Source organism: Klebsiella sp. SYXHC3 (genome assembly GCF_057196925.1).
On record NZ_JBXUNG010000016.1, the window covers coordinates 1 to 57,671 of the forward strand.

At 57.2% G+C, this 57,671-nt stretch carries 52 protein-coding genes and 2 pseudogenes (1 of these 54 running past the window's edge); 39 read left to right on the forward strand and 15 right to left on the reverse strand.

All coding sequences use genetic code 11. The features are described 5' to 3' along the window. Positions 1-6,803 (reverse strand): two-partner secretion domain-containing protein (locus tag AC2CGP_RS23365; RefSeq protein ID WP_484502459.1); only part of this gene is annotated, 6,803 nt, incomplete at its 3' end. An 87-nt stretch (positions 6,804-6,890) separates the two neighbouring features. Further along, complete coding sequence (locus AC2CGP_RS23370) at positions 6,891-8,573, reverse strand: ShlB/FhaC/HecB family hemolysin secretion/activation protein (RefSeq protein WP_048230067.1); 1,683 nt, start codon at positions 8,571-8,573, stop codon at positions 6,891-6,893. A 501-nt stretch (positions 8,574-9,074) separates the two neighbouring features. On the opposite strand from AC2CGP_RS23370, the gene AC2CGP_RS23375 reads away from it, so the two are divergent. The 3 genes from AC2CGP_RS23375 to yjiA all read left to right on the forward strand — a co-directional run bounded on the left by AC2CGP_RS23375 (position 9,075) and on the right by yjiA (position 12,506). After that, entirely contained in the window at positions 9,075-11,225 is a 2,151-nt protein-coding gene (locus tag AC2CGP_RS23375; protein ID WP_015368441.1) for a carbon starvation CstA family protein, read from the forward strand. A 109-nt stretch (positions 11,226-11,334) separates the two neighbouring features. Further along, positions 11,335-11,538 (forward strand): YbdD/YjiX family protein, encoded by a 204-nt coding sequence (locus AC2CGP_RS23380; RefSeq protein WP_002887451.1) that lies wholly within the window; start codon positions 11,335-11,337, stop codon positions 11,536-11,538. Between the two features lie 11 nt (positions 11,539-11,549). Next, positions 11,550-12,506 carry a GTPase gene (gene yjiA, locus AC2CGP_RS23385; RefSeq protein WP_047063736.1) on the forward strand — a complete coding sequence of 319 codons (957 nt, stop codon included), beginning with the start codon at positions 11,550-11,552 and terminating at the stop codon, positions 12,504-12,506. Between the two features lie 57 nt (positions 12,507-12,563). Here yjiA and AC2CGP_RS23390 read toward each other — a convergent pair whose 3' ends face one another. Together AC2CGP_RS23390 and AC2CGP_RS23395 are read right to left on the reverse strand one after the other, a co-directional pair. After that, positions 12,564-13,934, reverse strand: a complete 1,371-nt coding sequence (locus AC2CGP_RS23390; protein ID WP_484502460.1) for an NAD-dependent succinate-semialdehyde dehydrogenase — start codon at positions 13,932-13,934, stop codon at positions 12,564-12,566. Between the two features lie 166 nt (positions 13,935-14,100). Next, positions 14,101-14,439 (reverse strand): annotated as a pseudogene (locus tag AC2CGP_RS23395) (Rpn family recombination-promoting nuclease/putative transposase); the annotation flags it as partial. A gap of 54 nt (positions 14,440-14,493) precedes the next feature. On the opposite strand from AC2CGP_RS23395, the gene AC2CGP_RS23400 reads away from it, so the two are divergent. From AC2CGP_RS23400 to AC2CGP_RS23425, 6 genes and pseudogenes are all read left to right on the forward strand, one after another. Further along, on the forward strand, positions 14,494-15,786 hold the full coding sequence (locus AC2CGP_RS23400; RefSeq protein WP_205460347.1) for a DUF445 domain-containing protein: 1,293 nt from the start codon (positions 14,494-14,496) through the stop codon (positions 15,784-15,786). Positions 15,787-15,842: 56 nt separating this feature from the next. Next, positions 15,843-17,087 (forward strand): multidrug efflux MFS transporter MdtM, encoded by a 1,245-nt coding sequence (gene mdtM / locus AC2CGP_RS23405; protein WP_213760111.1) that lies wholly within the window; start codon positions 15,843-15,845, stop codon positions 17,085-17,087. 24 nt (positions 17,088-17,111) lie between these two features. Further along, a complete protein-coding gene (locus tag AC2CGP_RS23410) occupies positions 17,112-17,351 on the forward strand; it encodes a DUF2164 domain-containing protein (protein ID WP_015704280.1) in 240 nt (79 codons plus the stop codon). A gap of 97 nt (positions 17,352-17,448) precedes the next feature. Further along, entirely contained in the window at positions 17,449-18,600 is a 1,152-nt protein-coding gene (locus AC2CGP_RS23415) for a double-cubane-cluster-containing anaerobic reductase (RefSeq protein WP_213760109.1), read from the forward strand. 9 nt (positions 18,601-18,609) lie between these two features. After that, a complete protein-coding gene (gene yjiL / locus AC2CGP_RS23420; protein ID WP_063443723.1) occupies positions 18,610-19,377 on the forward strand; it encodes a putative 2-hydroxyacyl-CoA dehydratase activator YjiL in 768 nt (255 codons plus the stop codon). Further along, a pseudogene (locus AC2CGP_RS23425) lies at positions 19,374-19,613 on the forward strand (putative Se/S carrier protein); the annotation flags it as partial. The gene yjiL and the pseudogene AC2CGP_RS23425, both read left to right, overlap by 4 nt. A gap of 146 nt (positions 19,614-19,759) precedes the next feature. Here the strand turns inward: AC2CGP_RS23425 and AC2CGP_RS23430 are convergent. From AC2CGP_RS23430 to AC2CGP_RS23460, 7 genes are all read right to left on the reverse strand, one after another. Next, positions 19,760-20,863 carry a M20 peptidase aminoacylase family protein gene (locus tag AC2CGP_RS23430; protein WP_213760106.1) on the reverse strand — a complete coding sequence of 368 codons (1,104 nt, stop codon included), beginning with the start codon at positions 20,861-20,863 and terminating at the stop codon, positions 19,760-19,762. A gap of 20 nt (positions 20,864-20,883) precedes the next feature. Continuing rightward, complete coding sequence (locus AC2CGP_RS23435; protein WP_015704275.1) at positions 20,884-21,351, reverse strand: YjiG family protein; 468 nt, start codon at positions 21,349-21,351, stop codon at positions 20,884-20,886. After that, the gene (locus AC2CGP_RS23440; protein WP_020079714.1) at positions 21,344-22,027 is read right to left on the reverse strand and encodes a nucleoside recognition domain-containing protein; all 684 of its coding nucleotides are present in this window, start codon (positions 22,025-22,027) and stop codon (positions 21,344-21,346) included. Before AC2CGP_RS23440 ends, AC2CGP_RS23435 begins: the two co-directional genes overlap by 8 nt. 420 nt (positions 22,028-22,447) lie before the next feature. After that, positions 22,448-23,512, reverse strand: a complete 1,065-nt coding sequence (locus AC2CGP_RS23445) for a DUF2955 domain-containing protein (RefSeq protein WP_015368452.1) — start codon at positions 23,510-23,512, stop codon at positions 22,448-22,450. Continuing rightward, entirely contained in the window at positions 23,502-24,569 is a 1,068-nt protein-coding gene (locus AC2CGP_RS23450; RefSeq protein WP_015368453.1) for an HlyD family secretion protein, read from the reverse strand. Before AC2CGP_RS23450 ends, AC2CGP_RS23445 begins: the two co-directional genes overlap by 11 nt. A 6-nt stretch (positions 24,570-24,575) precedes the next feature. Then, positions 24,576-25,040: a MarR family winged helix-turn-helix transcriptional regulator gene (locus tag AC2CGP_RS23455; protein WP_015368454.1), complete on the reverse strand. Its 465-nt coding sequence runs from the start codon at positions 25,038-25,040 to the stop codon at positions 24,576-24,578. A gap of 147 nt (positions 25,041-25,187) precedes the next feature. Next, positions 25,188-25,352, reverse strand: coding sequence for a DUF1127 domain-containing protein (locus tag AC2CGP_RS23460; RefSeq protein ID WP_021468364.1), 165 nt, complete (start codon positions 25,350-25,352; stop codon positions 25,188-25,190). A gap of 177 nt (positions 25,353-25,529) precedes the next feature. On the opposite strand from AC2CGP_RS23460, the gene AC2CGP_RS23465 reads away from it, so the two are divergent. Beyond that, positions 25,530-26,942 carry an aminotransferase-like domain-containing protein gene (locus AC2CGP_RS23465; protein ID WP_213760105.1) on the forward strand — a complete coding sequence of 471 codons (1,413 nt, stop codon included), beginning with the start codon at positions 25,530-25,532 and terminating at the stop codon, positions 26,940-26,942. A 36-nt stretch (positions 26,943-26,978) separates the two neighbouring features. On the opposite strand, the gene AC2CGP_RS23470 is transcribed toward AC2CGP_RS23465, so the two are convergent. Together AC2CGP_RS23470 and AC2CGP_RS23475 are read right to left on the reverse strand one after the other, a co-directional pair. Then, the gene (locus tag AC2CGP_RS23470; RefSeq protein ID WP_213760104.1) at positions 26,979-27,563 is read right to left on the reverse strand and encodes an OmpA family protein; all 585 of its coding nucleotides are present in this window, start codon (positions 27,561-27,563) and stop codon (positions 26,979-26,981) included. A gap of 3 nt (positions 27,564-27,566) precedes the next feature. Further along, the gene (locus AC2CGP_RS23475; protein WP_049058330.1) at positions 27,567-28,043 is read right to left on the reverse strand and encodes a hypothetical protein; all 477 of its coding nucleotides are present in this window, start codon (positions 28,041-28,043) and stop codon (positions 27,567-27,569) included. Positions 28,044-28,518: 475 nt separating this feature from the next. Between AC2CGP_RS23475 and AC2CGP_RS23480 the strand changes: the two genes are divergently transcribed. Then, a complete protein-coding gene (locus tag AC2CGP_RS23480) occupies positions 28,519-29,436 on the forward strand; it encodes an acetamidase/formamidase family protein (RefSeq protein ID WP_213760102.1) in 918 nt (305 codons plus the stop codon). Next, the gene (locus tag AC2CGP_RS23485; RefSeq protein WP_015368458.1) at positions 29,426-30,769 is read left to right on the forward strand and encodes an APC family permease; all 1,344 of its coding nucleotides are present in this window, start codon (positions 29,426-29,428) and stop codon (positions 30,767-30,769) included. Before AC2CGP_RS23480 ends, AC2CGP_RS23485 begins: the two co-directional genes overlap by 11 nt. A gap of 157 nt (positions 30,770-30,926) precedes the next feature. Here the strand turns inward: AC2CGP_RS23485 and fosA are convergent, their stop codons facing one another. After that, positions 30,927-31,346 (reverse strand): FosA5 family fosfomycin resistance glutathione transferase, encoded by a 420-nt coding sequence (fosA, locus tag AC2CGP_RS23490; protein ID WP_020079719.1) that lies wholly within the window; start codon positions 31,344-31,346, stop codon positions 30,927-30,929. Positions 31,347-31,523: 177 nt separating this feature from the next. On the opposite strand from fosA, the gene dagR reads away from it, so the two are divergent. The 26 genes from dagR to trpS all read left to right on the forward strand — a co-directional run bounded on the left by dagR (position 31,524) and on the right by trpS (position 55,429). Next, the gene (gene dagR / locus AC2CGP_RS23495; protein ID WP_020079720.1) at positions 31,524-34,325 is read left to right on the forward strand and encodes a transcriptional regulator DagR; all 2,802 of its coding nucleotides are present in this window, start codon (positions 31,524-31,526) and stop codon (positions 34,323-34,325) included. Positions 34,326-34,444: 119 nt separating this feature from the next. After that, a complete protein-coding gene (locus AC2CGP_RS23500; protein WP_020079721.1) occupies positions 34,445-34,873 on the forward strand; it encodes a PTS sugar transporter subunit IIA in 429 nt (142 codons plus the stop codon). Positions 34,874-34,883: 10 nt separating this feature from the next. Then, positions 34,884-35,369, forward strand: a complete 486-nt coding sequence (locus AC2CGP_RS23505; RefSeq protein ID WP_015368462.1) for a PTS sugar transporter subunit IIB — start codon at positions 34,884-34,886, stop codon at positions 35,367-35,369. Positions 35,370-35,393: 24 nt separating this feature from the next. After that, positions 35,394-36,143: a PTS mannose/fructose/sorbose/N-acetylgalactosamine transporter subunit IIC gene (locus AC2CGP_RS23510; protein ID WP_015368463.1), complete on the forward strand. Its 750-nt coding sequence runs from the start codon at positions 35,394-35,396 to the stop codon at positions 36,141-36,143. Next, a complete protein-coding gene (locus AC2CGP_RS23515) occupies positions 36,140-37,000 on the forward strand; it encodes a PTS system mannose/fructose/sorbose family transporter subunit IID (RefSeq protein WP_162182316.1) in 861 nt (286 codons plus the stop codon). Before AC2CGP_RS23510 ends, AC2CGP_RS23515 begins: the two co-directional genes overlap by 4 nt. Positions 37,001-37,003: 3 nt before the next feature. Next, a complete protein-coding gene (gene dgaE, locus AC2CGP_RS23520) occupies positions 37,004-38,113 on the forward strand; it encodes a D-glucosaminate-6-phosphate ammonia lyase (protein WP_020079724.1) in 1,110 nt (369 codons plus the stop codon). Further along, positions 38,100-38,846 carry a 2-dehydro-3-deoxy-phosphogluconate aldolase gene (gene dagF / locus AC2CGP_RS23525; RefSeq protein ID WP_020079725.1) on the forward strand — a complete coding sequence of 249 codons (747 nt, stop codon included), beginning with the start codon at positions 38,100-38,102 and terminating at the stop codon, positions 38,844-38,846. The genes dgaE and dagF overlap by 14 nt, the downstream gene beginning before the upstream one ends. A gap of 166 nt (positions 38,847-39,012) precedes the next feature. Further along, the gene (locus AC2CGP_RS23530) at positions 39,013-39,597 is read left to right on the forward strand and encodes a TetR/AcrR family transcriptional regulator (protein WP_015704263.1); all 585 of its coding nucleotides are present in this window, start codon (positions 39,013-39,015) and stop codon (positions 39,595-39,597) included. Between the two features lie 21 nt (positions 39,598-39,618). Next, entirely contained in the window at positions 39,619-40,422 is an 804-nt protein-coding gene (locus tag AC2CGP_RS23535) for a winged helix-turn-helix domain-containing protein (protein WP_213760100.1), read from the forward strand. Then, a complete protein-coding gene (locus AC2CGP_RS23540; RefSeq protein ID WP_213760098.1) occupies positions 40,419-40,937 on the forward strand; it encodes a FidL-like protein in 519 nt (172 codons plus the stop codon). Before AC2CGP_RS23535 ends, AC2CGP_RS23540 begins: the two co-directional genes overlap by 4 nt. A 448-nt stretch (positions 40,938-41,385) precedes the next feature. After that, complete coding sequence (locus AC2CGP_RS23545) at positions 41,386-41,664, forward strand: BMC domain-containing protein (RefSeq protein ID WP_012542984.1); 279 nt, start codon at positions 41,386-41,388, stop codon at positions 41,662-41,664. A 17-nt stretch (positions 41,665-41,681) separates the two neighbouring features. Beyond that, on the forward strand, positions 41,682-41,966 hold the full coding sequence (locus tag AC2CGP_RS23550) for a BMC domain-containing protein (RefSeq protein WP_002442227.1): 285 nt from the start codon (positions 41,682-41,684) through the stop codon (positions 41,964-41,966). Between the two features lie 12 nt (positions 41,967-41,978). Beyond that, complete coding sequence (locus AC2CGP_RS23555; RefSeq protein ID WP_004146125.1) at positions 41,979-42,257, forward strand: BMC domain-containing protein; 279 nt, start codon at positions 41,979-41,981, stop codon at positions 42,255-42,257. Between the two features lie 53 nt (positions 42,258-42,310). Next, positions 42,311-43,912, forward strand: coding sequence for an acetaldehyde dehydrogenase (acetylating) (locus AC2CGP_RS23560; protein WP_484502461.1), 1,602 nt, complete (start codon positions 42,311-42,313; stop codon positions 43,910-43,912). Positions 43,913-43,936: 24 nt separating this feature from the next. Next, positions 43,937-44,194: a EutN/CcmL family microcompartment protein gene (locus AC2CGP_RS23565; protein ID WP_213760097.1), complete on the forward strand. Its 258-nt coding sequence runs from the start codon at positions 43,937-43,939 to the stop codon at positions 44,192-44,194. A gap of 17 nt (positions 44,195-44,211) precedes the next feature. Then, on the forward strand, positions 44,212-45,366 hold the full coding sequence (locus AC2CGP_RS23570) for a 1-propanol dehydrogenase PduQ (RefSeq protein ID WP_015704260.1): 1,155 nt from the start codon (positions 44,212-44,214) through the stop codon (positions 45,364-45,366). A gap of 25 nt (positions 45,367-45,391) precedes the next feature. Further along, complete coding sequence (gene cutC / locus AC2CGP_RS23575) at positions 45,392-48,778, forward strand: choline trimethylamine-lyase (protein WP_475702399.1); 3,387 nt, start codon at positions 45,392-45,394, stop codon at positions 48,776-48,778. 85 nt (positions 48,779-48,863) lie between these two features. After that, on the forward strand, positions 48,864-49,811 hold the full coding sequence (gene cutD, locus AC2CGP_RS23580) for a choline TMA-lyase-activating enzyme (RefSeq protein WP_086630712.1): 948 nt from the start codon (positions 48,864-48,866) through the stop codon (positions 49,809-49,811). Positions 49,812-49,823: 12 nt separating this feature from the next. Then, positions 49,824-50,222, forward strand: a complete 399-nt coding sequence (locus AC2CGP_RS23585) for a BMC domain-containing protein (RefSeq protein WP_086630711.1) — start codon at positions 49,824-49,826, stop codon at positions 50,220-50,222. Beyond that, positions 50,219-50,839, forward strand: coding sequence for a phosphate propanoyltransferase (locus AC2CGP_RS23590; protein ID WP_086630710.1), 621 nt, complete (start codon positions 50,219-50,221; stop codon positions 50,837-50,839). The genes AC2CGP_RS23585 and AC2CGP_RS23590 overlap by 4 nt, the downstream gene beginning before the upstream one ends. Before the next feature lie 12 nt (positions 50,840-50,851). Beyond that, positions 50,852-51,520 carry a hypothetical protein gene (locus AC2CGP_RS23595; protein WP_015704256.1) on the forward strand — a complete coding sequence of 223 codons (669 nt, stop codon included), beginning with the start codon at positions 50,852-50,854 and terminating at the stop codon, positions 51,518-51,520. A gap of 31 nt (positions 51,521-51,551) precedes the next feature. Continuing rightward, positions 51,552-51,965, forward strand: a complete 414-nt coding sequence (locus AC2CGP_RS23600) for a DMT family transporter (RefSeq protein WP_058655225.1) — start codon at positions 51,552-51,554, stop codon at positions 51,963-51,965. 17 nt (positions 51,966-51,982) lie between these two features. Next, positions 51,983-52,312, forward strand: a complete 330-nt coding sequence (locus AC2CGP_RS23605; protein WP_004204123.1) for a DMT family transporter — start codon at positions 51,983-51,985, stop codon at positions 52,310-52,312. 270 nt (positions 52,313-52,582) lie between these two features. Beyond that, the gene (gene ssp4 / locus AC2CGP_RS23610; RefSeq protein ID WP_063443542.1) at positions 52,583-53,548 is read left to right on the forward strand and encodes an Ssp4 family T6SS effector; all 966 of its coding nucleotides are present in this window, start codon (positions 52,583-52,585) and stop codon (positions 53,546-53,548) included. A 7-nt stretch (positions 53,549-53,555) separates the two neighbouring features. Continuing rightward, positions 53,556-54,146, forward strand: a complete 591-nt coding sequence (locus AC2CGP_RS23615; protein ID WP_213760094.1) for a hypothetical protein — start codon at positions 53,556-53,558, stop codon at positions 54,144-54,146. Positions 54,147-54,421: 275 nt separating this feature from the next. Further along, a complete protein-coding gene (gene trpS, locus AC2CGP_RS23620) occupies positions 54,422-55,429 on the forward strand; it encodes a tryptophan--tRNA ligase (RefSeq protein WP_213760092.1) in 1,008 nt (335 codons plus the stop codon). Between the two features lie 47 nt (positions 55,430-55,476). Here trpS and AC2CGP_RS23625 read toward each other — a convergent pair whose 3' ends face one another. Next, positions 55,477-56,871, reverse strand: a complete 1,395-nt coding sequence (locus tag AC2CGP_RS23625) for a diguanylate cyclase (protein WP_046883383.1) — start codon at positions 56,869-56,871, stop codon at positions 55,477-55,479. Positions 56,872-57,241: 370 nt separating this feature from the next. Between AC2CGP_RS23625 and AC2CGP_RS23630 the strand changes: the two genes are divergently transcribed. Continuing rightward, on the forward strand, positions 57,242-57,671 hold the 5' end (the start) of the coding sequence (locus AC2CGP_RS23630) for an HlyD family secretion protein (RefSeq protein ID WP_213760091.1). 635 nt of this gene lie beyond the right edge of the window; the window shows 430 of its 1,065 coding nt (coding positions 1-430); the start codon lies at positions 57,242-57,244; its stop codon lies beyond the right edge, outside the window.

A 57,671-nucleotide genomic window follows, 5' to 3' on the forward strand; every position in this document is an offset into this window, starting at 1 on the left:
TCGCCGCTCACCGCGCCTGCCGCTCCCGCCAGCGCGCTGTTATTTCCCGATGCCGCCGCTATCGCTCCCCACACCGCATGCGCCATCGCATTGGCTTCCACATTCACCTTACCCGTCGCGCTGTCCGTCGTCTGGCTGTGAATGATTTCCGCTACATACGGACTCACTGCGCCACTCGCCGCCTGCGCCAGGTTGCCGCCCGCCAGACCCTGCATCGCCGCCGTTACCGCCTGCGCCACCTTCTGGTACTTTCCGCCCGTATCGTAGTCCGCCGTCGCCGTCCGGCTCACCTGCGCGCTGATTTGCTCCTCGCTCGGGCTGGCATTCCCTCCCGCTACAAGCTTCGCCCGCGCCGCTGCCCGCGCCGCCGGGTCGCTCTGCGCCGCCTGCGCGTTCAGCTTGCCCTGCGTCACCAGCACATCACTCACCTGGCGCCCGATTTCACCTATCTTCTGCGCCGTCGCCAGCCGGTTCTGCTCTTTCTCCTTATCAAATATCGGACTCAGCGTCTGGTTCGCATGCGCCGTATCCCGGCTTAACCCCGTCACGTCCTGCTGCTGATTCGCGCCGTCGCGGATAACGATACTGCCCTCGCTCACCGCCGCCCGCGTCAGCGAACTGTCGCTGCCGCTGCCGTTTGCCCCCATCAGCAGTCCACTGGCCGCATTCCCGAGAAACTGCCCCGCCACGCTACCGCTCGTGCTCACTCCCGCGCTCTGCTGCTCCACGCTGTACTCGGCATAGTTTTTAATATCCCGGAAACCCAGCGTCCCGGTATCCAGCCGGTTCAGCTCCGCCGCCGCCGTGCTCGCCAGCACGCTGCCGTTCAGCTGCGTATGCCCGCCCACCTTCACATCAAAACCGCCCTCGCCGGCAAAAATCCCCGTCTGCGCCTCCACCGACGCCCAGGTGCTGTGCATTTTGCTCTGGCTCAGGTTAAGAGAACCCGAACCACCGCCCATGCTGCCGCTCGCCCCCACGCTGCCGCTACGCTGCTTCGAATCGTAGTTATCGCTGTCCTGCTCGCTGCTCAGCGTCAGGTTACGCCCGACGTCCATTGTCACCTGATGACCGCTCACCTGCGCCCCGGTCAGCGTCGTATCGCGACCGCTGACAATAGTCACCCGCTCCCCGGCGCTGAGGGTCGTTTCGTTATGCGTCAGGCTGTTGCCCTTCTCGTGGCCCTTCGCGGCGTTGGCGCTGGCGCTGACCGTCAGCCCGTTCGCGCCCTGCCCGAAGTTAATACCGACGCCAAACGAACTCCCATGGCTCTCGTTTTTACCGCTCAGGGTGCTGGCGTTCTCCGCAGAGAATAAATTCACATCGCGCGCGGCATTGAGCAACGCGCTGCCGCCGGCCTGCAGCTGGCTGCCCTCAACGTTGATATCCGTCTCCGTGGCGATAATGCTGAGATTGTTGCCGGCCATCAGGCTGCTGCCGCGGCTGGTGTTCTGCGTTTGTCGCTGAGTGGATTTCGAGGACTGGCTACCCCAGGAAAGGTTGATCCCTATCATGCTCTCCGGACTGGAATCCGCAGTCTGCATCTGCGATGCCTGATACGCCTGTACGCCCGATAATGCCGACTGCAGCCCGCTCAGCGCGGCGAGACGGCCATTGCTCTCGGTGCTGGCCTGGTTGGCGCTGGAAACCGCGGTATTAATGGCGCTGCCCACCATCCCGGATAACGCCAGCGTCAGGCCGCTGGTTTTCTGCTCCACGGTATGGGTCTGGGTGCTCTGGTTTTCCGCTGCCAGAATATTCACGGTTTTACCGGTCAACGCCATATTGTTGCCGGCCACCAGGTCAGATCCCTGAACTGTCAATACATTACCGGCGCTCAGGCTCAAGTTGCCCTGTGAGCTTCCGACGGTACTGGCGGCGCTACTCAACGCCGTCGTCACATCGGTGGCTTTCAGCGACGAACTGCCGACGCTGAAGCCAACACCGCCGGTGCCGGAAAAGCCGCTATGTTTCTCTTTACGTAGATGGTTTTCCTGGCGACTTTCCTCGGCGGTGGTGATGTTCAGGTTACGCCCCGCCACAAGGTTGACGTCCTGGGTGCCGGCAACACTGCTGCCGGACACCAGCAGGTCGCGCCCGGCCTGCATCACAATACTGTCACCGCTAAAATTGCTGCCGATGGCGTTCTGCGCCCACACTTCATCGTGAGTGGTGAGCGAGCGGCGAGCCAGCAGGCCGCTGCTGCTTTGATGGCTGTTTTCCGTCAGGTGCCATGAGGACTCGCCGCTGCTGAGGTTAATATCATTGCCGGCGGCAACCGTCAGGCTGCTGGTCGCCGTCACGCTGGCGGCGCGGGCATTCATATCGTGGCCGGCGGACAGCGCCACCGCGCCGCCGTTAATTTGCGTGCCGAGATCGCTACGCTGGGTCAAGGAACGATCGTTGCCTTTCCCCCAGTTTCCGCTTTCGCTATGGGTGGTGGCGAGCGTCTGCAGATTGAGATCGTTGCCGGCGATAATCTGCGTCTGGCTGCCAGCCGCGCTGTTACTCACCATGCTTGCCGTCAGATTAATGTTATGTAACGCCTGCAGCCCCAGTTGGCCGTTTTCATTCTGGACATAAATCCCCGCGGGCCGATCGAGGCTGATGTTACCCGGGCCGCCGCCGAGGGTGCTGGCGCTGTTGATATCACGCCCGGCTTGCGCGATCAGGCTATCGCCGCCCTGCAGCGTTCCGCCAATATTGTTGATATCAGTACGCGCGTTTAGCGTGAGCTGGTTGCCGCCGATATAGCCGCTGTTATGAATGTTTTCCGCGGTTAGCTGCGTCACGCCGCGGCTTTGGATGTGCCCGCTGTTGGTCACATCACGGCTCACGCTGAACGCCACGTTTTCACCGCCGAGCAACGCGCCGCTGCCATCGAGATCGCCCGCTTTAACCCGCGCGTAAACCTGCGGCACCAGCACCTGCTGCACGGAGCCATCCGTTAGCGTGACCTCTCTGGCGACCAGCCAGACCATATCGCTGGTCAGCAGCGCCATCTGCGCTGGCGTCAGCGCCACCCCGACCATCAGGTTGTACTGTTTGGCGAAGGCGACGCCCGCGTCCATCAGCGCCCGGTACTGCTCTTCATCGTTACTGTAGCCCTGCAGGTAGCGCCCGCCGCTCAGCTTAACGATCTGCTCACGCACCAGCCGCTGTTCGTAATAGCCGTCGCCAAGCCGCTTCATCGCCTGATCAACGCCCAGCTGATTTTGCATGTAGTCGCTGGCGAGCCACGCTTTACCGTTGGTAAAACGCGGATCGGTTTCCACCAGATAGCCTGCTTTAGCCTGCGGATCGATCTGATACAGACTGCTGACAGGAAGCCGGGTATCCGGCGTGACGACGCGAATAACCGTTCCGTCAGCGTTAACCGGCGTCACTTCCACCAGTCGTCCGGCGGGTATTTCGCCTGTTTCATCGGCGCGATCGCGCGGATTAATCACACCGCTATGGCCATCAATTTGGGTATTGCCCTGCCACTTCATGGTTTGCAAATCGATGGTCTGAACCGTCGGCGTCGGTTCATATTCACTGCTTTTTTTCCCCTGGCTGGTTTTGGTGCCGCCAAACGGGCGGCTGGTCTTTTTCTCATACCAACGGGTCTGGGTGCCGACGTCGGTGGTCACCCGTTTGCCGGTCGTGGCGACGTTGTTTAGTTCGCCAATCACGCCACCGAGCGCTCCTCCGGCGATAATCTGGCTATCGTAGTTATTCAGCTTATCGCTGTTGATGATGAGCTGGCCGCCGGAGAGGATTTTGCCAGGATCGCTTTCCACCACCTGCGTTTCCACAACGGTACGCTGGTACTGGTATTCATAGAACTCATCGCCGCGGCTTCCGTCCGGCATGATGGCGTCGTGAACGCCGTATTTGTTTTTATAGCTGGTATCGACCAGCGACCAGTCGAAGCGCTGTACCGATCCTTTCAGCGCCGCTTCATGGCGCCATGACTGCTCGACCATCACATCTTTCGTCACCAGATGGTCGTTGTAGTTATTGATTTGTTGGATATCGAGCGCCATATCACCGGCGGACTCAAGCGTTGCGCTGTGGTTATTAAACACTCCCGCCCGGCCGCTGAGCGAACCGTCTTCGGCAAGCTGGCCGCCAATGGCGAGCGTACCGTCGCTGTAGATTAGCGCGTGATCCTGGTTATTGAGCGTGCCGACGCCCATTGCCAGCGATGCCCGTGCGGCAATCGTCGCCGCCACGCCGTTCTCCGCGGCGTTAGTCAGCGTTGCCGCCTGCAGCGCGACGGCGTCGCCGTACAGGCGCCCGCTGCCGATATTGGTTAACGTCGTGGCGACAATATGGGTTAAACCACCGTCAATCAGCCCCCGGTTGACCAACTCGCCGTTGACCGTCAAATGGTTCTCGCCAGCGCTGATTTCACCTTCCTGACGGTTATCCAGCTTCGCCGCATAGAGATTGAGCGCCCGGCCGGCGCTGATAACCCCCTGATTAATCAGCCCCAGCCCGGAAAGATTCCACTGTAGGTTGCCGTTGGCGATGACCCTCCCGGCGTTATGAAACGCCTGACGCAACGTGAGCGACATATCGCCCTGAGAGAGCACCTCGCCATCGCCGCTGAGGGAATCGGCATCGAGGCTAAGTTTGCTCGCGGCAAGTAACGTCCCGCCCGTATTAGCCAGCGCCAGGTTGACGCCTGCTATTTCCAGAGCGGCGGCGGAGACAATCTGCCCCTGCCGGTTATCCAGCCCCCGGTTGTGGATGGTAATATTGAGATTACCGCCGGACTGCAGTTCTCCCTGCCGGTTATCAACGGTGGCGCTCTGAATACCCAGGGCATCAAAGGCGGTAATTGTGCCCTGCTGGTTATCCAGCAAACCGCTCGTCGTCAGGTTGACGCGGCCCCGCTGCGCCGTGCCTACCTGCCCGTGACGATTAGTAAGATTTTCAGCCTGGAGTTGGATATCGCCGCTGGCGATGATTTTCCCCTGCGAGTTATCCACCCCATGGCGCGCAGTGAGCTGAATGTCGCCCTGCGCCGCGCTGATTTTTCCGCCATGGTTGGTCAGATTGTCGGCGTCAAGCTTGATATTGCCATTTGCGGCAATAGTGCCTTCGCCGTTGTCCAGCGCGCCTTCGCTGGTAATAGACATGCCGCCGCTGCCGGTATGCAGCAGCGTTCCGTTTTGATTGAGCAACTGGCTGGTGCTGAGCGTCAAAGCATGGCTGTTGCTGGCAATCTCACCGCCGCGGTTATCCAATCCCGTGCGAAAATCAAGGCGTAGATCGTCCTCGCCCGTCTGCTGGATTACGCCCTGTTGGTTATCCAGCGCCATTGCTTTCAGCTCAAGCTGGCTGGCCGTCAACAGGCCACTGTGGTTGTTGAGTTTGCCGCTGGCGGCCAACTGGAGTTTTTCGCTGGCCGCCACCACCGCATCTTGGGTGGTGATATCCCCGGTCGCGGCGCTGACCACGATCCGCGCCCCCGAGGTTCGACTGTTATCAAGATCCACCGTCCTGCCCTGCGCCGTCAGCGTTCCTGCCGCCATATTGCGGCCATTCAGCGCCAGCGAGCTCTGGCTATTCAGCGTCAGCGCGCCGCTGCTGGCGGTAGAACCATCGCTATTTAATCCGGCGGCGAGCGTACTGTTTTGCGCGCTACGCAAAGCGTTGGCGGCAATCCGCGTATCGCCTTGCGCGGCGATCATGCCGTCATTGGTTAGCGTCGCGCTGGCCGTCACCACGCTATCTTTTCCGGCGTACAGCTGCCCCTGGCTGTGAAGATCGCCCTTAACGGACAGTTGCAGATTCTGCGCGGACTGAATCACGCCGCTGTTGCTGAGCGCGCCATCAGCGCTGATTGCTACATCCCCCGCCGCCGCGCCGATATTGCCGGCATTGTGAACGCCTACGCCGCGCTCGGTACCGACAAGACGAATTTTATGGGCGTACATCCCGCCCAGGGCGCTGACGTCTATCGCCACCGCAGGCAGCGCACTGCCGTCGGCTGATTTTGCCGTCGTTCGGCTGTGCGCCGCATCGATCTGATTACGCCCTGCGGTGACCTTTAGCTCCTGCGCCCAAACCCCGGCGTTGATTTTCACCGCGCGGGCGAGCAGGTCTGTGCTGTCTACCGAGCTCGCATCAAGGCCGCCGCCCTGTACGATAATTTCGCCGCGATTGACATCATAACCGCTAATCTGCCCGTTACCGTACTGCACCTGGCCTGTCGTCAGCGTCGCGCGGTTGGCATTGATGAACCCGCAGCCGTCGCAGCTAATTCCGGCAGGGTTAGCGATAACCACCTGCGCTTTTTGTCCGGCAACCTCGATATAGCCATTCAGCCGGCTCGGATCGCGGGTATTCACCTCGTTGAGGATCACTCTGGCTTCCCCTTTCGCCAGATTCGGGTTGCCGGCGACCATCCCGGCCAGTTGGGTTGAAGTGTTAGCGTGGCTGTTATTCAGCACCACGCCGCGCCCATCGACATCAAACTGGCTGTAGACGTTGCGTGAAACGCCTGCGCCGCTCGGTGTCTGAATATTGACCTGCGGCGTGCCATTGGCGCTATTGGCGATCTGCGGTTGCTGGCCGCCGGGCGCATGGTTATCGGCGACAATCGCCGCCTGAGCCGGAGTGAGACAGGAAAAAGCAAGCAGAAAGCTAAAGGCCAGCGGCACCAGGGTGGACGTCAGCGTCGACCCGGTTCGCGCGTCGGCGCCGGATTGCGGCGACACGCCCGCCCGATGAGAGCGGGTCGTTTCCGCCACCACCATCAGCATCCCGCGAGCCTTATTAAATACGATTCGATAAAAGCGTTTATTCATTGCCGTTACTCGTCATCCGTTGTCCACCGCGGCGCGGAAGATCGTCCATGTGCGCAGCACGCGCCGCCGGGCGGCGCGTGAGTAAAGTCAGTAGTTCCAGCTGACGCTGAAACCAAAAGTCGCCGGGTCGGTTTTAAAGCCATCGGGTTTGGCTAAAGGGATACCGGCGAACAGGTCGTAGCTGGCGCGCTGGTACTGGCCGCGCAGCCCTGCCACGCCCCCGGCGAGGTGTTTGCCCACCAGCGTTTCACTGCCTGCGCCGCCGACTTCGCCGTAATCCGCCCCCAGATAAAACTCCTGCCCCGGCAACGGAGTCGACCAGGCGATATCGTTACGTACGTACCAGCCGTGACTGGCGGTCAGGGTGCGCTCGCCGTCAAAGCCGCGTACCGTCCAGCGGTTGCCGATGGAAAACATATCCGGCGAAGTCAGCGGCGTGCTGCTCATCTGCCGCTGATAGCGGCTGGTAAAGCGAAAATTTTGCCCGCCCAGGGCAAAAGGCAAATTGAGCTGAGCATTGAATTGCAGGATTTTGCTGAGGGCGGTTGCTTCTCCCCACTGCTCTTCCGGCGCGGGCTGAGCGCCAAACCAGCGGGTACCGCGCTGATAGCTCGCTCCGGCATCGAGAGTGGCGTTGCCCAGGTAATGGCGATGCTGCAGACCAAGCTTCCAGGCCGCCGTCTGCCGCCGCTGAACGGCAATCTCGGTGTCGTTAATGAAGTTGCGCTGCTCGCGGGCTAACACATCGGCGCTAAGCGTGGTCTTCTGACTACCGCTACGGTGCAGTACGCGGCTCATCTGGAAATCAACGTTCTTGCTTTTACCGCTGTACTGGTAATCGCCGTTGGCCCCCGCCACGGTTTGCACGTAATCGTACTGGCTGGCGGTTAATCCGAGCTGCCAGTAGCCCAGCGGGATCGAATAGTGGCCGGTCAGGTTCTTTGAGGATTTACCGCCGTTGCCATCGAGGTTATGTGAGCCGGAAAGGTAAAAAAGATCGCTTAAGGCTAGCGGGTTATCCAGTGATAGCGTCAGGTTACCCTGATAGCGGCCGGTGGCATTAGAGCCGGAATCATCGAGCGAGGCGTCAACGCGCCAGAAGCGTTCCTGTCGGCGGTTAATAACAATATCGCTTTGCCCCGGCGTTTCGCCCGGAACAATTTCCATGCTGGCCTGTACCGTCGGCAGGCGCTGCAAGTTTTCCAGCCCCTGTTCAATATCGCGCAGATCCAGTAGTTTCCCGTCAGTCGCCGGAAACGCGCTCGCCAGCCACAGATAATCATCGCTGTCCTCCGTAAGTCTGGCTTCACGGATATAACCCGGCATCACCACCAGGCGCAAAACACCGCTTTTTAAATCCTGCTGCGGGGCAAGGATCCGGCTGGTGATATAACCGCGATCGATTAATATATTCTGCAACTGGGCCATCAATAGATTAATGCCCTTCCCTCCCAGACAACGCCCAATCGCTTTATTTGTCTGGCGCTGGAGCGGAAGCCAATGCGGTAAGGCTTCAGCGCCCTGCAAAATAACCTGAGAAATAGCAAAGCAAGGTTGTTCCACGGGAAATAAACCATCATCGACATTTATTTCTTCCGCTGATAAATGAATATCCGGTGACGGAGGCGCGAGCTGACTTTCCAAGGCTTGCTGGCGCTGCTGCTGGTTGATGAACTGCTGCTCACGTTCGGTATCCCCAGGCGCGGCGTATCCCCACACTGGCAGCGCAGAGATAATAAAAACCTTATGAATTAAACTCCATTTATTCATTATTATTAAAGCCAAAGCCATCCATGTTGGATACAACGAAAAGTTATAACCTTTAAATACATTCAAACGTGTATAAATATCAACTCATATTAACAAGGCAATCACCGCAAAAATAATTCAGCGGGAATTTCATCAATGGCAGGCTATTTTCATCGGATCAGTGAATATATTTCAGTAACCGATGTAAAGTGTGAAGTCATTATGAAATGAGAAAAATGAGTTTAAATTGATATATTCTGACGCAGGTATGCCTCGCGACACACGACAATACCCCGTGATCTCAATCACATATTTCCCTCTTGCTCACTTCATAGCCAACCGCTTACCCCGGCTAGCGACCGCTTAACCCCGCATATAACCACTCACCGATTTACCCAACTTTACGCGCGCGGCGTTCTGGCAAGATCGGAGGCAGCCTAGCTAATCAATACCTCCACCAACCCAAACACAAAACCAGACGGCTTCGGCCAATTATTAATCTAATTAACGCCAGGTTTTACTATGGATACCAAAAAACTACTCAAGCACATACCCTGGGTGATTCTCGGAATCATCGGGGCATTTTGCCTCTCAGTCGTCGCGTTGCGCCGCGGTGAGCACGTCAGTGCCCTGTGGATCGTCGTCGCGTCGGTTTCCGTGTACCTCGTCGCCTACCGTTATTACAGCCTGTATATCGCGCAGAAGGTGATGAAGCTTGACCCAACGCGCGCGACGCCGGCGGTCATTAATAACGATGGCCTGAACTACGTGCCGACCAACCGCTACGTGCTGTTTGGCCACCACTTCGCCGCCATTGCCGGGGCCGGCCCGCTGGTTGGCCCGGTACTGGCCGCGCAGATGGGTTATCTGCCGGGCACCCTCTGGCTGCTGGCCGGTGTGGTGCTGGCGGGCGCGGTACAGGACTTCATGGTGCTGTTTATCTCCTCGCGGCGTAACGGCGCTTCGCTGGGCGAGATGATTAAACAGGAAATGGGGCCGGTACCGGGTTCTATCGCCCTGTTCGGCTGCTTCCTGATTATGATCATCATCCTCGCGGTACTGGCGCTCATCGTGGTGAAAGCGCTGGCGGAAAGCCCGTGGGGCGTCTTTACCGTCTGTTCGACGGTGCCTATCGCGCTGTTTATGGGTATCTACATGCGCTTCCTGCGTCCAGGGCGCGTGGGTGAAGTCTCGGTGATCGGTATCGTGCTGCTGGTGGCATCTATCTGGTTCGGCGGCATCATTGCCCACGACCCGTACTGGGGCCCGGCGTTGACCTTTAAAGATACCACTATCACCTTTACCCTGATTGGCTACGCGTTCATTTCCGCGCTGCTGCCGGTATGGCTGATTCTGGCGCCGCGCGACTATCTGGCCACCTTCCTGAAAATCGGCGTGATCGTCGGCCTGGCGCTGGGGATTGTTATCCTTAACCCGGACCTGAAAATGCCGGCAGTGACCCAGTACATTGATGGTACCGGCCCGCTGTGGAAAGGCGCGCTGTTCCCGTTCCTGTTTATTACCATCGCCTGCGGCGCGGTCTCCGGCTTCCACGCGCTGATCGCCTCCGGCACCACGCCGAAGCTGCTGGCCAACGAGACCGACGCCCGCTTTATCGGCTACGGCGCGATGCTGATGGAATCCTTTGTTGCAGTCATGGCGCTGGTTGCGGCCTCGATTATCGAACCGGGCCTCTACTTCGCGATGAACACCCCGCCGGCAGGCCTTGGCATCGTCATGCCAAACCTGCATGAAATGGGCGGTGAAAACGCGGCGATGATCGCAGCGCAGTTGAAAGAAGTCACCGTCCACGCGGCGGCGACCGTCAGCTCCTGGGGCTTCGTGATTTCACCTGAGCAGATCCTGCAGACGGCGAAAGATATCGGCGAACCTTCAGTCCTGAACCGCGCCGGCGGCGCGCCGACGCTGGCCGTCGGTATCGCCCATGTGTTCCATAAAATCATCCCGATGGCGGATATGGGCTTCTGGTACCACTTCGGTATCCTGTTTGAAGCGCTGTTTATCCTCACCGCGCTGGATGCGGGTACCCGCGCAGGCCGCTTTATGCTGCAGGATCTGCTGGGTAACTTCGTGCCGTTCCTGAAAAAAACCGACTCGCTGGTCGCCGGTATTATCGGTACCGCCGGCTGCGTCGGGCTGTGGGGCTACCTGCTGTATCAGGGCGTGGTCGACCCGCTGGGCGGCGTGAAGAGCCTGTGGCCGTTGTTCGGTATCTCTAACCAGATGCTGGCCGCGGTGGCGCTGGTGCTTGGCACCGTCGTGCTGGTCAAGATGCAGCGCACCAAATATATCTGGGTCACCGTTATCCCGGCTGCGTGGCTGCTGCTGTGTACCACCTGGGCGCTGGGCCTGAAGCTGTTCAGCAGCAACCCGCAGATGGAAGGCTTCTTCTTTATGGCTCAGCAGTATAAAGAGAAGATTGCCGCCGGCGGCGAGCTGACCGCACAGCAGATCGCCAACATGAACCATATCGTGGTCAACAACTACACCAACGCCGGCCTGAGCATTCTGTTCCTGGTGGTGGTGTATAGCATCATCTTCTACGGCATCAAAACCTGGCTCAATGTCCGCAACAATAAGGTGCGTACCGATAAAGAGACTCCGTACGTGCCGGTACCGGAAGGCGGCGTGAAGACCTCGTCACATCATTAATCCTGATGCCGGATAGCGCTACGCTTATCCGGCCTACAAAAAGCACATTAACGTAGGCCGGATAAGGCGCGAGTCGCCATCCGGCTTTATTCGTTATCTGGAACTTACAATGTTTGGTAACTTAGGTCAGGCAAAAAAATATCTCGGTCAGGCGGCGAAAATGCTGATCGGCATTCCGGATTACGACAACTACGTCACCCATATGCAAACCAACCATCCGGATCAGCCGTACATGACTTATGAAGAATTCTTCCGCGAACGCCAGCAGGCCCGCTACGGCGGCGACGGCAAAGGCGGCGTACGCTGCTGTTAATGGAGGCAATAATGGCACCGATTGCAGTCACCCTATTAACCGGTTTTCTCGGCGCAGGAAAAACCACCCTGTTGCGCCACATCCTTAATGAGCAGCACGGTTTCAAAATCGCCGTGATTGAAAATGAATTTGGCGAAGTTGCCGTTGACGATCAATTGATCGGCGACCGCGCCACGCAGATTAAAACCCTGACCAACGGCTGTATTTGCTGCACGCGCTCCAACGAACTGGAAGATGCCCTGCTCGATCTGCTCGACAGCCGCGATCGCGGCGAGATTGCCTTCGACCGACTGGTGATTGAATGCACCGGCATGGCCGACCCGGGGCCGATTATTCAGACCTTTTTCTCCCACGAGGTGCTCTGCGAACGCTATCTGCTGGACGGCGTGATTGCCCTGGTCGACGCCGTCCATGCCGACCAGCAGATGGATCAGTTTACCATTGCCCAGTCGCAGGTCGGCTACGCGGACCGGATTCTGTTAACCAAAACCGATGTCGCCGGCGACACCGAAAAGCTGCGTGAACGGCTGACGCGCATTAACGCGCGGGCGCCGATTTATACCGTCATCCACGGCGATATCGATTTAAGCCAGCTCTTTAATACCAGCGGTTTTATGCTGGAAGAGAAGGTTGTCAGCGCCACACCGCGCTTTCATTTTGTGGCAGAAAAACAGAACGACGTCTCGTCGATTGTGGTCGAGCTCGACTATCCGGTGGATATCAGTGAAGTTTCACGGGTGATGGAAAACCTGCTGCTCTCCTTCGCCGAACAACTGATGCGCTATAAAGGCATGCTGTGGATCGACGGCGAGCCAAATCGCCTGCTGTTCCAGGGCGTGCAGCGCCTCTACAGCGCCGACTGGGATCGCCCGTGGGGCGATGAAACGCCGCACAGCACGCTGGTGTTTATCGGCATTCAACTGCCGGAAGAAGAAATCCGCGCCGCGTTTGCCGGGCTCCGTAAATAGCCGCCGCAAGGAAGAATCCCTCCCCCGATGGGAGAGGGATTCTTCATGATGGATGGTTTAGCGGCGAACGACCACCAGCTTCTGATTCACAAACTCTTTGATACCGAGGTCGGAAAGCTCACGGCCAAAGCCGGAGCGCTTCACGCCGCCAAAAGGCAGCTCCGGCGCGGTATCCGTTAACCAGTTGATATAGACCATGCCGGTTTCAATCCCCGAGGCCATACGCTTCGCCCGCTCAATGTCCTGACTAAACACCGCGCCGCCCAGGCCGTAGTGAGAGTCGTTGGCGAGCGCAATCGCCTCATCATCGTCTTTCACCACGTATATCTGCGCCACCGGGCCAAAGAACTCTTCGAAGTACGCCGGGTTCTCACGGGTAATTCCCGTCAGAATGGTGGGTTCGTAGAAATTACCTTCGCCGGAAACCGGCTTGCCGCCGAGGTGTAATTTGGCGCCATACTTCACCGCCTCATCTACCTGTTTACTTAAGGTTTCCAGCGCCTCTTTCGACGAGAGCGGGCCAAGGGTGGTGCTTTCATCGAGCGGATCGCCGATCTTCACCTGGCGGAAGGCATCGCTAAACTTGCTCAGGAACGACTCGGCGATTTTTTCATGCAGAATGAAGCGTTTAGCGGCGGTGCAAACCTGCCCGGCGTTGTTCAGCCGCGCCTGTACGCCTATTTTCACCGCGCGTTCCAGAGCGGCATCGTCGAGTACCACAAACACATCGTTGCCGCCCAGCTCCAGCGTCGCTTTCTTAATATGTTTCGCCGCCTGCGATGCCACGATCCCCCCTGCTTTTTCCGAGCCGGTCAGCGCCACCCCCTGCACCCGATCGTCAGCGATGATTTTCGCCACCTGATCCTGGGAGATAAACAGGTTGGTCCACGCCCCTTCCGGCGCGCCAGCCTCGCGCACCAGATGCGCGAAGGTCTCGGCGCATTGCGGAACGATGCTGGCATGTTTAGCAATAACCGGATTACCGGCCGCCAGATTTGGCGCCAGCACGCGCATTAACTGGTAATAGGGGAAGTTCCACGGCTCCACCGCCATTAAGACGCCGATGGGATGGTGTTCAACCCAGGCTTCGCCAAGGTCGGAGGGATACTTCACCGGCGCCAGGAACCGTTCGGCGTTGTCGGCATAATAGCGGGCGATCTGCGCGCAGAGTTTGACCTCGCCGCGGCTCTGTTTAATGAGCTTGCCCATCTCCTGGCTGGCGATTTTCGCCAGCTCCTCCGTCCGGCTGTCGATAAGGTCGGCAAGCTTATGCAGCACCGGCAGACGCTGCGCAATATCGCCTTTCGCCCACGCAGAATGATAAAGCGCATCTGCCTTCTGCAGCGCTGCCTCCACGTCCGCATCGCTGTGTGCGGGGTAGCTCTTAATTAGCTGGTTATTCGCAGGATTCACTGTCTGATAAGCCATATCGCATGTCTCCTTGTTATCGCTATTAACGCAGTCAAAAATGCCGCTAAGGATATTAAGGGTAGTCGAGATGGCTGACGATGCGGGTAAAGTTAGGTATATCCGGAATATTCCATGAGAATGGATAGCAAGGGCGCCTTGAGGGCGCCCCGGCATAACGGCTTTATCAATGTGGTAACGTGGCTATCTCTTCGGCAGCCAGACCGGTGATCTTCAGTACGGTTTCAGGTGCAATACCGTCGGCAAGCATCATCCTCGCAATTCGCTGCGCCTCGGCGTGCTGCCCTTCTTGCCATCCTTCAAGCCGCCCTTCACGTTTGCCTTTTCTGCGGCCAACTTCCTGTAATCTTTCGGCGATGGTCATCAATCTCTCCCTATGCTGAGGAACCCGATGCGCGACTTCGCGAATAAACCGGCCGAAGCGGCGCACGTTGCCAGTTTGCAGCAAATAATTAAATAACGTTTTTAGCTGCCTGTCATTAGCGTAACCGCTAAGTAAAATTGACCCGCGCGTACAGGAAGTTGTGCCGATTTTTGCATGACCTCGCCGTCAGGTTATATGCTTAACCCTATGGAAAAACTCGCTGAATTAAAACGCGCCAAACTGCTGGCGCTGTCGCTGCTGCTGATTGCGGCGGCGCTGTTTATCACTACGCTGCTGCTACCGCCGACGCCGTGGGTCAGCGCGCTGAAGGCTATTTCCGAAGCGGCGATGGTCGGGGCGCTGGCCGACTGGTTTGCGGTGGTGGCCCTGTTTCGCCGAATTCCGCTGCCGTTTGTCGCCCGCCATACGGCGATCATCCCGCGCAATAAAGACCGTATCGCCGATAATCTTGGCCATTTCGTGCAGGAGAAGTTTCTTGATACTCCCTCACTGGTGGCGCTGATCCGCCGCTACGAACCGGCCTTGATGCTCGGTAACTGGTTTAGCCAGCCCGAAAACGCCCGCCGTGTGGGCCAACATCTGCTACAGGTGATGAGCGGTTTTCTCGAGCTCACCGATGATACCCGTATTCAGCGTCTGCTGCGGCGCGCGGTGCACAAGGCTATCGATAAGGTCGACCTGACGCAGACCAGCGCCATGATGCTGGAGGGGCTAACCCGCGACAACCGTCATCAAAAGCTGTTGGATTCACTAATAAGCCAACTGATCGCCCTGCTACAGCGCGACAGCTCACGCGCCTTTATCGCCCGTGGTATCGTGCACTGGCTGGAGACCGAACACCCGCTGAAGGCCAAACTGTTACCCACCGAGTGGCTTGGCGAGCACAGCGCCGAAATGGTCACCGACGCGGTAAATACGCTGCTCGATGAGGTCACTCAGGACCGCAGCCACCAGATTCGCCAGGCCTTTGACCGCGCGGCGCAGAAGCTTATCGACAATCTGAAATCCGATCCGCAAATGGCGCAAAAAGCCGATAGCATCAAAGCGTATCTGAAAAACGATGAGACCTTTAATCGCTATCTCGGCGAGGTGTGGGCGGATCTGCGCGGCTGGGTGAAAAACGATATCAGCAGTGACGATTCGCGCATCAAGCAGCGGATCGCCGAGGCTGGTCAGTGGTTCGGCGAAACGCTGGTGCGCGACGACGCGCTGCGTGAATCGCTGAATGAGCATCTGGAGCAGGCGGCGCATCGGGTCGCGCCGGAATTTGCCGCCTTCCTGACTCGCCATATCAGCGATACGGTCAAAAGCTGGGACGCGCGCGATATGTCGCGACAGATCGAGCTCAACATCGGCAAGGATCTGCAGTTTATTCGCATCAACGGCACGCTGGTCGGCGGCACTATCGGCCTCGGCCTGTGGCTGTTATCGCAAATTCCGGCGCTGCTGCATCTGCATATTGGCTGACAATGGTAGCATCTTAACCATTCTAACGATGAATACCCGACGGCAAGGAGACGGCTATGTCATGGATTTCGCGATTGAGCGCCCGCTACTGCGCATCGCTGTTCTTTCCGATGGCGCTGATCCTGTACGATTTTTCCGCCTACCTGACCACCGATCTCATCCAGCCGGGGATCCTGCACGTAGTGCGGGATTTTAACGCCGATGTGGCGTTGGCTCCGGCCTCGGTGAGCCTGTATATGGCCGGTGGAATGGCGCTACAGTGGCTGCTGGGGCCGCTTTCCGATCGTATTGGCCGCCGACCGGTACTGCTGAGCGGCGCGCTGATTTTTACCCTCGCCTGCTTCGCCACCCTGTGGACGACCTCAATGACCCAGTTCCTGATTGCCCGCTTTGTGCAGGGCACCAGCATCTGTTTTATCGCCACCGTTGGTTACGTTACCGTGCAGGAGGCCTATGACGAAAAGCGGTCAATCAAGCTGATGGCGGTGATTACCTCCATCGTGCTGGTGGCGCCGATCGTCGGCCCGCTGTCCGGCGCGGCGCTGATGCACTTTATCCACTGGAAAGCGCTGTTTGGCATTATCGCCGCGATGGGACTGGTAGCCTGGCTGGGTTTACTGTTTAACATGCCGGAGACGGTGCGTCGCGGCGACGTGCCATTCAGCCCGCTCGGCGTGGTGCGCGATTTTCGCGACGTCTTCCGCAACCGCATCTTTTTACTCGGCGCCGCCACGCTGGCGCTGAGCTATATTCCGCTGATGAGTTGGGTGGCGGTATCGCCGGTCATTTTAATGGATGCCGGCGGGCTCACCACCAGCGAGTTTGCCTGGAGCCAGGCGCCGGTCTTCAGCGCGGTCATTATCGCTAATCTGTCGGTGGCGCGCTGGGTGAAAGACCCGACTCGCCCGCGCTTTGTGTTAAGCGCCGTGCCCATCCAGATGATTGGTCTGGCGATCCTGATTATCGGTAATTTGACGTGGCCACACGTCTGGCTGTGGTCGGTACTCGGCACCTGCTTCTACGCCTTCGGCATCGGGCTGATTTTCCCGACGCTGTTCCGCTTTACCCTGTTTTCCAACGACCTGCCGAAAGGTACCGTGTCCGCCTCGCTGAATATCGTGATCCTTAGCGTCAGCGCATTGTCGATTGAAGGCGCGCGCTGGTTATGGTTCCATGGCGGCAGATTGCCGTTCCACCTGCTGGCGGTAGCCGCCGGGATCGTCGCCGCCTGCTGTCTGGCAGGGTTACTCCGTAATTTGCGCCAGCGTTCAGAGGCGGTCATCGAAGCCCGGCAATCCTGAATAACCCACAGAGAATAACCACGCATGAGCGATATTGAACTCAGCCCGGCACAGCGCGATCTGCTGCGCGAGCGGCTAAGCAAGTACTGCGAAGAGACCTTTAACCTGGAGCTGGAACAGTTCGACGCCGAGTTTTTTGTCGACTTTATCGCCAAAGAGCTGGGGCCTTTGTTCTACAACGCCGGTATTGAGGAAGCCATCCGCACCCATCTGGCATGGAGCGAGCGCATTCAGGAAGAGATGGATTTGAAGAAGGTCTATTAACGCCTTCAGGATGGGCGGGAGATCAATAAATACACACAAATAACATGGTTATAATGGCAACTCTTTCATCATCTCCCGTGTACGGGGAAGGAAAATCATGTCGCTTATCACCGATCTACCCGCCCTCTTCGATCAATTCTCAGAAGCTCGCCAGAAAGGCTTTCTCAGCGTAATGGAACTCAAAGAGCAGAACGTGCCGCTGGTCGGTACCTACTGCACTTTTATGCCCCAGGAGATAGCCATGGCGGCGGGCGCCGTGGTCGTCTCACTGTGTTCCACTTCTGATGAAACCATCGAAGAGGCGGAGAAAGACCTGCCGCGCAACCTCTGCCCGCTGATAAAAAGCAGTTACGGCTTCGGCAAAACCGATAAATGCCCCTACTTTTATTTCTCCGATCTGGTGGTCGGCGAAACCACCTGCGACGGCAAAAAGAAGATGTACGAGTACATGGCCGAATTCAAGGCGGTACACGTAATGCAACTGCCGAACAGCGCCAGCGACGCCGCCTCCCGCGCGTTGTGGAAAGCGGAGATCAAGCGTCTGCAGCAGGTGATTGAAACCCGCTTCGCCACGCCCATTAGCGAAGCGGCGCTGCGTGAAGCCATCGTACTGAAAAATAGCGAACGCCGCGCGCTGGCCAACTTCTATCACCTCGGGCAGCTCAATCCGCCGGCGCTTAGCGGCGGCGATATTCTAAAGGTGGTTTATGGCGCTACCTTCCGCTTCGACAAAACCGCGTTGATTGACGAACTCAATGCCATGGCGGAAAACATCCGCCGACAATGGCAGGAGGGAAACCGGTTAGCCTCCCGCCCGCGCATTCTGATCACCGGCTGCCCGATCGGCGGCGCGGCGGAAAAAGTCGTCCGCGCTATCGAAGAAAACGGCGGCTGGGTGGTGGGCTACGAGAACTGTACCGGCGCGAAGGCCACCGAGCGCTGCGTGGCGGAAGATGGCGACGTCTACGATGCCTTAACCGATAAATATCTCGCCATCGGCTGCTCCTGTATTTCACCTAACGACCAGCGCCTGCAATTGCTAAGCCAGATGGTTGAGGAATACCAGGCCGACGGCGTGGTCGATGTCATTCTGCAGGCTTGCCATACCTACGCCGTGGAATCGCTGGCGATTAAGCGTCACGTTCGCCAGCGGCACGACATTCCTTATATCGCGATCGAAACCGATTATTCGACGGCGGACCTCGGCCAGCTCAGTACCCGCGTCGCCGCGTTTATCGAAATGCTATAAGGAGCAAGCGTGATCTACTCGGTAGGTATTGATTCCGGCTCCACCGCCACCAAAGGCATCCTGCTGGCAGACGGCGCCATCGTGCGCCGTTTCCTCAGCCCGACGCCCTTTCGCCCCGCCGATGCCATTCACGAGGCCTGGGAGACGCTGCGCGCGGGCCTCGCGGCAACGCCTTTCTTAACCCTCACCGGCTATGGTCGCCAGTTGGTCGATTTCGCCGATAAACGAGTCACCGAAATTTCCTGTCACGGGCTCGGCGCGCGCCTGCTGGCGCCGGAAACCCGCACGGTGATTGATATCGGCGGCCAGGACAGCAAAGTCATTCAGTTGGATGCAAAGGGCAACCTCAGTGATTTTCTGATGAATGACAAATGCGCCGCTGGTACCGGGCGCTTTCTGGAAGTGATTTCACGGACCCTCGGCGCCAGCGTCGACCAGTTGGACACTATTACCGAAGGTGTAGAACCGCACGCCATCACCAGCATGTGTACGGTTTTTGCCGAATCGGAAGTCATCAGCTTGCGTTCCGCGGGGGTTGCGCCGGAGGCGATTCTGGCCGGGGTGATCAACGCCATGGCGCGGCGCAGCGCGAACTTTATTGGCCGTTTATCGACGCAGGGACCGCTGCTGTTTACCGGCGGCGTCAGCCACTGCGCCGCCTTCGCCCGCATGCTGGAGAAGCATGTTGGCATGCCGGTCGCGACCCATCCCGACGCCCAGTTTGCCGGGGCAATCGGCGCGGCGCTGATCGGCCAGCGCCAGCGGAGGCGCGGATGAGCAAATATCTATTCTTATTCCATTCAACGGCGGGCGTCGTGCGGATGCGCAAAGCCCTGCAGGCGGCAGGAATGACCTTCGAGGTGAAGGATATTCCCCGCCAGCTGCGCAGCGGCTGCGGGTTGTGCATTTACCTGAGTTGCATGCCGGGCGATGAGCAACGATGGGTTATACCCGGCGAAACGGCAGCCCTGTTTCACGTCGCCGGAAATGACTATCACCTGTTGGCGACCTATGCGCACCGCGGTAGCCCGGATGAGGCGTTAGCCGACATCCGGGACTCTTCCCCGGTAGCGCTTACGCGTACCGGGGCTACCGACCAAATGCCCAACCGTAACCCGGGTAAGGCGTAAGCCGCTACCCGGGGGCTGGCAGCTTAGCCTCAACCCAACAGTTGGCGAACGCAGGATTTGAATACCCGCACGCCATTCGCCAGCGCGGTGCGATCGAAATGCATCTCCGGATGATGCAGGCCCGGCTGCAGGTTGCAGCCCAGCCCCCAGAAGCCGCCTTTCACTGCCGGGCGCAAACGCAGGTAGTGAAAAAAGTCCTCGCTACCCGGCGTACTCTTCGCGGCCGTTAAGCCCGCCTCGCCAAAGGTTTCGCGAATTGCCTGGCTCACGATAGCCGTGGCGTCTTCATCGATAATCGCCGCTGGCATCTCTTTGACGATCCGGATATCCGCACTGGCGCCATATGCTGCGGCGCTGCTCTCAATCGCTCTCACCACCCGCTCTTTGAGCGTCGCCATGCCGTCATTTTCCTCACAGCGTAGATCCCAACAGACGTGCGCGTTCTCCGGCACAGAATTGGTGACGCCCGCATCGCAAAGAAAACGCGTCGCTTTCGCGCTCCAGGTGAGTGAAGGCGCCAGATGGATGCCATTCACCGCCTGTACCGCATGCGAAGCGGCATCCAACGCGTTTATGCCCAGCTGGGGGCGAGCGGCGTGGGCGGCTTTGCCGTGGAAATCAACCATCACCGTCGCGGAGGCGGAGTAGTACATCGCCGGAACGGCCTTGCCCATCGGACACTCTTCCAGTGGCCGGAGGTGGAAGCCAAATAACATTTCCACGTCATCCAGTACCCCGGCCTCCGTTAACGCAATCGCCCCCGTACCCAGCTCTTCGGCAGGCTGAAATAACACTTTTAACTTGCCACGTTTTACCAGCCTTTCGGCGAGGATCTCTTCAGCGGCGGTTAATACCACCGAGGAGTGACCATCATGGCCGCAGGTATGACGGGCCTCTAAGCGCCCATCGATAATATGGCCCAGCGCATCCATATCTGCCCGCAGCGCCACCACAGGCCCTGGTTCGCCGCTATCGATTTCGGCGACAATCCCGGTGGTCCCGCCAACATGGCGGTGAACTCTGAATCCCGCCGCTTCTAAGATATCGCCGATGTAAGCCGAAGTTTTGTACTCCTCAAAGCCCAGCTCAGGAATTTGATGCAGATAATTGAAATGTTCTAACGTTCGCGACACGACTGACTCCTTGCCTTTTATTATGCAATCACGCGCATGACCAACATGGCGATGACGGCGTTGATAATGCTCACCGCCATCAGCAGCGGCCAATACTTTTTCGGTACATCCGCCACCCCAAGCAGCCGCCCCATATACTGTAGCTGCGATCCCATCAGAAAGATCGCCGGGATCAGGATGGTGATGTCCGCCACGTTGAGGGTGCCTTTACTCAACAGGCTGACAGCAACTCCGGTCCCCGCCGAGGCGGAAAGCCAGGAGGTCAGCAACACGGTAATCGCTTCGCCCGGCAGGCCAAACAGCCCCATCAGCGGCGCGCACAGCTGGCCGATTAACTGCATCACCCCGAGCAAATTAAGCATTTCGGCAATCACATACGCCATTAATACATTCGGCATCAGGTTATTGATGGCGATATTAAATCCTTTACGTGCGCCAATAACAAAAATATCAAACGGGTTACTGGCGACTTTTGGCGAATTATTCATTATCAAAGTCCCCTTTGTAGGCGGTATTTAAAACCAAACGGGTGATTGCCGCACCAACGAATTTCAGGACAAACATTAAAAGCAGCGGAATAATAATAGGAATGGTTAATGAGGCAAAAAGCGCTGAACCAATTGAGAAATAGTTATTAATCAGACCGGCGCCGGAATATTGCCATGCCCCCATAATCACCACATCTTTACGACTGATTTTTTTACTGTCATACAGTTCTTTGGTCAACGCGGCGCCGGCATCGGTGCTTTGTAGATCGGTAATCAGCGCCAGACCGGTATAACCGGGGATCCCCAGTAACGGACGTAATAGCGGCGTCAACAGTTTATGCGCCGCGCGTATTGCGCCATAGTGGGTAAAAATTTCCAGCAACCCGAGCGCTAACATCACCGTTGGAACCAGCGACAGCGCAAAGAGGAAACCGGCCTTAGCGCTGATGCCGCCGCTACCGATGAAAGTATTGGTTTCCGGGGTCTTCATCGTGCCAAACGCGCCGCCCAGGGTGGTGAAGTCAAAGGCTCCCAGCCATGCCATTCCTTCCACTTTAAAAAGCAGCCCGGAGAAGACTAATAACACCACGACCAGCGAGATCCATGCTCCCGGCCCAACCCGCCACTCAGTTGTTGCGTCGTTGGAGGAACGTTCCAACGTTTTATTTTCACTCATACCCTATCCTCACATCATGAAATATCTGTTTAGTTGTTAGCAATGTGGCGGCTTTTTAATGTATTGCCTTTTTGATTTATAACGTTGATATAAGACACCCTGCAATAAATAAGACACGTCCCTTTTTCCGAAAATTCATCAGAATGCATGCGCCTTACTTATTTATCTTTTTTGTGGCATATCGATATCTTATTTTTGGCAACCACTGCGACTACTGCCTTATTTTCATGATGGTTTACTCCCGTTTTTTCTCCTTTTCTATTTTCTGCACGAATAATGATTATCTATAACTAGCCGGGAAGCCGATATTGTGGGGATCTATTATGACTGAGTTTGCCGCCCGGGAAGCGATAGCCCACGGCATTTTGCGGGCTATCCCTGGCGATCATCCCATTGCCAGCAGGGCCTGACGATGTGACATCATTCACTCACTACAAAGCGAGTCGGCGCGAAGCAGTTCAGTACCCGATGGACCAGAAACACCATGGTCAGCGTCGCCACCAGCGATACCGTGACTGAAGTAATACGGTACAGATCGCTGAACACCAGATCCTGATTCGGATGCAGATTCTGGCCAAACATAATACCGATAGTGGTGATGCTGGCGAATCCCACGCCCGCGCCCACTTTTTCCATCACGTGCAGGCGGGCGCTAAAGGCCAGACCAAGACCAATCAGCGGCATCATCAGGATCATGTGGTTGCTGAAATCATAGATAATCAGCTGCACCACCAGAATGTACAGACAAGCCAGTACCACCCCCGCCACACGCCAGATCGAGCTGATTACCGCGCCGCGATAATGCATCGGGAACAGGATCAGTACCCCGGCCATCAGCGCCGATAGCGAATCGCTCAGATCGCAGATCTGGAAGATCACAAAGATAATGGTCGCAACCGTGCCGGAAAGCAGCGATTCATGGCGGATCCGCGCGGCGTCTTTCTCTATGCGCGGCGGCGGCTTACGCGGTTCGACATCCGGGATCAGGTAGTGCAGCAGCGCGCTCAGCGCCACCGCCATCACGCAGGCCTCCATATTGGAGAACATCAGCGTGTGCCAGTTGCTGGTGGGATAGCTCATAAAATTGAGCATCGTGCTCTGGCACACCACGCCCATCGAACCCAGCAGGAACAGCGGCCCCTGGCTCATGAAGCGAAAACGCATCACATACAGGCCGAACACAACTAACGTCATGATCACCGGCCACTGCGACAGATAGCCAACGATGAGCACCATTTCGACGCAATTGACCGCCGCGCTGAACACAAACTGCCGGGCGACGTGGCGGTTGAACACCGGCACCAACGACATCAGCATCAGCGGATAAACGACGAAAAACACGCCATACTGCACGTCGTAGAAGGTCGAAATACTCAGCGCGATGGTCCCGGCGACGGCAATGCGTACCGTCTGACGAAAATCATTGGCCGTATAGACGATATTGCCGTGCGGGGTAAAGACGTGCGCCAGGGTGTTAATAGACATAGTGCAACCAGCTCACCAGGTGGATCTGCAGGCCGGCAAAGGTGCGGGCGAAAGGGCCGTCGCTATTGTACAACTGGACGGTGGCGCGGGCGCCGGTCGGCAGCGGCTTATCCAGAGGTTGATCCAGCGCGACGTGAATCCGCATGCGCTGCGCATCGCGCACCCAGCGGGTAGACTGCTCAGGCTGCGACAGTTGGCCATTCACCGCTTCCTGACCGGCAAGAATACCGGCGTCGCTGCTGGTCACGTGCGCCGGGAACACTTTACCCGGCAGGGCATCGAAAACCACCGCCGCGTCGGTATTCACCGCCGTATGGCGCAGGCTTTTTTCACGAAAGTCGGCGACGATATCGGTATTGTTGTTAACCAGCGCCAGCACGGCGGTAGCGGCGGTGGCGTAAATTCCCGGATTAAGCTGCAGGTTGCTGACCATACCGTCGGTCTCAGCGCGCACCTGGGTCCAGCCGAGGTTGAGCTGCGCCTCTTCCAGCGCGTTGCGATATTTCTGCAGCGTCACGTTGCGCTTGTCGTCGCGCTCGCCGCGCTGGATCAGCAGGTTCTGAATCTGCGCATTCAGGGCGCTGACCGATTGTTCGCTGGTCTGCCATGTCGTGCGCACCTTATCGAGATCCGATTGCGACACGTTTTGCATGGTGCTCAGGCGCTGGTAGCGGTCGAGAGTGACTTTGTCATTACGCGCGGTGTACTGCGCGGTGCGCAGGTTGGCGCGAGCGGCGGCGATTTGCGCATCCAGCTGCTGGTTGCTCAGTTTGGCCTGTTCAAGGGCGATTTGCGCCGCTTCAACTTTATTAATGAATGGCGTGGGATCGAGCTCATACAGCAGGTCGCCTTTTTTCACCTGGCTATTGTTGTGCACGTAGACGTGCGAGACGTAGCCGGAGACCCGCGACGAGACCGGAGTCACCACGCGCATCACGGTGGAATCCGGGGTTAGCGGGATCCAGATATCGGCAACGATAAACCAGGCGAATATCACCAGGAAAGCGGCAATACTTACCCTTACCCAGCGGGCAAATTTTTGTTCTGGCGTCATCATAGTGTTTTAGATCTTGTTATCTTCTTCGCGGATTGTCCGCAAGTTGCAGGCGATTTGATTTAACGTGGCGCTGAAGGTGTCGAGATCCGCATCGGGGATGGTTTCCGTCACGCGCCGTTGATAAGTCTCAATGACGCGGTTCAGCTTTTCCAGGATGGTACGGCCTTCTGCCGTCAGCGTAAGCAGGCGGATGCGCTTGTCGTATGGCGATGTTGAGCGCAGTAGATACCCCTGCTTTTCCAGCTGCGTGAGGGTGCGCATCAACGGCGGCAGTTCAATACCCTGCACTTCCGCCAGTTCGCTTACCGAGACGTTGCACCCCAGCTGATGCAGCTGCATCAGCACCGTCCAGCTTGACTGGGTCAGGCCGGTATCGGTAATGGCGCTGTCGATAATCGCGCGCCACTGGCGCACCACCATCGCCATACGCATCCCCATCGGGCGGCGGGCAAACAGTTCGTCTTCGGTCATGTTACTTTCCTCACTTAGCTGTGGGGAAAATAATACTTATCAGGGTAAGTATCAAGAAACGAAGGATGTAGAAGCATCAATTGATAAATTTTGTGAATGTAATTCCCCGGTAGCGCTGACGCTTACCGGGGCTACAAAACGCACTTTTTAATTAATCTGATCCCGGCGCAACCCGACATCTTTCAGCTGTTCGTCGCTCATTCGCTGCAATATTTTGCGCGTTTGCCCACGAAGCCACCATTTTCTAATCGCTCGCACCAGAAATACCCAGCCGATAAACGGCTGTTTTGCCCGATTCTCGTGAAATTCCATCCTCTACCTCCTCGCCTTGCCAGAGGCTTTATCTTCACGGATCCGGGCCAGAACAATACAGATTCACAAAACACTTTTCTTTAACATACAGATTGGCTAAAACGTACACCATGCCCCATTTTTGACCGCCATCTGTACTGGTTTATCTATCTGTATGGCGATAATTAAGGATACAGCATGACCCGTTATCAACATCTGGCCAGCCTGCTGGCTGAGCGTATCGAACAAGGTCTGTATCGCCACGGCGAAAAGTTGCCGTCGGTGCGCAGCCTGAGCCAGGAGCATGGCGTCAGCATCAGTACCGTTCAGCAGGCCTACCAGACGCTGGAACAGCAACAGCTGATCGTGCCGCAGCCGCGCTCCGGCTATTTCGTCGCCCCGCGCAAAGCCCAGGCGCCGGTGCCGCCGATGTCGCGCCCGGTGCAGCGCCCGGTGGAGATCACCCAGTGGGACCAGGTGTTGACCATGCTCGATGCGCGCAACGATAAATCGATCATCACCTTCAGCGGCGGTTCGCCGGACGTCACCCAACCAAGCCTTAAGCCTATCTGGCGCGAACTGAGCCGGGCAATTCAGCACAACCTCAGCGAAGTGCTTAACTACGACGAGCTGGCCGGGCGTCGCGAACTGCGCGAACAGATCGCCCGCCTGATGCTCGACGGCGGCTCAGTCGTCACCGCCGACGATCTGCTGATCACCAGCGGCTGCCACAACGCATTATCGCTGGCGCTGCTATCGGTGTGTCATCCCGGCGATATCGTCGCTGTCGAATCCCCCTGCTACTACGGCACTATGCAGATACTGCGCGGCCTGGGGCTGAAAGCCATTGAGATCCCAACCGATCCGGAATCCGGGATCAGCATCGAGGCCTTAGAGCTGGCGCTGGATCAGTGGCCAATCAAAGGGGTGATCCTGGTGCCTAACTGCAACAATCCGCTGGGATACATCATGCCTGACGCGCGCAAACGCGCGGTGCTGTCCCTTGCCCAGCGCCACGATATCGTGATTTTCGAGGATGATATTTACGGCGAGCTGGCGACCGAATACCCGCGCCCGCGCACGATTCATTCATGGGATATCGACGGTCGGGTGATACTTTGCAGCTCGTTTACCAAGACCATCGCCCCCGGCCTGCGCATCGGCTGGATTGCCCCCGGCCGCTACTACGATCGTCTGCTGCAGATGAAGTACGCCGCCAGCGGCACCAACGTCCCTTCCACCCAACTGGCGGCCTGTAACTTTATTCGCGAAGGCCATTACCACCGCCACGTGCGGCGGATGCGGCAGATCTATCAGCGTAATATGGAGATCTATACCTGCTGGCTGCGGGAGTTTTTCCCCTGCGGCATCTGCGTCACCCGGCCGAAAGGCGGCTTTATGCTGTGGGTCGAGCTACCGGAGCAGGTGGATATGGTCTGCGTCGCCAGGCAGCTGTGTCGGCTGAAGATCCAGGTCGCGCCAGGATCGCTGTTTTCGGCATCCGGGAAATATCGTAACTGCTTAAGGATCAACTGCGCCCTGCCGCCGATCGAGAAGCATAAAGAGGTGATGGTCAAGCTGGGGGAAGCGGTGAAGGTGGCGATGGAGTAAGAGGCCGTACCGGAATTATCCATGTGCGACGGCGGCTCACTCTTTCTTCTTCGGCAAGATAAAATCGACGCGACGATTTTTCGCGCGCCCGGCGTAGTTATCGTTACTCGCCACCGGCTGACTTTCGCCTTTGCCCTGCTCGCGCAGGCGTGATGGCTCCACCCCGTGGGCGATCAGCCATTTGCCGACCGCGCGGGCGCGACGTTGCGACAGGTCGAGATTGTACTTATCGCTGCCCACTGAATCGGTATGTCCTTCGATCGTCACCACGCCGGCAGGATCGTCGGCGATCAGTTGTGCGACCTTTTTCAGCGTCGGTTCGGCTTTTTTGGCAATCGCATCGCTATCAAAAGCGAAGAGCACGTCGCTGCGCATCGACAGCGTCACCGCGTCTTTATCGTCGCGGAAAGAGATATCCGCCGACTGCTTCGCCAGATCCGCCGCCTTACTCTGCAAATCCAGCACCGCGCCGCCGGTATCCGCGGGGAAACCTACCAGATCGAGGGTTGTCGCTTGCAGATCGAGGATCGTCGGCGGCGCATGCGCCGGCGACTCTTCCGCCCCTGCGGGGGAGCACAGCGCCAGGCCGCCGATGAACAGGAGTTTGTACAGGCCGCTCATTGCTTAACGATCCGTAATGGCGATGGGCCCGAGCGGCTCAACGTTTTCAATAGTCAGGTAGACTTCTTTGACATCCTTTGGCGGCGCCGGGAAGCTACCGTACCACGACCCAACGTACGGCACGCCGGCGCGTGAGCTAAACATCACACTATTCGGAGCCAACGGGACGCCATTGGAATCGGTCAGCAGCAGGTATTTCTTATTACCCACCAGCAGATAGAAAGATTTGGCGAGAGCGTCTTTATCAATTCCGGTATACAGGGATTGCCCGGTCAGGTTATCGGTGAGGCCCTTAAAGCGCACCTTGACGGTCAGAATGTCCCCGTGGCGAACCGCTTCCACCACCTGCGCTTCCGCCGTTCCCGCACTCACCATCCCGGTGGCCAACGGCGCGGTAGTCGGCTCCTCTGCCAGCACGACGCTCGGGACAACCAGCGCGGTCAACAGACAGGAGGCAACGAAGTTTTTCATTCGCTTCATGTTGAGGTCCTTATTCTGTAGGGCGCTGTCTTTGTTATTTATTATTTTCAATAACATAGGAAAGTCGCCGGGAGAGTAATGCCCTCGAAGTATAGTAAAACGTCCCGCTATCACCCCTACCGCGGGCAAAAACGTCGGTGGGATCACATTTAGCGGTTCTCTGCTTCTTTCTACCCGCTCACTGCCCCCTAAAAGATATAAGCGCCCCAGCGGATTAATCCGCTAAAAATTGAGCAATCGTATGAAATATAATTTTCAAAAAAAGCAAAAACTCAGATTTATATATAGAAAAAAACCTGTGTTATAAAATTAAGAACAATAATATCTGCTGGGTAATTATATTAATATTTTGATTTATAAATTATGAGGTAGCAGTGCGCCTGGTTGTCTTAATAAAATAATGCCTATAAAGTCAAAATTCCCCACCGGGAAACGCTAATTATAAAAAACATAACAACATCATTTGGAAAACATCATGAAAATAACCCGCGATCAGGTAGTCTATGCGATGTCGCGCGACAACGCCCCCGTCGCCACGGTAGCCAGCGGTAGCGAAGTCACTTTTGAAACCTGCGACTGCTTCTCCGATCAAATCACCTCAGCCGATGCCGTCTTTAATGAACTGGACTGGCAGCGCATTAACCCGGCGACCGGCCCCGTCTTTATTGAAGGCGCAGAGCCGGGCGATTGCTTAAAAGTCAGCATCAAACGCATCACCCTGACGGCTCAACAGGCGGTGATGGTGACCGCGCCGCAGCTCGGCGTCATTGGCGATGAACTGCATGAGCCCACAGTCACCATCGTCCCAATCGTCGAGGATCATGCGGTCCTCCCGGGAAACGTGCGCGTGCCATTGAAGCCGATGATCGGCGTCATTGGCGTTGCTCCAGCAGGAGAACCCATTTCCTGCGGCACGCCGGATAGTCACGGCGGCAATATGGACTGCAAAATGATCGCCGCCGGCAGCACGCTGTGGTTGCCGGTCAACGTGCCTGGCGCGCTATTCGGGCTGGGCGATTTACACGCCGCGATGGGGGATGGCGAAGTGTCTGTCTGCGGTCTGGAAGTGCCGGGCGAAGTCCTCGTTGAGTTAACCGTTGTTAAAAACCGTCAGCTCCCCTTACCGATGCTGGAAAACAACGAAACGATTTTCACCCTCGCCTCCGCCGTTACCCTCGACGATGCGGCAGCCCTTGCGGCACGTAATATGGCCCATTTCATCGCCGACAATACCGCATTAACGCTGGCTGAGGCGATTAACGTACTGAGCATCGCCGGAGACCTACAAATTTGCCAGGTCGTTGATCCGCTGAAAACCTGCCGCTACTCGCTGCCGAAAACGGTCGCCAAACAGCTTTCTCTGTCGATTGATGGGGGCAAGCATGAGCGTTGAACAGTTCGGCTATAAACAGGAGCTCCATCGAGCGCTGACCTTCCGCGATCTGCTGGTTTACGGCATGATTTTTATGGTGCCCATCGCCCCTTTCGGCGTCTTCGGCTACGTCTGGGATGGCGCGCAGGGCATGGTGGCGCTGGCTTATCTGATCGGCATGGTGGCAATGTTTTTCACCGCCATGAGTTACTGGTCGATGTCGCGCGCATTCCCGGTTTCCGGTTCGGTATACGCTTACGCTCAGCGCGGAATACACCCTATCGTCGGCTTTTTTGCCGGCTGGCTGATTTTGCTGGACTACATTCTGGTGCCATCGCTGCTGTATATCGTCAGCGCGGCGGCGCTGGGGCCGATGCTGCCTGGCGTTCCGGGCTGGGTCTGGATTATCGGCTTCATCGCGATTAACAGCCTGATTAACTTACGCGGCATTACCTTTACCGCGCGGGCGAATAATACCATTTTGGTTGCTGAAATCGTGGTGCTCACTATTTTTGTGGTGCTGGGATTGATTGCGCTTTATTCCGGAGCCGGGGCAGGCCACCTGACGCTCGACCCCTTGTATAATGCCGATAAATTCAGCCTGCCGCTGGTGATGGGCGCAGTCTCGATTGCCGTGCTCTCTTTCCTCGGCTTCGATGGTATATCGACGCTGTCGGAAGAAACCAAAGGCGGCGTCGATACCGTCGGCAAGGCCTCGTTAGGCGCCCTGATGCTGGTGGGTACGCTGTTCATTGTCCAGACCTGGATTGCCGCGGACCTGGCGCAGGGTATGAAATTTGGCAGCCTCGATACCGCGTTCTACGACACCGCCAATCTGGCCGGCGGCCAATGGCTGAAATACGTCACCATGTGGTCCACGGTGATTTCCTGGGGGATCGCCAACGCGCTGGTTGCTCAGGCGGCGGTTTCACGCATCCTGTTTGCGATGGCCCGCGATAAGCAGCTCCCGCAGCTGCTGGCGAAGGTGCATCCGCGCCTGAAAACCCCGTATGTCAGTACCTTATTTGTCGCGCTGATTTCACTGGTTTCCGGTCTCTGGTTCTACGGCGATATCGACAACCTCAGTCGGCTGGTGAACTTCGGCGCGCTGATGGGCTTTCTGGTGCTGCACGTGGCGGTGATCAACCACTATCTGATTCGCCAAAAGTCGCGCAATCTGGTGATGCACCTGCTCTTCCCGGTGATTGGGCTGTGCATTATCGGCTTTGTCATTTATGAGATGGATGTTGAAGCCAAAGTGCTCGGCCTGAGCTGGCTGGCCGTCGGCGTGGTGTATTACGCCATTATGCGTCTGGTGCTTAAGCGCAACGTGGAGCTGAATCTGGAAGGGTAAACACCACCGGGCGTCGGGCTCGCCGCTATTTGCGGGCCCGACGCCCCTGAGTATTTCCCCGCTAGCGCTGCGCTTAGCGGGGCTACTGGTTCACAGCCGTTTGCGGGCCGGTAGCCCGGACAAGGCGCGGCAAGCGCCGCCTCCGGGAGACTCTCCATCACTCTTCAAAAAACACCATCCCCTTATACGGCTGTTCGCGGCAGGCGGCCAGGCGCTGGGCGAGGCTGCCGACGTGCAATTCCAGCTTGTGGCCGTCGGGGTCGAGGAAATAGTGCGATTCGCCTTCGCTACGGTTTAGCTTCCATACCGCTACGCCAGCGACCTCAAGACGGGCGGCAAAGCTGGCGAAATCCGCCTCGCTGATGCTAAACGCATAATGGGTGTAGTCGCTCTCCTCCGGCGGAGTGACGCGCCGCTGCGGATCCAGCGACAGGCACAGCCACAGATCGCCGCAGGAAAGATACGCGCCGCTATCCCAGCGCGCGTGCAGCGTCATGCCGAGTAGCCGACGATAAAACGCCACGCTCGGCGCCAGCTGGCTGACCGCCAGGGTCAGATGATTTAATCCGCTCAACATATCTGTTCCTCCGGTGAGATGCGCTAACCATACCCAATCCCACCCTAAACCACCATTGTGGCAGCGAAAGGACATCCTGCTGGCCGCTAAGACCGGCAACTTCGCCCCCGGTCTCTTTCTGACGCCGCGTAATAGTGTATGTTCTCAACTATCGACATTGAACAACCCGGTAACGAGATGAGACGTATTGAGATAGTACTGCGGGAGCTGGAGAGGCTGAGCCAGGCCGTGACGCTGGAGGATTTAGCCAGGGGCTCGAACGCCTTCACCGCAGAGCAAATCGGCTTTAACCTCGGGCTGGCGCGCAACTCGGTGAGTAAAGATCTCAATCAGCTATGGAGCGACGGGCTGGTGATTAAAACGCGCGGCCGCCCGGTGTTCTTTTTACATCGCCGGACGACGGAAACGCTGCTCGACCGTACGCTGACGGAAAGCGAACGCGAGCCGGCAACGCTCGCCGATCTCCTGCCGCAGCCACAAGATAACAATGAGGCTGTCGACCCGTTCGCCATGCTGATCGGCCACGATCGCAGCCTGCACGATGCCGTGGAAAAGGGTAAAGCCGCGGTGCTGTATCCCCACGGCCTGCACGTCCTGCTGACCGGCCCTTCCGGCGTGGGTAAAACCTTTTTTGCCGAACTGATGCACCGATACGCCTGCGAGCATGCCGGTGAAAAACGGCCGCCGCTGGTCTACTTCAACTGCGCGGAATACGCCAACAACCCGGAACTGCTGTCATCGCATCTCTTTGGCCACCGCCAGGGCGCCTTTACCGGGGCGACGGAAAACAAAAGCGGGCTGATCGAACAGGCCGACGGCGGCTATCTGCTGCTGGATGAAGTGCATCGCCTGCCCTATGAAGGGCAGGAAAAGCTCTTCTCGCTACTGGATAAAGGCGAATATCGCCCGCTCGGCGCCAGCGGCCCGGCGCGCAATATCGCCGTACGTCTGATTTGCGCCACCACCGAGCCCGTCAGCTCATCGCTCTTACGTACCTTCCAGCGGCGTATCCAGGTGGCTATCGATTTGCCAGGTATCCGCCAGCGTTCGGTTGAGGAGCAGATTGAACTGATCATCGGCTTTTTACAACGTGAAAGCCGCAAGATCGAACGCACGGTGAGTATCGATAAAACCTTGCTGCTATGGCTGCTGAATAAGCCGCTGGAGGGCAATATCGGCCAGCTCAAAAGCGATATCCAGTTTTTGTGCGCCCAGGCATGGGCCTCGGGGATGGCGGCCCATAACGAAGTATTGCTACTGGATAGCAAACTGGCGGACGGCCCAATCAATGCCACGCCGGAGCAGCGACAGCTGGTCGATGCGCTGTTTAACGGCCGTCCCCTGCTAAACATCGATGCCCGTACTCTTCCGCAGTTGAAAAGTTCAGCGGCCGATGACAGCGTCGAGGAGAGCGACCTGTTCTACAGCTTCCTGACTCGCGAGTACGTTAACCTGCGCAACAGCAACGTGCCGCCCGCCGAGACGCTGGCGATCCTTAAAAATAAGCTCAGCTCGATTTTTGAATATGGCCTCTATAGCCGCGATAACGCCAGCCATGCCCCGCGCTATGGCGATCGGATTGAAGAGCGGGTGGATCTGCTGATCGGTTACGTTGAGCAGGTACTCGGCTTCGCCCTGCCGGAAAACCTGGTCAACCCGCTGCGTAAACACTTTCTCGCTCTCATCAGCTACGTACAACGCGGCCTGATCCCGCAGTTATACTCTTCGAGCCTGATCCTCGATCGCTGCAAAGATGAATACGATAACGCCACTCTGTTGTGCAAGAAGATCAACGATCTGCTGCATATCCAGTGTCCGGCCACCGAGGTGGTCTGGCTGTGCCTGTTCCTCAAAGAGTGCCGCCATTACCGCCAGCGCATCACCGCCAGCCCTGACTGCGGGGCGATCCTCATTGCCCATGGCGCCACCACGGCCACCAGCATGGCGCAATACGTCAATCGGGTGCTGGAGCGCGAATTGTTCAACGCTATCGACATGCCGTTCGAACAATCGGTGCACGATACGCTGGAAAAGCTGATCCAGTTGATCCACAGCAAAGGCTGGCAGCGGCTGATCCTGATGGTAGACATCGGATCGCTGGTCCATTTCGGTAGCACCATCAGCAAACTGTTCCAGATCGATGTCCTGCTGATGCCGAATATCACCCTGACCAGCCTACTGGAGATCGGTCTCGATCTCAGCTACGAAACCGGCGACCTGCCGCGGTTGGTCAATCTGATGCAGGAAAAAGGTATCGCCAGCCAGCTATGCACGCCGCAGCAGGAGAACGCCGGCAAGGTGCTGGTTATCTCCTGCATTACCGGCATGGGCACGGCGGAAAAAATCAAAAAGGTGCTGGAGGAGAGCTTTGGCGAGCTGATGTCGCAGGATACCCGGATGGTTATCCTCGATTACAACGAAGTTCGCAGCCCGGAGCGCCTGCAGCAGGCGATCAGGGCGCATGAACGGCTGGCGGGTATTGTCGGGACATTCCAGCCGGGGCTGCCCGATATCCCGTTTATCTCGCTGGAGGAGCTGTTTTCCGAGCAGGGGCCGGAGCTGGTGCTCAGCCTGCTGACCCCCGATTTGTCCAGCAGTGAACGTCGTCTGGAGATGGAGCGCAGCGCTTCACGGTTTATCAGCGCCCTGACCATGGAAAGCATTATCAACCATATTTCGGTGCTCAATCCGCAGCGCATATTAAAAGAAATGGAAGGGATCCTGAATCAGCTCAGGAACACACTGGCCATCGCGCCTAACCGCCAGGTGACACTACGCTTTCTGATCCACTGCTGCTGTATGGTCGAGCGTATCGTGATTAACCGTAAACCGTTACAGATGGCGCTGGAAACGCGGCCGGATATGGACGCTCAGGCATTTAGTGTCATCAAATCGGCTTTCCATCCGGTTGAAGAGGCCTACGCCATCCGTTTATCCGATGCCGAATACATTTATATCTACGAATTATTATTTAGTTAACTCCTGTTCTGGCGCGGCTTTGCGGCCCGCCAGCCCTTTCCTCTTTGGTAGATGACACAAATTGTGGCACGCGCTTTGCTCTTATTAGTGCGTCAACGATTCGGCGCCAGGAGGCCACTTTGTCATCCACTGAACCTACCACCCAGTTACCCCAGATTCTGCTGCTGACGCACGGCGGCTGGGGCACGCAACTTTGCGACAGTCTACGCATGGTGACCGGCGAAATCGCCGGCGTCAGCGAAATCGCGCTTATGCCGGTCGATACCCTCGGCGAGTTTTATCAGCGCGTCGAAGCGGCCGTGCAGGCGATGCCGGCAGGATCGCTGATTTTGACCGATTTTCTCGGCGGCACCACCTCCAACGTCGCCGCGCGCCTGAGCGCGGATTACCCCATCGCCGTCGTCTGCGGGCTCAACGCCTCGCTGCTGCTGGAGGCGTTGGATCTGCGCGAACAGGGTCCGCTCACCGGCTGCGTTGATGCGCTGGTCGAAGCAGGACGCAGCAGCTGCCGCGACGTTGTCGCTCACGTGAACCAGTTAACTTCTTAAGGAGCCCATCATGGCAAAAATCGTTTTATGTCGTATCGATAGCCGTCTGATCCACGGTCAGGTCGTCACCAAATGGGTCGGCCAGTCGCAGGCCAATCGTATCGCCGTGGTCAGCGACGAGCTGGATGCCGATCCGTTTATGAAAAATATCTATTTAATGGCCGCGCCGCCGAACATCAAAGTCGACTGTTACGGCAACGCCAGCTTCGCCGCCGCCTGGAAAGAGAATCAGCTCGGCGATGGCAATGTGCTGGTGCTGTTCCCGTCACTGTCGGCCGTTCAGGAAGCCGTCCAGTTGGGCTTTGACGTGCAGACGATTCAGGTTGGCGGGCTGGGCGGCGGGCCGAACCGCAAGGCCGTGTTCCAGAACATCACCCTTGATGAAAAAGACGTCGGCATCCTCGGCGCTCTGAAAGATAGCGGCATTCAGGTGTTCTTTCAGACCATCCCGGAAGATAAACCACAGTCACTGGACGACATCCTGAAAAAATTCTAACCAGTTGATAAAAAGGTAAAAACTATGGATACCTTACTCTTTGCGAGCCTGATGGGGTTGTATTACTGGTTCGCCCGATTACGTTTAGGCTATACCTTCTCCGCCATGTTGCTGCAGCCCGTGGTGATCGCCGTATTCGTCGGCCTGCTGCTGGGCGATATGAAAACCGCGATGATCATCGGCGCGGGTATGCAGCTGGTCTATCTTGGAGTGACCTCCACGCCGGGCGGCAACGTGCCGTCGGACCCGGCGCTGGCCGCCTGTATCGCCATTCCGATCGCCGTGAAGGCCGGGATGGAGCCCAACCTGGCGATCGCGCTGGCAATCCCGTTTGGCGTCATCGGGGTATTCCTCGATCAGTTGCGCCGCACGCTCAACGCCGCGTGGGTGCATATGGCCGACAAACACGCCGAAAGCGCCAACATGGCGGGCATCATGCGCTGCGCCTTTATCTATCCGGCGCTGCTGGGGCTGGTGCTGCGTTTCCCGGTGGTCTTCGCCGCCAACTACTTTGGCCAAAGCGTAGTGGAAAAATTCCTCAAACTGATGCCGCACTGGCTGACCCACTCGTTTGAAATTATGGGCGGTATCCTGCCGGCGCTGGGCTTTGCCATCACCATCATGGTGATCGGCAAAAAGAGCCTGCTGCCGTGGTTTATCGGCGGATTTTTCGCGGTGCTCTACCTGAAGGTGGACATCATGGCGATGGCGATTTTCGGCACCTGCGTCGCCTTCCTGATTAAAGGCCTGGCCAAAAATGAAGGAGCTGCATGATGAGTAGCGATGTAATGGAACATGAACTGGTTGAACGCGCCCGCGAAACCCAGGCGCTGAGCAAAGCCGATATCACCAAGGCCTGGCTGATTTACTGGCTGGGGGCGGAGGTATCCAGCTCCTACGAACGTCTGCAGAGCCTGATTTTCTGCGCCTCAATGACGCCCATTATCAAAAAGCTGTACCCGGAAAAAGAGGAGCAGACCGAGGCGCTCAAACGTCACCTGAACTTCTTTAACTCGGAACAGACTTTCGGCTCGGTTATCCAGGGTATCTCCATCGCCATGGAAGAGCAGAAAACCCGCGGCGAGCCGATCAGCGATGCTTCAATCACCGGGATCAAAACCGGCCTGATGGGGCCGCTGGCCGGGATGGGCGACTCGATTATCTGGGCCGCGGTGATGCCGTTGCTGATTGCCATTTTCATCCCCTTCGCCGCCAGCGGCAGCGCGTTCGGCGGGATCGCCCCGCTGATCCTCTACCCGGCGATCACCATGGCGATAAGCTACGGACTGGTGCATAAAGGCTACACTCTGGGCCGTGACTCCATTATCGGCCTGCTGCAAGGGGGGCGAATTAAAGAATTGATTTACGGCGCCAACGTGCTGGGTCTCATCATGATGGGCGCGCTGTCGGCAAGCTACGTCAAAATCACCACCCCGCTGAAAATCAGCGCGCTTAAAGGCTCGGAAGTGGTGGTCCAGCAGATCCTCGACTCGATTGCCCCCGGCCTGCTGCCGCTGGCGGCGGTGTTCGCTATCTATTTCTACTTACTGAAAAAAGGGCCGCGCTACACCACCATTTTACTGTCAATCGTTGCTATCAGCATCGTCTGCTCGCTGTTGGGAGTGCTGTAAATCATGAACGGCAATATATACCAGCAACTGGGCTTAAAACGGGTGATTAACGCCTGCGGTAAAATGACCATCCTCGGCGTGTCCGCCGTCGACCCGCAAGTGATGCAGGCCACCGCGCAGGCGGCGGGGGCCTTCGTCGAAATCGATAAATTAACCGACCGTGCGGGCGAGCTGATTTCCGCCCACACCGGCGCGGAAGACAGCTATATCACCTCCTGCGCCTCCGCCGGTATCGCTATCGCCGTCGCGGCGGCGATCACCCGCGGCGAGCCGGAAAAGGTGGCGCAGATGCCGGACAGCAGCCAGTGGCCGAACGAGATAGTGATACTGCGCGGGCATAATGTCGATTACGGCGCGCCAATCACCAGCGCCATCCGCCTCGGCGGCGGGCGCATTGTCGAAGTCGGCTCCAGCAATCTGGCGGCACGCTGGCAGCTGGAGAGCGCGGTGAACGCACGCACGGCGGCGCTTCTGTATGTGAAATCGCACCACTGCGTGCAGAAAGGCATGCTCGGTATTGACGATTTCGTGCAGGTTGCCCGCCAGCATAATCTGCCGCTGATCGTCGACGCCGCCGCCGAAGAAGACTTGCGCCAGTGGGTTGCCAGCGGCGCGGACATGGTTATCTACAGCGGGGCGAAAGCTTTTAATGCTCCAACCTCAGGCTTTATTAGCGGCAAGCGCACCTGGATCGCCGCCTGTAAAGCCCAGCACCACGGTATCGCGCGGGCGATGAAAATCGGCAAAGAGAATATGGTCGGTCTCGTCTACGCGCTGGACCGTTACCGGACAGCGGCGCCGGCGCCTGACGCCGCCGCGCTGCGTCCATTCGCCGAGGCGATTTCCGCGCTACCCGGCCTGTGCGCCGATATCGAGCAGGATGAAGCCGGTCGCGCCATCTGGCGCATTCGGGTCAGCGTCGACGCCAATGAACTGGGACTCAGCGCCCGTGAGGTTGAAGCTCAGCTACGCGGCGGCGATATCGCTATTTACGCCCGCCGCTACTATCTGCATGAGGGCCATTTTAGCCTTGACCCCCGCACCGTCGGCGAAGGAGAAATGTCGCTCATCGTCGCGCGCTTACAGGAGATTACGCAGCATGCAGCGGATTAACTTTTATCGCCAGCGGGTGGCGATTAACGTGCTGGCGAAGGATATCGCCAACGCCCGGGAAATCTATGACGCCGCTGAAGGACACGCGGTGATTGGCGTACTCTCAGCGCAATTTACCAGCGTCGAACAAGGCATTGCAGAAGTGCGCCGCTGGATGGCGGAAGTGCCTTCTATTTCCGTCGGTCTCGGCGCCGGCGATCCGGCGCAGTTTTACAAAGCGGCAATGATCGCCGCAAAGCTCCACCCCGCTCACGTCAACCAGACCTTCACCGGCAGCGGCTTTGCCGCCGGGGCGCTGGCGGCGACCGGAGGCCAGCAAACCTTTATTAATGCGCTGGTCAGCCCCAGCGGCACGCCCGGTGAAGTACGTATCTCCACCGGCGTGCGCAGCGCCAAGGGCATCCCGGCCCAGGTTTCCTGCGATGCGGCGGTCAGAATGATGCAGGATATGGGCGCGCACGCGGCTAAATTTTTCCCGATGGGGGGCGAAAAGTCGCTGGCGGAGCTGAAAGCGCTCGCCCAAAGCGCGGCAGAAAACGGTATGACGCTGATTGAGCCCACCGGGGGCATCGATCTCGATAACTTTGCGCTGATTCTGCAAACCTGCCTGCAGGCCGGCGTCGCGCAGATCATGCCACACGTGTACAGCTCCATTATCGATCCGCAAAGCGGCAATACCCGCCCGCAAGATGTCCATGCTCTGATGAACATCGTCAAGGAACTGGTCGATTAATCCCCCCGCGCGTGCGGTGTAGGCCACTATTACCGCACGCACTAACTGCCTGATCTGCTGAAGGTCACTGTCAATCTGTGAGCCTCCACGCAATAACCGCATCCCGCCGTGCAAAGCGCCCTCTCATATTGATAGCGATCAAGAATAATCATACCGTCTGGTCGGTATGATCCGGGCCATGAACATGGAAGCCCAGCATCGTAAAAAAGACCCCGTCCGTTTGCATCGTCAACTGCTTGAATCGGCGGCGATGATTGCCGGCCGGGACGGTATCGCCGCCCTGTCGCTGAACGCCGTCGCCCGCGAAGCTGGCGTCAGCAAAGGCGGGCTCATGCACCATTTTCCCAATAAACAGGCGCTAATTTTCGCCCTGTTCGCCCGGCTGTTGGCGATTATGGAAAAGGCGATTAGCGAGCTGATGGCCGCCGATAACATCGCTTACGGGCGCTTTACCCGCGCCTATTTGCGCTATCTGTCCAACCCGGAGCTGACGGATACCCACGAAAGCCGGCAACTGATGGTGCTGTCTCTGGCGATGCCCGACGAACCGGTGCTGCGAAAGTGCTGGCGCGACTGGATGCTGGATCATCTGGCGCAGGGCGATGCGCTCGATAACGGCCCGACCGGCACGCTGGTGCGCTATGCCGCCGACGGCATCTGGTTATCGGAACTGACCGAAGGGCGCACCATGAGCAGCGAACACCGCCAGGCGCTGGTAAACGATCTGACAAAAATGACGCTTCCCGCGTGAAGCGAGTAGAGTGAGGCCGCGATGCGCTACAACATCAATGCCCGTCTCATTTATGACGCAACGGACGGCACCCTAACATTACCGGGCGGCAATGAGCCGGATAGCCAGCTATCCATTACCGCCAACGCGCTGCTCTATTTTTTTCTTCGCCATACCGGCGTTGTCAGTCGCGATGAAGTGTTGAAAAAGGTCTGGGACGATAACGGCTTAACCTCATCCAACAGCAATCTCAATCAATACCTGAGCATGCTGCGCAAAACCTTTCGCCACTACGATATCGATAACATTATTGTCACCGTGTCGCGCGGCATGCTGCAGCTGAATCAGGATCTCAGCATCGAACTGCTCGATGCCGAGCCGACGCCCGCCGATGCCGTTCTCACATGCGCTACGCCTGATGAAGCCGCCCCCGCTGCGGCGCCGACGCCGCCCGCCGCTTCTCTACATGCGCGCGGTATGTGCTGGTATCTGGCCGGCGGCTGTCTGCTGCTCATCGCCCTGCTGCTGGTGGCATTTAGTCTCGCCGGCACCCACGTCGCCCGGCCAATCAATCTGACGCTGATGAGCCACAGCCAGTGCGAACTGCTGGCCAGCGATGAAATGCTGCGTTCGGTTTCCGCCACGGCCTACGGTAAGAATTTTGATGAGGTGCGTCAGCGGCTGAAGCTCAGCTGCAAGCCGGGGGAGCGTTTCGTTTTCTTCTACGGCGACCGGCTGGAGACTAACGGCCTGGGCCGGGTATTTCTCGCCCACTGCGCGATGCACGAAGACACCCCATTTAGCTATTGCGATAACTACTTTTACTACTCCTGGAAGCCGCAATGAGACTCGCGCCCCGCCCCTTTTTCGCCCTCTCCGCCATCGCGTTTATCGCCGCCGCCGGTTTTAGCGCCTGGCGCCTGCTGCCGGATGCCAACGACGGCGTGATGAGCTGTTCCACCAAAGCAATCATGCGTTTTGAGAACATGGAAAAAGAGAATGTGAACGGCAATATTCATTTTAATTTTGCCGCCAACGGCAACGGTTCGATGGTGGTGGAAGGCTATACCGATTCCGCCGCCGGCTGGCTCTACCTGCAGCGCTACGTCAAATTCAGCTACACCAGCCAACGCATCTCGGCAACCGAACGCCACTACCGCATTAAAAAATGGGAATCCAGCGCCTCATCCATCGACGAATCGCCGAATGTCATCTTCGACTACTTCATGCGCGAGATGTCCGACAGCCACGATGGCCTGTTCCTCAACGCGCAGAAGCTTAACGACAAAGCTATCCTGCTGAGTTCTATCAACTCGCCGCTCTACATCTGCACGCTGAAGTCCGGCAGCGCGCTTAACTAACCCATCCCCCCCCTGTACCGCCGCGAGGAAAATGCGCCCTCGCTCACGCGCCATTATTGCCCCCTCTTTCCACGATGCTAAAAGCGCACGTTTTGCATTTAGCTTCGACGCCAAAACATGAGCATACCCACAATTATCCCATGGCTATATTACTAACCGCTGGCAAGTAATTAGCATCTTATTAACATTCATCTCCCGCCGATAAATAGCCTAAAAAAGCGCCATATCATCATAAAAATCAATACGCATAAAACAGAACGAACAGATAAACAGAAGGCTAAATAAGGCTAAATCACAGAGTAAAAACCTAAAATATTCATCCTCACGGATTTAAATTTCACTTCTTTCCCCATTCCCTATAGTGAACCCCGAACGCCGCTTCCGCGTGTTGATGCCGTTACGCGGACGGTTTTCCCGAATAACAAAACCTGTTCTGGAGGAAATCACGATGGGTGATGCATTGGGGCTTATCGAAACCAAAGGTCTGGTGGCCTGTATTGAAGCAGCGGACGCGATGTGTAAAGCCGCCAACGTCGAACTGATCGGCTATGAAAACGTCGGCTCTGGCCTTGTCACCGTGATGGTGAAAGGCGACGTCGGCGCGGTAAAAGCGGCGGTGGATTCCGGTGTGGAATCCGCGCAGCGCATCGGCGAAGTGGTGACCTCGCTGGTCATCGCGCGTCCACATAACGACATCAACAAAATCGTCATTAAACACAAGGCCTGAAGGCCAGGAGAACACAAATGGGTGATGCATTAGGTCTGATTGAAACCAAAGGTCTGGTGGCCTGCATTGAAGCGGCGGATGCGATGTGTAAAGCCGCCAACGTCGAGCTTATCGGCTATGAAAACGTCGGCTCCGGTCTGGTCACCGCGATGGTGAAAGGCGACGTCGGCGCGGTGAAAGCAGCGGTGGATTCCGGTGTGGAATCGGCGCAGCGCATCGGCGAAGTGGTGACCTCGTTGGTTATCGCCCGTCCGCATAACGACATCAACAAAATCGTCTCGCATTACAAAATTGCGGACTAACGGAGAAACCTGATGAAAGAAGCGCTTGGTCTTATCGAAACCAAAGGTCTGGTGGCCTGCATTGAAGCCGCGGACGCGATGTGTAAAGCCGCCAACGTCGAGCTTATCGGCTATGAAAACGTCGGTTCCGGCCTCGTCACCGCAATGGTGAAAGGCGACGTCGGCGCGGTCAACGCGGCGGTCGACTCCGGCGTGGAAGCGGCGAAACGCATCGGCGAAGTCGTCAGCTCTCGCGTCATTGCGCGTCCACATAACGACATCGAAAAAATCGCGGCGCAGCACAAAGCATGACCTGACAGGGCGCGCCCCGTCTCCACTCTTTTCGTCTGATGAAGGATAGACTCATGATTGAACTGGATAACGATTTGCAATCCCGGCAGAACGCGCGGGAACTGGTGCGCAACGCCAAAAAGGCGCAGGCGATTCTGGCCACCTTTTCGCAACAGCAAATCGACGCCATCGTGAAAAACGTGGCCCAGGAAGCAGCGCACCACGCCGAAGCGCTGGCGAAAATGGCCGCGGAAGAGACCGGTTTTGGCAACTGGCAGGACAAAGTGCTGAAAAACCGTTTCGCCTCGCTGCGCGTCTACGACGCCATCAAAGATATGAAGACCGTTGGCATCATTCATGACGACCCGGTAAAAAAAGTGATGGACGTGGGCGTGCCGCTCGGCGTGATTTGCGCACTGGTCCCCTCAACTAACCCAACCTCTACGGTTATCTACAAAGCGCTGATCGCCCTCAAGGCCGGTAACGCCATTATCTTCTCCCCTCATCCGGGCGCGCGTCAGTGCAGCTGGAAGGCGATTGAAATCGTCAAACGCGCGGCAGAAGCGGCCGGCGCGCCGGCAGGCAGCGTCGACGGCATCACCCAGTTAACGCTCGAAGCCACCTCCGAACTGATGCACAGCAAAGACGTGTCGCTGATCCTCGCCACCGGCGGCGAAGGCATGGTGCGCGCGGCCTACGCCTCCGGCACCCCGACCATCAGCGGCGGCCCGGGTAACGGCCCGGCGTTTATCGAACGCAGCGCCGATATCCACCACGCGGTGAAAGATATCGTCACCAGTAAAACCTTCGATAATGGCGTGATCTGCGCCTCCGAACAGTCGATTATCGTCGAACGCTGCATTTACGACGAGGTCCACCGCGAGCTGGAAGCGCAGGGCGTCTACTTCATGAATGAAGATGAGGCGGCGAAAATGGCGGCGCTGTTGCTGCGTCCGAACGGCACCATCAACCCGAAAGTGGTCGGCAAAACCGCGCTGTACCTCAGCCAGATGGCGGGATTCTGCGTCCCGGCCAGCACTAAAGTACTGATCGCCGAGCAGACCACCGTATCGCCGAAAAACCCCTACTCGCGCGAAAAACTGTGCCCGGCACTCGGCCTGTACGTGGAAGAGGACTGGAAAGCCGCCTGCCACCGCGTGGTGGAGCTACTGACCAACGAAGGACTCGGCCATACGCTGGTGATCCACACCCGTAATCAGGACGTCATCCGCCAGTTCAGCCTCGAAAAACCGGTCAACCGCATTCTGATTAATACTCCGGCGGCGCTCGGCGGGATCGGCGCGACCACCAACATCTCTCCGGCGCTGACTCTCGGCTGCGGCGCGGTCGGCGGCGGCTCCAGCTCCGACAACGTCGGCCCGATGAACCTGCTCAATATCCGCAAAGTCGGCTATGGCGTGCGTTCGATTGACGAGCTTCGCGCGCCGGGCAGCCGCCCTGAGCCCCAGCCGACCATCGTTACTCCGGCGAGCGATCCGCAGCGCAGCATTCTTGATGACGTGCGTTTCAACGCCCCGGCCAGCGCCGCGCCAGCGCGCACCGCAGGCAACGATGACCGTTTCGCCAGCGCAGGCGCCGCCAGTATGGAAGGTGAAATCAACGAACAAAACGTGGAACGCGTTATTCGCCAGGTGCTGGAGCGCCTCGCTAAGTAACGCACTGATATAAGGCGATAAACGATGATTCTCGCAAAGGTAACCGGCCATGTCGTCGCCACGCAGAAATGCGATGAGCTACGCGGCAGCAACCTGCTGTTGATCACCCGCTTAGATGACAAACAGCAGCCGATGAAAAACCAGACCTGGGTTGCCGTCGATAACGTCGGCGCCGGCATGCACGACATCGTGCTGGCGGAAGAGTACTTCGCGCTCAATAAAGACCGCTACAAAGCGATGTCGGTGGTCGCCATTGTCGAGAACGTGTTTCGGGACGCCTAACAGGAGTAAGTAGCCCAATGAGTGAATTTTTACTGAAACCGCGGATTTGCTTCGGTCAGGACGCCCTCTCGGTGCTGAACGAACTTTCCGCCCGCAGCGTGCTGCTGGTGACCGATAAAGCGATGGTCAAGTTTGGTCTCGCCGAGCGCGTCACCGCCCTGTTGCGCCAGCGCGGGATCGCCTGGCAGATGTGGGACGACGTAGTAGCGGATCCGGATATCGCCACCGTGGTGCGCGGCATGAAGTTAATGGATAACCACTATCCGGATCTGGTTATCGCGCTCGGCGGCGGTTCGGTAATCGATGCCGCCAAAGCGGTTATTTTCTCCCTGGCGCAAACCCGTCCGCAGACTGACCGCCCGCGTCCATGCTTTGTCGCTATCCCAACCACCAGCGGTACCGGCTCGGAAGTCACCGCCTTTTCGGTGGTGAAAGCCAACGCGGAAAAGCTGGTACTGGTGGATGCGTCGCTGCTGCCGGATATCGCCATTCTTGACCCGTCGCTGGTGGCTTCGGTGCCGCCGGCTATTACCGCCGACACCGGCATGGACGTGCTGTGTCACGCCCTTGAGGCCTACGTCTCCCGCGCCGCCAGCGACTTTTCCGACGCGCTGGCGGAGAAAGTGGTGCAGCAGGTATTTCGCTATCTGCCGACCTGCTGGCGCAGCGGCGACAACCTGCAGGCGCGCGAAAAGATGCATAACGCCTCCTGCATGGCGGGGATGGCCTTCACCAACGCCTCGCTTGGGATAACCCACAGCCTGGCCCACGCCCTCGGCGGCGTCTTCCGCGTGCCCCATGGCCGCGCCAACGCCCTGTTGATGGCGCAAGTCGTCGCCTGGAACGCCGATTTCGACGGTCAGTGCGACACCCTTGCGGCAACGAAATATGCCCGTCTGGCGCATCTACTGGATCTGCCAGCCGCCTCGCCGCGCCAGGGCGTCGCCAGCCTGCTGGTCGCCATTCAGGCTTTAAAAGAAGAGATGAGCATGCCCTCCGGCATTAGCGACACCGGCATTGAGGCGGCTGAATTCGAACGCCGTTTGCCGGAGATGGTCGGCCAGGCGCTGCGCGACAGCTGTACCCCAACCAACCCACGCGCGCCGGACGCTAACACGTTAACCGAGCTTTATCGCCGGGCCTGGTCCGGTCATCCCGTACAGGGCCACTGATAACAAGATTTGGAGAACCTTACCCATGGCACACTACAGCTTAACGCCGCGCGTCAAAGTGCTGGCAGACCGTTTACGCGCGCAGGCTAGCACCCTGTGCACCGAGCACGCCGCGATCCTCAGCGCGCTGGATAGCGATATCGCGGGCATTCCCGCCGCCGTCAAACCGGCTCGCCGTTTCTATGAACTGATGCGCCAGCTGCCGCTGACCATCAGCGCCGACGAACTGATTGTCGGTAACCAGACCCGTAAACCGCACGGGGCTATTTTCCATGATGAAAGCGCCGCGCATCGCCCATCCGTATTCCAGTTCCTCAACCTCAACAGCGATCTCGATTCACCGGACTACAACCTGGTTGTCGAAAAAGGCGTGCTGGCGATTAAGCACCAGTTGGAAGAGAAAACCCGCGCCCTCGGCAGCGCCGTTAGCCGCAGCGGTATGGATGAAGTCAACGGCTGCCGCGCCGCCATCTACGCCTGCGACGCCCTGTTAGCGCTGGCGCAAAATCTGGCCAACAGCGCCGAACAGCTGGCGGCCGCGGAAACCAATGCTTATCGCAAAGCCGAGCTGCTCGATAGCGCGGCCATTCTGCACCACGTTCCGGCCCATCCGGCGCGTAATTTCAAAGAAGCCTGCCAGGCATTCTATCTGTTCCAGCTGGCGCTACAGCTGGACAACGGCAGCTATGCGGTTAACCCGCAAGGGGCGGATATCGCGCTACTGCCTTACTTCCAACGCGATATCAACAGCGGCGCGCTAAATACCCAGCAGGCCTATGAAATCGTGGAGTGCCTGTGGTTCAAGCTGGCGGAACTGAGCGAAGTCCGCGCCGCCTGCGCCATTGACGGCTATCCGATGCTCGACGCCATGCTGCGCGGCGCCGCTTTTGACCATGCTGAAGTGAACGAACTCTCGGCGATGTTTATCAGCGCCCAGCGCAACCTCTGCGCGCTGAATCTGCCGGTGCGTCTGTTTCGCGGCGTACAGCAGGTCAGCCACGCGCCGTTCGCCGCCTGCGCCGACACGCCGGCGATGGAAGGCTTAACCCCGCGTATGCAGCGCCTGCGTAACCACTACCTGACGGTGCGCCCGAGCGTCTCTATCTATCGCGCGCTGGCCTTTACCGAAGTGGTCAAAGCCAACCCTGGCATGCCGACTATTCTGCTACGGGCGAAAGCCTTCCGCCACGCCTGCGAAACCGCGCCGATTCTGATTCAGGACGATGAGCTGATCGTCGGCCATCCGTGCGGCAAGCCGCGCGCGGGCGCCTTCTCGCCGGATATCGCCTGGCGCTGGGTGCGCGACGAGCTCGACACCATGAGCACCCGCCCGCAGGATCCGTTTGAAATCAGCGAAGCAGATAAAAAAACCATTCGCGAAGAGATCGTCCCGTTCTGGGAAGGGCGTTCGCTGGACGAGATTTGCGAAGCGCAATACCGTGAGGCCGGCGTCTGGGCCTTCAGCGGCGAGACCTTCGTCAGCGATCTCTCCTATCACCAGATTAACGGCGGCGGCGATACCTGTCCGGGCTACGACGTGCTGCTATTCACCAAAGGGATGAACGGCATTAAAGCCGATGCCGAAGCGCATCTGGCCAGCCTGAGCATGGAAAACCCGGAAGATATCGACCGTATCTACTACTACAAAGCGGCGATTGAAACCTGTGAAGGGGTGGTCAACTACGCCCGCCGCATCGCCGCCCACGCCCGCGAACTGGCGGCTAAAGAGCAAAATGCCCAGCGCCGCGCCGAGTTGCTGACCATCGCCGACGTCAACGAAAACGTGCCGGCCAATCCGCCGAAGACCTTGCAGGAAGCGCTGCAGAGTATCTGGACCGTCGAATCACTGTTTGAAATCGAAGAAAACCAGACCGGACTGTCGCTGGGGCGCGTCGACCAGTACTGCTACCCGATGTTCGAAGCCGATATCCGCGAAGGCCGCCTGACCCACGACACCGCGCTGGAGCTGCTGCAGGCGTTCATCATCAAATGCGCCGAACTGATGTGGATGTCGAGCGAGCTGGGAGCGAAATATTTCGCGGGTTATCAGCCGTTTATCAACCTCACCGTTGGCGGCCAGAAACGTAGCGGCGGCGATGCCTGTAACGACCTGACCTATCTAATTATGGACGCCGTGCGCTTCGTGAAGGTTTACCAGCCGTCGCTGGCCTGCCGTATCCACAACCAGTCGCCGCAGAAATACATGGAAAAAATCGTCGACGTGGTGAAAGCGGGAATGGGCTTCCCGGCCTGCCACTTCGATGACTCCCACATCAAGATGATGCTGCGCAAAGGCTTCGATTTTGAAGACGCCCGCGATTACTGCCTGATGGGCTGCGTTGAGCCGCAGAAATCCGGGCGAATCTACCAGTGGACCTCCACCGGCTACACCCAGTGGCCTATCGCTATCGAGTTCGTGCTCAACCGCGGGCGGATGGTGCTGTTCGATAGCTATCAGGGGCTGGATACCGGCGACCTGCGCGACCTGCGCACCTTCGACGATTTCGACGCGGCGGTGAAACAGCAGATCGCCCATATCGTGCGCCTGTCGGCCATCGGCACCGTCATCAGCCAGCGCGTCCACCGCGATGTGGCGCCGAAGCCGCTGATGTCGCTGCTGGTCGAGGGCTGCATGGAGAGCGGCAAAGATGTCGCCGCCGGCGGCGCGATGGTCAACCACGGTCCGGGGCTGATTTTCTCCGGTCTGGCGACCTACGTCGATTCGATGGCGGCGATCCGCAAGCTGGTGTTTGAAGAGAAGAAATACACCCTTGAGCAGATCCGCGATGCGCTGCTGGCCAACTTTGAAGGTTACGAAGCGCTGCGCCGCGACTGCCTGAACGCGCCGAAATACGGTAACGACGATAACTACGTCGACCAGTACGCGCTGGATATTACCGAATGGACCGAGAAAGAGTGCCGTAAGTACAAGATGCTCTACTCGACCCTCAGCCACGGCACCCTGTCTATCTCCAACAACACGCCAATCGGCGAGTTGACCAACGCCACGCCGAACGGCCGCCTGGCGTGGATGCCGCTCTCCGACGGCATCAGCCCAACCCAGGGCGCGGATAAACAAGGCCCGACGGCGATTATCAAGTCGGTCAGCAAGATGAACGTGGAAACCATGAACATCGGTATGGTGCACAACTTCAAGTTCCTCAAAGGGCTGCTGGATACCCCGGAAGGTCGCCACGGCTTGATTACCCTGCTGCGTACCGCCTCGATTCTCGGCAACGGCCAGATGCAGTTCAGCTACGTCGATAACGAAGTACTGAAGAAGGCGCAGCAGGAGCCGGAGAAATACCGCGACCTGATCGTTCGCGTCGCCGGCTACAGCGCCTACTTCGTTGAGCTGTGCAAAGAGGTCCAGGACGAGATCATCAGCCGTACGGTGATTGAGAAGTTCTAGTTCTCTTAAAGAGAATTAAATGAGCTGTATTTGAGAAATAACCGGAAGTTCTCCGTCCCGTAACGGGACGGAGCGGGAGGCAAGCGTGATCGCAAAACAAGAATTAACGGGCCGAATTTTCAATATCCAGAAATATTCGATCTATGACGGCGATGGCATTCGCACGCTGGTGTTTTTTAAGGGCTGCAACATTCGCTGCCCGTGGTGCGCCAACCCGGAAGGGCTGAACAGCCAGTTCCAGGTGATGTTCTCGCACGACAAATGCATTAACTGCGGCGACTGCGTCAGCGTCTGTCCGGCGGGTATTCATTATCGGGCGGAAGAGAACGGCGAAATGAAGCACTTCGTCGACCGCAATAAAGACTGCATCGGCTGCCGCAAATGCGAAGAGATTTGCACCCAGAACGCGCTGGACATTATGGGCAAGGACGTCACCGTCAGCGAGCTGATGGAGATCATCATGCAGGACTACGACTTCTACATCTCCTCCGGCGGCGGCGTCACCATCGGCGGCGGCGAGATGAGCCTGCAGACCGATTTTGCCGTCGCCTTATTCAGCGAATGCAAAAAGATGATGATTAACACCGCTGTCGAAACCCAGGGCACCACCCCGCTTGCCAACTACCAGAAGCTGGCGCCGGTCACCGACACCTTCTTGTTCGACCTTAAGCAGATTAACAGCGAACACCACAAAGCGATGCTCGGTATCGGCAACGAAGGGATCCGCCGCAATCTCGAATGGCTGGTGGATTCCGGTGCCAACGTCATTGTGCGTATGCCGCTCATTCGCGGCTACAACGACTCATTCGACGCCATTACCGGCGCCATTGATTACGTACAGAAGCTGGCGAAGCGTGGAAATATCCGCCGCATCGACATGCTGCCGTACCACCAGTTGGGGCGCAAAAAGTACGAACGCCTGGATATGCCCTACCCGATTACCCAGGACCCGTCTTATACACCGGACGAACTGGACCGGCTGGAAACCTTCTTCCAGCAATTTGATTTTGATATTCGCTTAGTCCGCCATTAACAGGAGCCGACCATGAAAAGTTTAGGCGTAATTGAAACGCGAGGATGGGTCGCCGCCATTCAGGCCGTCGACGCCGCCTGTAAAGCTGCGGGAGTGACCTGCATTGGCTATCGCAAACCAGGCTCCGGGCTGGTGAGCGTCTGCTTTGAAGGGGAGATCAGCGCCATCCACACCGCCATTGAACGCGGCGTGGCGGTCGCAGGCGCCGAGCACACCGTGAAGTCGCTGGTGATTGCCCGCCCGGAGCGCTGCGTGGTTGAAGCGTTAAGCAACCTCAAAGGCAACCCGCCGCGCGAGCAAAAAACGGCCGAACCGGTGGTTATCCCCGCCCCGGAACCTATCGTCCCCCCTGCAGCCCAGAACGAAACGGAAGATAAACATCCGGCGCTGAAGAAAGGGAAGAAGTCATGATCGACACCCTGGTTCGCGAAAAAATCGCCGCCCGCCTGAGCGCAACGGCGCCGGCGATCCCGGTGGGGATCTCCAACCGCCACGTCCATCTCTCGCAACAGGACGTCGAGGCGTTGTTCGGCAAAGGCTACAGCCTGACGCCGTTTAAACCGCTGCGCCAGCCGGGGCAGTTTGCCGCCCAGGAGTGCGTGACCGTTGTCGGGCCGAAGGGCTCGCTGACCAACGTCCGTGTCCTCGGGCCGACCCGCCCGGTTTCGCAACTGGAAGTATCGCGCGCCGACTGTTTCACGCTCGGGATTAAGGCGCCAGTTCGTGAGTCCGGCCAGCTGGAGAATGCCGGTAGCGCGCTGCTGATTGGGCCCGCTGGTCACGTTGAACTCCATTCGCAGGTGATCTGCGCCTGGCGGCATATTCACATGTCGCCGCAGGACGCGCGCCGACTCAACGTTAGCAATGGCCAGAAGGTCAGCGTGCGCAGCAACGGCGAGCGCCAGCTGACTTTCGATGAAGTGGTGGTGCGGGTGCGCGATGACTTCGCGCTGGAGTTTCATATTGACACCGAAGAAGCCAATGCCGCCGGGTTGAAAAACGGCGCGCAGGTGACGCTCATCGGCTAACGGAGGCTCGCCATGACCGACGAACAGATTGAAGGTTTAGTCGCGCGGATTTTACAGCGCCTGCAACCGCCGGTACTGGTGATGGTGACCGCCGCTGACGGCTATCGCGCGGCTATCCGCCAACGCCTGGCGGGAAGCGGCTATCCGCTACGCCTCGCGCTGGAGGATGGCCTCGCTGACGCCGCCGCGTGGCGGGAGGTCGGGGAGATAATTCCCTCTTCTGCCTGGCAGGATGCCCTGCCGTCAGCACCGTGGCGGGCGGTACTGCTGCCGTTTCTCGATTATCCGCTGGCTTCAGACCTGCTGAACGGCACGCTCAGCAGCCCGCTCGCCCGCTGCGCACACGAGGCGCTGCTGGCGGGTATTCCCGTGCTGGCGCTGCGCTACCACTGCGATCCGCTCAGCGAACTCAACCAACTGCGCGGGGCGCAGGCCGACAGCGCCTATGCCGGGCATCTGCAAGCCACGCTGGCTCGTCTGGAAGCCTGCGGCGTCTTCCTCGGCACCATGAATGAGCTGCTGGCGACGCTGGACGCGCCCACCGCGCCTGCCGCCGCCAGCAGCGAACCGCGCCGTTATCTCACCGTCACAGACGTGGTGAATAATCCGGCGCTGGCGGCGGCCCCGCACGCGCAGCTGACCGATGCGGCCATTGATTATTTAAAAAACAGAAAGATATGACCTTACCCAACTATGAACCTGGAGCTTAACGATGTCTTCGAAAACAAAATGCTGGTTATGGATGCTGCTGGTTATCCTCTCCGAAACCTCGGCAACCTCGACGTTAAAAATGTTCGGTAGCAGCGAAGGCAGCACAAAAATGCTGCTGCTCGTATTGCTGATTGCGCTCTATTGCACCTGCTATTACTCGCTCTCAAGAGCGGTGAAAGATATCCCGGTCGGCCTGGCGTACGCCACCTGGTCCGGTACCGGTATCCTGGTGGTCTCGACGCTGGGAATGGCATTCTACGGCCAGCATCCGGATACCGCCGCCATCATCGGCATGGCGGTGATCGCCAGCGGCATCGTTATCATGAACCTGTTCTCGAAAATGGGTTCCGAAGAGAGCGAAGAGCCCGCGCCCGCCGCGCCAATCGCGTCTATGGATAAGAAAATCGCCAACTAACAGGAAAGGAATACCCTATGTTTAATCTCGGATTTTTATGGCTGGCGCTGTCTATCGGCTCCGAAATCACCGGCACCTCGATGATCAAAAAAACCAACGGCTTCAGCAAACTGGCGCCTTCGGTGCTGGTGGTCTGCGCCTATGGCCTGTGCTACTTCGCCCTCACCCGCGCGATGAGCACCATTCCGGTGGGCGTAGCCTACTCGCTGTGGTGCGGCTTCGGTATCGTCGGCGTCACCATCTGCTCCATGATCCTCTATAAACAGAAGCCGGACCTGGCGGCCATTATCGCCATGGCGCTGATTATTTCTGGCGGCGTGATCATGAACGTCTTCTCGACTATGTAATAACGGTTTTTTTATCTTGCCGGGCGGCGGCTACGCCTTGCCCGGCCTACCGTAAATTTATTCACCATGCTGGGTAAAACCGCCAGTGTTGGTGACCTCAAAATCGCTGAGACGCTCTCGCAAGAAATCCACACTATACCCACTCTTTTCTTACTTACGCCGGTAGGTTATTTTGCAGGCGTCATCCAGAATATTCCTAATTTATTACTATCTTAAGAGCATTACTCTTGATCCCTCATCTTAAGAGCATTAAGTGCATGGAGAAAAAGGATGACATTTCCCGGACAATTTTCAAAAGCTCTACCTGATTATGGCTTTGCCCGAAGTTTAGGCCTTGTCAGCGGCGCTGAAATTGATTTCAAAGCTCTTGCTAACCAGTTGGACTGTTATCGAAACTTTAGCCAAGTTGGGATTATTTATTCAGATGGTTCTCGTCAGTGGTTAGTCAGGCCATCAAGACGGATCGCAACGCCAAATGAAAGCTCGGTAAGCCACGTTGTTGTAACGAAAGTAACCACTTCAGCAAATAATCCAGCCCAGCTAACGACGAATGCAATTCAGTCATCTTCCTTAGTTACTGAAATCGGTTCAACAGCCATTTCCTGCGGAGCAGCAATTCTCACTATCATACTTTCTGTTGGTGCAAACATGGCGATTCCTCTCACCGCAGGCACCTCAAGTGCAGTTGCTGCTGTAATTATCGCTGGTGGCGTAGCAACAGGAATCCAATGTGCAAATGGCCTCGGGCGCCTTTCATTAATTGCCATGAACCATGATGACTATGTAGCATGGCTTGACTCTCATGAGTGGTATACGGCAACCAATACCGCACTTGATATGATCTCGCTTGCCGGGGCAGGTGCTGGTTTAAAAAGCGCCATGCTAACATATCGATTACTTAATCGGTCTACGTCGGAAAGTTTACTTTCTTTATTAAAAAAAATGAACCGAGCCGACCGTACACGATTGACGGAGGAAATTATTCGAATTAGAAACCCAGGAATCTCTAATTCTGGTATCAAAGTGGCAATGAAAGCTGGCATCTACCCCAAGCGTTATCCTTCGGAAGCATTACAGATGCTCTTGCAACGAGAATTAATGAATGCCATTACCAACTCTTCGGCATTTGTTGGTAGCGCGATCTCGGGCACCATCAGGAACCCTCAGAATATGACACAATCTGGGAAGTATATTTTTGGCTTAATTCAGTCGTTTTCATTCACTGGACCCCATTGATCCGACAATGATGAAATATATTAAGAAGAGCCTCGTGTTGAGCGCTATCATCAAGAAAAAACTGGCAACCAGCGATCTGCAACACCTGGAACAACTAAAGGATCGGTTAAAAAGCCGATTCGGCGCGGCGCCTGGTATACACATGGCCGGTATTCCTATCGCGATCAGCATGATACTTGCTATCTTTTGCTACGCGATGCCCCAGGTTTATGTATGGATGCTACTCTTTCGCTGGTTAGGAATACCTGAATACAAAGTACTGATGGGCGTATTTTTTGCAGCGATTGTATATTGCGTAGTCATCATGACTACAACCTTACTGACTGCTCGAGGCTCTTTAAACGGATATAAATTACATTTGATTATTATCACGCTGACAGGAATAACTAGCATTATCTATTTTATCTGCTCCTGGTTTTCATTTTTATTCGGCGCGGTAGATAATTATACGCCGCAGATAACATCTGCTTTAGGTTTGATGTTTTTCTGCCTGAATATCATGTGGATGAATTCATCATCATTTTATCAGTCAATCGTCTTGACGTTACATAACCGCGTATGGCGAAAACAATTGAAAATAGAAGAACAGCACATATGATCCCCCCAGTCAGAGGTACCAAATTCAGAAAAACCTGCTTACGAGCAGGATTGCAGATTGCTGAGTAATACTTTATACGCAACAGGTTTACCCCGCCGTGATTTCGTGGCAGGATAAAAAGATGAACAGAAACGTTATCGTTACCTACCCCCGTCGTTGGTGGCTGCCTGCATAACAGGCGGCACGATACACGTTTCCATTTTCAAAGCCGCCGGAAGGCGGCTTTGTTATTTCCAGGACGTCTTTCGGCTGAACAGTCTGATAAGGAGTCCCTGATGAACCATCCACAAACCATCCTCACCGGCGACCGCCCGACCGGCCAACTACATCTTGGCCACTACGTCGGCTCGCTGCGCCAGCGCGTCACGCTGCAGCACGACCACCAGCAGTTTATCCTGATCGCCGACCTGCAAGGGCTCACCGATAACGGCAGCAACCCGCAAAAAATCAGCCACCATATCCTCGAAGTCATGGCCGATTATCTGGCCGTCGGCATCGACCCCAGGCTCACCACTATTTGCCTGCAGTCCGCTCTGCCCGCGCTGGCGGAGCTCAGCGCGCTGTATATGAATATCGTCACCGTCGCTCGCGTGGAACGTAATCCGACGGTAAAAAATGAGATTGCCCAGAAGGGATTCGCCCGCTCGCTGCCGGTTGGCTTCCTCGCCTATCCGATTAGCCAGGCCGCCGATATCACCGCCTTCAAAGCCGAGCTGGTGCCGGTGGGCGACGATCAGCTACCGATGATTGAGCAGACCAATGAAATCGTCCACAAAATGAATAGCCTCACCGGCGAACCGGTACTGCGCCACTGCAAAGCGCTACTCAGCGAAGTGAGCCGCCTGCCGGGCGTCGACGGTAATGCCAAAATGTCGAAATCGCTGGGCAATACGCTGACGTTATCGGCCAGTGAAGAGGAGATTCACCGCGCGGTCAGCGCGATGTATACCGACCCGACACACCTGAGAGTCAGCGATCCGGGGAATGTCGACGGCAACGTGGTATTCACCTATCTCGACGCTTTCCATAGCAATAAGGCGCTGGTTGCCGAGATGAAAGCCCACTATCAGCGCGGCGGGCTGGGCGATCGCCAGTGTAAGAATGAACTGGAAACCTGCTTGCAGGAACTACTGGCGCCGATCCGCGAACGCCGGGCTACCTACAGTCAGGATAAAGGAATGCTGCTGGAATTGTTGCGCCAGGGTAGCGAACGCGCCCACCAGCTCACGCAGCAGACGCTGCATGAAGTGAAGCGCGGGCTGGGGCTGCCGATACTGTTCTGAGCTTCAGAGCCCTGCCCCGGTCGCGCTACGTTTACCGGGGCTCGGTTTTATACCCTGCCTTTGTGCATTTTCACGCAGTTGCGCCCCTCGCGTTTGGCGGCGTACAGCGCATTATCGGCATCGCGCAACAGCAGGTTGTAATCAGGATGGCCGGAGTGCACGGCATAGCCAATGCTGGCGGTGATCGGGATCTGCGTGTCGCCGCCAACGTTAAACGCCAGTTGGCTAATTTTCTTGCGCAGGCGGTCGAGGATGGTAAACGCCTCTGACACGCCGGTCTCCACCAGCACCAGCAGAAACTCTTCCCCGCCGTAGCGGAAGATATAGTCGCTGGAACGGATATTATCGCTGAGCAGTTCCGCGACATGTTTAATCGCCCGGTCGCCGACCATATGGCCCCAGTTATCGTTAATGCCTTTGAAATGATCGATATCTACGATCGCTACCGTCATTGGCAGCTCATGCTCCATTGCCAGCGTCACTTCATGCTTCAGCACTACCGGCAAATAGCGGCGGTTAAGTAGGCTGGTTAACGCATCTTTGCCATTTTGCATCTGCGACAAGCTGCTAAAAATCACCCCCAGTTGGCTGCCTATTTGCTGGCAATGAATATGGATCCCCTGAATCAGGTTTTGTGTATTTTTATAATCCATGACAGAGGCGGATGCTCGCCAACCTATTAATAAGTCGTCGACCTGCGAAATTAATGCGGCGATTTCGTCCATCTGGCTATTTTTGTTAAAATAGCGTACGCATTTATGGCGGAACCATAGACCAAATTCCGATTCAGATAATAACGTAGCGTTAGTATTTGCTTTATTTTCGCTAACAATATTAAAAATCGCCGTATTTTCCCAACCGGAAAGCGCCGCCTGCTGTTTGCCATATTCCATCGGAACATTGTCCATCAAACTATACAGGCGATACGCCTCTTCGTTTTTGGTCGCCCGATAGTGCGATAAGGTATAGGCATGGCACATCATCTCAACGGCCATATTAATCGCCATAATAGCGTAATAAATGGCATCGACGGCAATCGGGCGGTCGTTTACGTGGCTGCGGATATACTCGATAAGCCCGGCCTTAATCTGCCGGGCGCCGCGCAGCACCGCCTCCGCCGGGATGCCGATCCGCGCGTGGATGCTGCCAATCTGATATTGCCGTTCCGCCAACGCCGGCAACTGCGCTTTGTCGCTGGTCAGGATCTCCTTCACCCATAGCGCCAGCGAGCGGCTCAGTCGCTCCTGAACTAAATCATAAGTCAGGTGGCGGGCAATATCCGGATCCTGAAAAATAAAATCATAAAACCGGGCCGCTAACGCTTCCGATTGCTCCTCTGCGATATTTTTAAGTACCTCCTTAACGGCTGGCGTCAGGCTGTCATACAGCGGTAGCCACTCCTTAAAAATAACAGAGATATATTTTTTGCTTTCATCGTTCATGAATAAAGCGCTCGCCGGGCGTTAGTCTATTTCGGGGTTGCCGATCATACATGAGTTGCCGCAGGTCAACCAGACGAAGAAAATCATAGGGATAGCGTAGTTCTCAGCCATTACAATGATGGGTTCGCAATTCCATAGTTTATATATGGACTTTGCCGCTACCGATGTTAGTATCCAGATTATAAATATGCGTGTTTCATTTAAGGCCAGGATTGCTGATGATGACCACTCTAAAAGCACATCTTCCCCACCGGTTGGCAACGTAACAGGATTTTGCGCCGGACGGCCTTATCTCCCCTTTTTTATCGTCCCGCCGGGCGAAATAGCGAAACGCGCACCACTCAGCAATATGGAACAGAGCGAGTCGCGTATGGATAAGAACAAACGACGTTGGACCGGGTATATCGTAGTTGCAGCGGTGGTTATCGCCGCAGCATGGTGGATGTTGCGCCCGGCCGGGCTCCCGCCGGGCTTCGCCGCCAGTAATGGCCGCATCGAGGCGACGGAAGTCGATATCGCCACCAAAATTGCCGGGCGTATCGAGACGATTCTGGTCAAAGAGGGGCAGTTCGTCCATAAAGGCGATGTGCTGGCGCGGATGGATACGCGGGTACTCAATGAGCAGCGCCTCGAAGCCGCCGCGCAAATCAAAGAAGCGCAAAGCGCGGTTGCCGCCGCCAATGCGTTACTCGACCAGCGGCAGAGCGAAATGCGGGCCACCAAAGCGGTGGTGAAGCAGCGCCAGGCGGAGCTCGATTCCACCGCTAAACGCCACGTCCGTTCCAGTACCCTTTCGCAAC

What these genes read in the sequence shown, in the direction of transcription:
- AC2CGP_RS23625 (WP_046883383.1), bottom strand. Translation starts at nt 56,871, where the DNA reads ATGAACGATGAAAGCAAAAAATATATCTCTGTTATTTTTAAGGAGTGG.
- AC2CGP_RS23535 (WP_213760100.1), top strand. Translation starts at nt 39,619, where the DNA reads ATGCGCTACAACATCAATGCCCGTCTCATTTATGACGCAACGGACGGC.
- AC2CGP_RS23585 (WP_086630711.1), top strand. Translation starts at nt 49,824, where the DNA reads ATGAAAAGTTTAGGCGTAATTGAAACGCGAGGATGGGTCGCCGCCATT.
- AC2CGP_RS23515 (WP_162182316.1), top strand. Translation starts at nt 36,140, where the DNA reads ATGATGAGTAGCGATGTAATGGAACATGAACTGGTTGAACGCGCCCGC.
- AC2CGP_RS23505 (WP_015368462.1), top strand. Translation starts at nt 34,884, where the DNA reads ATGGCAAAAATCGTTTTATGTCGTATCGATAGCCGTCTGATCCACGGT.
- AC2CGP_RS23480 (WP_213760102.1), top strand. Translation starts at nt 28,519, where the DNA reads ATGAAAATAACCCGCGATCAGGTAGTCTATGCGATGTCGCGCGACAAC.
- AC2CGP_RS23370 (WP_048230067.1), bottom strand. Translation starts at nt 8,573, where the DNA reads ATGAATAAATGGAGTTTAATTCATAAGGTTTTTATTATCTCTGCGCTG.
- AC2CGP_RS23380 (WP_002887451.1), top strand. Translation starts at nt 11,335, where the DNA reads ATGTTTGGTAACTTAGGTCAGGCAAAAAAATATCTCGGTCAGGCGGCG.
- AC2CGP_RS23605 (WP_004204123.1), top strand. Translation starts at nt 51,983, where the DNA reads ATGTTTAATCTCGGATTTTTATGGCTGGCGCTGTCTATCGGCTCCGAA.
- AC2CGP_RS23410 (WP_015704280.1), top strand. Translation starts at nt 17,112, where the DNA reads ATGAGCGATATTGAACTCAGCCCGGCACAGCGCGATCTGCTGCGCGAG.
- AC2CGP_RS23475 (WP_049058330.1), bottom strand. Translation starts at nt 28,043, where the DNA reads ATGAAGCGAATGAAAAACTTCGTTGCCTCCTGTCTGTTGACCGCGCTG.
- mdtM (WP_213760111.1), top strand. Translation starts at nt 15,843, where the DNA reads ATGTCATGGATTTCGCGATTGAGCGCCCGCTACTGCGCATCGCTGTTC.
- AC2CGP_RS23390 (WP_484502460.1), bottom strand. Translation starts at nt 13,934, where the DNA reads ATGGCTTATCAGACAGTGAATCCTGCGAATAACCAGCTAATTAAGAGC.
- ssp4 (WP_063443542.1), top strand. Translation starts at nt 52,583, where the DNA reads ATGACATTTCCCGGACAATTTTCAAAAGCTCTACCTGATTATGGCTTT.
- AC2CGP_RS23540 (WP_213760098.1), top strand. Translation starts at nt 40,419, where the DNA reads ATGAGACTCGCGCCCCGCCCCTTTTTCGCCCTCTCCGCCATCGCGTTT.
- AC2CGP_RS23600 (WP_058655225.1), top strand. Translation starts at nt 51,552, where the DNA reads ATGTCTTCGAAAACAAAATGCTGGTTATGGATGCTGCTGGTTATCCTC.
- AC2CGP_RS23510 (WP_015368463.1), top strand. Translation starts at nt 35,394, where the DNA reads ATGGATACCTTACTCTTTGCGAGCCTGATGGGGTTGTATTACTGGTTC.
- AC2CGP_RS23455 (WP_015368454.1), bottom strand. Translation starts at nt 25,040, where the DNA reads ATGACCGAAGACGAACTGTTTGCCCGCCGCCCGATGGGGATGCGTATG.
- AC2CGP_RS23460 (WP_021468364.1), bottom strand. Translation starts at nt 25,352, where the DNA reads ATGGAATTTCACGAGAATCGGGCAAAACAGCCGTTTATCGGCTGGGTA.
- AC2CGP_RS23590 (WP_086630710.1), top strand. Translation starts at nt 50,219, where the DNA reads ATGATCGACACCCTGGTTCGCGAAAAAATCGCCGCCCGCCTGAGCGCA.
- dgaE (WP_020079724.1), top strand. Translation starts at nt 37,004, where the DNA reads ATGAACGGCAATATATACCAGCAACTGGGCTTAAAACGGGTGATTAAC.
- AC2CGP_RS23465 (WP_213760105.1), top strand. Translation starts at nt 25,530, where the DNA reads ATGACCCGTTATCAACATCTGGCCAGCCTGCTGGCTGAGCGTATCGAA.
- cutC (WP_475702399.1), top strand. Translation starts at nt 45,392, where the DNA reads ATGGCACACTACAGCTTAACGCCGCGCGTCAAAGTGCTGGCAGACCGT.
- AC2CGP_RS23530 (WP_015704263.1), top strand. Translation starts at nt 39,013, where the DNA reads ATGATCCGGGCCATGAACATGGAAGCCCAGCATCGTAAAAAAGACCCC.
- AC2CGP_RS23450 (WP_015368453.1), bottom strand. Translation starts at nt 24,569, where the DNA reads ATGATGACGCCAGAACAAAAATTTGCCCGCTGGGTAAGGGTAAGTATT.
- AC2CGP_RS23440 (WP_020079714.1), bottom strand. Translation starts at nt 22,027, where the DNA reads ATGAGTGAAAATAAAACGTTGGAACGTTCCTCCAACGACGCAACAACT.
- AC2CGP_RS23470 (WP_213760104.1), bottom strand. Translation starts at nt 27,563, where the DNA reads ATGAGCGGCCTGTACAAACTCCTGTTCATCGGCGGCCTGGCGCTGTGC.
- AC2CGP_RS23595 (WP_015704256.1), top strand. Translation starts at nt 50,852, where the DNA reads ATGACCGACGAACAGATTGAAGGTTTAGTCGCGCGGATTTTACAGCGC.
- yjiA (WP_047063736.1), top strand. Translation starts at nt 11,550, where the DNA reads ATGGCACCGATTGCAGTCACCCTATTAACCGGTTTTCTCGGCGCAGGA.
- AC2CGP_RS23445 (WP_015368452.1), bottom strand. Translation starts at nt 23,512, where the DNA reads ATGTCTATTAACACCCTGGCGCACGTCTTTACCCCGCACGGCAATATC.
- AC2CGP_RS23550 (WP_002442227.1), top strand. Translation starts at nt 41,682, where the DNA reads ATGGGTGATGCATTAGGTCTGATTGAAACCAAAGGTCTGGTGGCCTGC.
- AC2CGP_RS23570 (WP_015704260.1), top strand. Translation starts at nt 44,212, where the DNA reads ATGAGTGAATTTTTACTGAAACCGCGGATTTGCTTCGGTCAGGACGCC.
- AC2CGP_RS23555 (WP_004146125.1), top strand. Translation starts at nt 41,979, where the DNA reads ATGAAAGAAGCGCTTGGTCTTATCGAAACCAAAGGTCTGGTGGCCTGC.
- AC2CGP_RS23545 (WP_012542984.1), top strand. Translation starts at nt 41,386, where the DNA reads ATGGGTGATGCATTGGGGCTTATCGAAACCAAAGGTCTGGTGGCCTGT.
- AC2CGP_RS23485 (WP_015368458.1), top strand. Translation starts at nt 29,426, where the DNA reads ATGAGCGTTGAACAGTTCGGCTATAAACAGGAGCTCCATCGAGCGCTG.
- trpS (WP_213760092.1), top strand. Translation starts at nt 54,422, where the DNA reads ATGAACCATCCACAAACCATCCTCACCGGCGACCGCCCGACCGGCCAA.
- dagF (WP_020079725.1), top strand. Translation starts at nt 38,100, where the DNA reads ATGCAGCGGATTAACTTTTATCGCCAGCGGGTGGCGATTAACGTGCTG.
- AC2CGP_RS23375 (WP_015368441.1), top strand. Translation starts at nt 9,075, where the DNA reads ATGGATACCAAAAAACTACTCAAGCACATACCCTGGGTGATTCTCGGA.
- AC2CGP_RS23435 (WP_015704275.1), bottom strand. Translation starts at nt 21,351, where the DNA reads ATGAATAATTCGCCAAAAGTCGCCAGTAACCCGTTTGATATTTTTGTT.
- AC2CGP_RS23400 (WP_205460347.1), top strand. Translation starts at nt 14,494, where the DNA reads ATGCTTAACCCTATGGAAAAACTCGCTGAATTAAAACGCGCCAAACTG.
- AC2CGP_RS23415 (WP_213760109.1), top strand. Translation starts at nt 17,449, where the DNA reads ATGTCGCTTATCACCGATCTACCCGCCCTCTTCGATCAATTCTCAGAA.
- AC2CGP_RS23615 (WP_213760094.1), top strand. Translation starts at nt 53,556, where the DNA reads ATGATGAAATATATTAAGAAGAGCCTCGTGTTGAGCGCTATCATCAAG.
- AC2CGP_RS23565 (WP_213760097.1), top strand. Translation starts at nt 43,937, where the DNA reads ATGATTCTCGCAAAGGTAACCGGCCATGTCGTCGCCACGCAGAAATGC.
- AC2CGP_RS23560 (WP_484502461.1), top strand. Translation starts at nt 42,311, where the DNA reads ATGATTGAACTGGATAACGATTTGCAATCCCGGCAGAACGCGCGGGAA.
- dagR (WP_020079720.1), top strand. Translation starts at nt 31,524, where the DNA reads ATGAGACGTATTGAGATAGTACTGCGGGAGCTGGAGAGGCTGAGCCAG.
- fosA (WP_020079719.1), bottom strand. Translation starts at nt 31,346, where the DNA reads ATGTTGAGCGGATTAAATCATCTGACCCTGGCGGTCAGCCAGCTGGCG.